Raw genomic sequence first — 56614 nt, forward strand, 5'->3', positions numbered from 1 at the left:
AGAAGGCGGCGTCCTTGGCGAACAGCGCGTCCATCCCGATCACGTACAGGTGCTCGATGCCGAGGGCGTCCAGACGGTTCAGGCAGTGCAGCCCGACACGCCACAGCGCCTCGGCGAAGAGCAACACGCCGGCGAAGCCGAGGACGTACGGCAGCATCGGGCCGATGCCACCGGCGACGCCACCTCCGGAGTCCCCCGCGATGCGGCCGACGATCTTGGCGACGATCAGCGGCACGATGTAGAAGATTCCGATGTTGCCCAGTGCCGGGAGCAGCATCGCGGGCACGGTCCACCACTTGAGCCGGGTGAGCTCCCGTGTGTAGAAGCGAAGCGCGAGGAGCACCGAGCCCTTGCCCGGCGAACTCTTGCGCGATTCGGGTGTTCCCATCCAATCCTGCCTTTCGGATCAAAGTGGACAGGATGGGCAGTTTTCCGTGTGGGGACACGCGCCGTCCAAGGGTTTTCTCGACGTGCCTCCGACAGGGCGCCACGCACCTCAGGGGTGCAACCGGCCTGCATTGTCACCTTGTTTGACAGGTCATCATGTGACAGGCGGATGATCGCGGTCGCGGCGCCGACTTGGAGGGGACGAGCCGCCGTGGGCGGCCCCTGCGCCGTCGTGTGATCGGCACGGGCGGCGACCACCTCCGGCAGAGCGCCGGTGGACCCGTGACGGTGAACGGAGTACCGCTGACGGAGCCGTACGTGAAGGACGTCGATCCGTCCGGCATCCCCATCGCGTACGACGTGGTGGTCGCCGAAGGGGCACTTTTCCTGCTCGGCGACCACCGCGGCAGGGACCGGCGGTCAAGGGCCGACGGTCAAGGGCTGACGGGCAGGGGCTGACGGGCGGCGGCCGAGAGTCGGCGGCCGACGATCAGGGGCCGGCGGTCAGGAGCCCGGTGCCCTTCTCAGGAGCCCGGGGCCGTCTCAGGAGCCGGGTCGCTTCATGTCGTCGCGTGCCTTCTTCGCGCTCTCGTGCACCCGCTCGATCGCCGCTCGGGCCTCGGCCGCCATCCGGTCGGCCTTGCCGTCCGCCTCCAGGCGCGCGTCTCCGGTCGCCTTCCCCACGGCCTCCTCGACGGTCCCCTTGCCCTTCTGCACGGTGCTCTTGCGCATGACCGGGTTCCTTCCGTCGCATTCCACGCGGGTCCGCTTCCCTACACAGGGCCCCTGCCCCTGATGCCGGGGTTCATGCGGCGGGCTCCGCGCGTGAGCGTGGGCCTCGGGGCCCGCCGGTGCCGCGTGCCGGCCCGCGCCGAGACCTCAGTCCGCCCTCCGCCGCGCCGCCGCGCTCCTTCGCCGGGCCACGGCCCCCAGCAGCAGCCGCATCAGGCACACCGCGGTGACCACCCACACCGCGGCGAAGAGCCACAGCGGGCCGGACGACGAGGACGCGGCCGCGAGCAGGAACAGGGCCACGCAGGCCATGCCGAGGACGGCGGTGAACCAGCCGAGGCGATGGCGCAGGACCCCGCCCCAGGTGCCTCCCGCGGTGCCCGTGCCCGCGGCGGTGTGACCGAGTGAACGCAGCCTGCGGTTGAGGGACGCGTCGCCGCGAAGGCCCTGTTCTATGCCCTCGAGGATCTTCCGTTCCTGGTGGGTGAGCCTGGGATTGGGATCGTGCATGCCGAACTCCCGTCGAGCGTCGAGCGGTCCGGCCACCGTCACGGCGTCTCCGGTCACGTCCCGGTGGTGCGCGGACGGTCCCGGTGCGCCGCGAGCCATGTGCCGAAGTCCTGGAGGGCGGGGTCGAGGCCCCGGACGGCGTCGATGTCCCGGGCCTCCGTGCAGTGCTGCTCGCAGTCCGTGTCGTACGGGAACATGTTCCCCGACTCGTCCGCGCCCGGGAATCCCCGCGCACGCCATTCGTCAGGAGTGAGGGGACGGTGGCGCACCGGTTCGCCGAGCGCCTCCGTGAGGGCGGCGGACACGCCGGCGACCTTGAGGTGTCCGTCGGCGGTGCTGACCGTCGCCGCGATGAGATCCGTACCGCGTGCTCCCTCGGGTACGTCACCCCTCGGGTGACGTACGGTCCCGCGACGAGGACGCGGCCCGGCACTCGTTCGCGCCCCTACGGACCCGCGACCCGAGTGGGTGAGTCCTTCGGCGCGCGGCCCAGCGCGCGGATCGCGGGTATGGCGAGCATGACGCCGATGAGCGCGACGCCCATGACCGACGAGAACAGCAGCACCCGGTCCGCGCCGTACGCGTCCGCGGCCGGGCCGGCCAGGGCCCGGCCCAGGGGGATGACCATGATGGAGCCCGCCACGTCGTAGGCCGAGACACGGCTCAGGACGGCGAGCGGGATGTGGGACTGGACGCTCGTCGCCCACATCACGCCCCAGAACGCGAAGCCGCAGCCCGCCACGACGCCGGTGAGCGCCGTCACCGTGAAGGACCAGCCCAGGGCCGGTGCGAGGGGGTTGAGGGTGAAGAAGAACATCGCACAGGCTCCCGCGACCAGCGGGCGCGTCGGGCGGACCCGCATGCCCAGCAGACCGCCGACGATCGTGCCGGCACCGTCGGCCGAGGCGATCCAGCCGTAGCCGCTCGCACCGTGCTGTTCGGTGAGCAGCGCCGCGCCGAGCGGCAGCGCCGGGCCGAAGACGAACAGGCCGTACACCGCCCACACCGCGATGACCCCCCACAGCCACGAGCGCGACCTGAACTCGTGCCAGCCCGTGGCCAGTCGGTGCCACATCGGGTCGTCGCTCTCGTCCTTGGCGGTGCCGAGCCTGCGCAGCGGCGCCAGGCCGAGCGCGCTCATCGCGTACGCCGCCGCGATGACCACGAACGAGCCGGCCACGTTCCAGTAGGCCACGAGGAGGCCCGCCACACCCGGGCCGAGCAGGGTGCAGATCGCCTCGGAGATCCGCAGCAGCGCATTGGCCCGCTGGATGTCTTCGGCGACCTGGGGGACCAGACTCGCCAGTCCCGGCTGGAACATCGCGGTCGCGGCACCGCTCAGCGCGAGGAGCGCCATGATGTGCCACAGGCGAACGTCCGAGCCGATCAGCAGGACCGCGAGCGCCAGCATGGCCACCATGCGCACCACGTCCGCGCCGACCATCATCACCTGCGGTGTGAACCGGTCGGCGAGCACGCCGCCGAACAGCACGAGCAGCACGATCGGCGCCATCCACGCGGCCAGTGCGTATCCCACACCGCCCGCTCCGTACCCCGCGCCGAGCACGGCGGTCGTGAGCGACACCATCAGCATGCCGTCGGCGAGCAGCGAGGTGCTGCGCGCGGTGAAGAACAGCCGGAAGCGACTCGATCGCCATGGGCTGGGAGGGGAGCCCTGCTCCCGCTGCGCGGTTGCCTCGTCCATCGTCATGTCACATCCCGGTCCCGGCCGGTCCCTTCCCTGAGAATCTGCTGCCGGAGCCAGGCGCTGGTCCGGTCCGCCTCCGCCGGCGGGTGGTGGACGATCACGTACCGGCGCGGGGCCAGTACTCCGGGGCGGCCGGGGAGCGCGTCCATCAGTGCGGTGTGGGCCTGCGCCGGTGTCAGCGGGGTGCCGCCGGCGGCGATGTACGCCGTCAGGGCCCCGCCCTGGGGCGTGGTGGCGTCCGGGGCGGTGGCGTCCGGCGTGCCGCTGTCCGGCGCGTGGCCGTTCGGCGCGCTGCCGTCCGGGGCCGTGGCATCCGCGGTCACGTGGACGGGCAGCCCCGCGAGTGCCTCGCTCAGCGTCTGCGCCACGAGCGGCGGCGACGTCCAGGACCCGTCGACCCGGCACCACCGGGGTCCGCGCGCGACCGGACGGACACCCGTCACCTCGGTCAGTGACGCGAGCGGTACGTCGTCCGTGGCGGCCGCCTCCAGGAGCCGTACGAGACCGGTCAGGAAGGCCTCCGCCTCGCCCCGCTTGAACAGCGCGGGATCCACCCAGGTGCTCAGGTGGAGGAGCGGTCCGGTCGCGTGGACGAAGGTCAGGACGCGGGTCGGCAGCACCTGGTCAGGGCCCCAACTCAGTTCCAGGTCGGGGCCGGTGGGCACGTCCGCCGTCGTGTCCGCCGCGTCCTCACCGGTCGCGGACGCGACCGTCGTCGCCGTCGCGGGCAGTGTGCTGACGTCGTTGAAGACGACGTCGCGCGCGAACCGGCTGCCCCGTTCGTGCGTCGTGCTCCCGATCATCTCCCAGAGCGCCACCGCGTCGAACCGGCTGTGCCGGTACGCGTTGAGCGCCGCCCCCCAGGCCTTCTTGAGCAGCGCGTCGAAGGTCGGCACCCGGACGTCGAGGGAGAGCAGCGCGTCCTGGGACAGCGTGTTCACCGAGCGGGCGAGCCGGGGGTGGTAGCGGTTGGACGTCGGGACGGCCGCCACGCACGCGTGCTGGTCCGTGCGATGGGCGACGAGCGCGCACCACGCGGTCAGCAGCACGGTGGACGGCAGGCCGCCCGTGCGCTCGGCCACGCCTGCGAGGGCTCGCGCCGCCCGCCGCGACCGGAGCGTGAGCTGTGGAGTCCGCATCTCGGTCCCCTCGGCGCCCGGCTCGGCGAACATGGCCTGGGGGCCGGTGCGGATGATCCGCTCCCAGTACCGCAGCGAGGCCTCGGACGTGCGCAGGCCGGCCGGGCTCGCCTCCTCGGCGGCGAGGCCGAGCGGAGTGAGGGACGTCGGCGGCGGGAGGGTCTCACCGGCGAGGAGGCTCAGCCACTCCTCCTTGAGGACGCCGAGGGCGCCGACGTCGGTCACGGCGTGGCTCGCCGCCATGGCCACGAACCGGGGTGCGCCGGACCGGGTGAGGAGGGAGACGCGGAGGGGGAAGTCCCGGTCCAGCCGGAAGCGTTCGGCGCGGGCTCGGCGGGCCGACGACTCGGCGTACCCGGCGGGGTCCTCGGGCAGGTCCTCGTGATCGAGGACGGTGACGGTGAACGTCCCCTCGGCCGCCACCACTTGTTCTCCGGGTGCGCTTCCGGCGGCGTGCGGAAACGTCGTCCGCAGCGCCTCGTGCCGTATCGCGAGCGTCCTGAGGGCCTCGATCGCGTCCTCGGTCCGGGTCCCCTCGGGAACGGGCCACACATCGTGGATGTTGATGTGCTCCGGCTCGTCCCGCAGCATGCAGCGGATCATGTTGGCCTGCCCCATGGTGACGGGGCCCCGGCGCTCCTCGCCCCCGGAGTACGCCACCGTGACGGTGCGGGCCCTCCTCGGGGGGACCGCCCGGCTCGCGCGGGTCAGGGCCTCCCACGCGTCGGTCAGCAGGGCGAACTCCGCCATGTCCTGCCGCGCCTCGTCGAGGAGCTGCTCGCGGAGAGGGGCCAGGGCGTCGGCGGCGGTGGCGTAGCGGCCGCCCAGGGCGCGGTAGGAGCGGTCGAGGACATCGAGCCGTTCGGCGTTCTCCGACCGGTCGACTCGGGTGCTGTCCCTGACGAACCCGGCGACGACGGAGGCCCGGACGTGGCCCTCGGCGTCGAGCAGCGCGTCACCGGCCTCCTTCATCGCGGAGTACACCGACGCGAAGTGCGGCGTGGAGAGGAGGTACTTGGCGAAGCGGCGTTGGTAGGCCAGGAATCCGGAGTCCGAACGACGCTCGCCGGTATGAAAGTTGACGATGTGTCGGTTGTGCAGGACACCCGGCAGGCGGGCGTCCTGGACGAGGTGGATGAGGAAGTAGTCACTGCCGATGGTGTCGGTGGCGGGCGGCAGCGGAACCCGGCCGTACACCTCGCGGTCGAAGGCGATGTTGCACATGTCCAACCGCGTCGGGCTGACGCTCATGAGCGTCGTCCGGTCGCCGGTGTACGCGGCCGTGCCGGCGCCCCTGAACGATTCCGCGATCAGGTTCCTGCGCCAGATCTCCGGGTAGCCGGAGGGGATCGAAAGGCCCACGACGTCCTCGTAGATCCCCGGGTCGAGACGGCGGATCTCCTCGACGTCCACGGACATCTCCCCGACGAAGGACCCGCCGACCAGTGCCACCGGCCGGTCCGCGCAGGCGGGGTCGAGCCTGCTCCGGGAGACCAGACCGGCCACGTCGGCGGCCCGCAGCCCCAGTGCCGTGAGCTCGTGGTGGAGCGGGAAGACCGGTGCGCCGTCCAGATGCTGGTAGCGGCTGTCCGAGTCGCGGCGGTGGACCGACGCGCAGCCCAGGGCCTCCGCGAGGAGGAAGGCGCGGTTGGTGCAGGCGCCGTAGGAGACGCGGTCCGGCAGCATGAGGCCGAGCACGCGGTCCGGCGCGGGGACGCCGGAGCGGGCGATCACCTCCCGCAGGAAGGTCCGCTGCTCGTCCTCGTCGAGGTGGTGGACGAGCACGCCGGGGACGGCGGGCAGTGAGGCGATCACCGCGCGGTGCTCGGCGACGTCCGCCGCGTCGGAGGAGTCCAGGACGAGGAGCCGTACCTCGACGCCGAACACACGGGCGCCGTAGGCGGCCTCCTCGGCCACGGCCCGGATGGTCGCGGCACAGGCCCGGTCGGTGGGCAGGGTCAGACAGACACGGCGCACGCCGGCTCCCCGCCCTGGTCGGGGACGGTGGCGGCGCCCGTGCGCGCGGTCGGGGCCGGGGTCGCGGCCGGGGTCGCGCCAGGGCCGGCGGCGCCGCCTCCGTCCGCGCCCGCAGCCTCGCCGGCACCCGCGCTTCCGTCCGCACCGGCACCGGCACTCACACCCGCGCCCTCGGCCGTCGGGCCTTCCCCCGTGTCCTTCCACGAGGTGAGCCCCAGCAGTCGGCTGCCGAGGTCGTCCAGGACGGCCGTCGGGTAGCGCTTCGACTCGTGGAGCACGGGGTCCCCGACGAGGGTCCGGTTCCAGCGCGGGGTCCGCAGGTGCCGCCAGGAGTCGACGCGGGACCGCCTGAGCCGCTCGTGCTCTTCGAGCGCCGGCATCATCGACAGGTACTGGACCGCCCGTACCTGGTTCTCGGACACGTTGCGCGCCACACCGTGGGCGAGCAGGCCGTTCCAGATCAGCAGGTCGCCGGGGTGCAGATCGGGGCGGACGACGGGGTACTCCGTGCGGTCCACGGCGGGCCGCAGCGGGTCGCGGTCGGCCGGCTGGGCGATCTTCCACTCCTCGAACCGCCGGAACAGCTCCGGGTTGCACTGGAAGCCGCCCGACTCCGGCCGGGTCTCGTTGAGCGCGATGATCCCCTGCACCCGCTGCGGCGGGACGCCGAGCGTGGTGTCGATGTCCCAGTGCAGCTCGATGTCGAAGCCGCGGTCGGTGGGCTCGATGAGGGCGCGGTCGCGGTTCCCGATGTTGGGCGGGTTGAGGTTGAGCCGGTCCTGGGTGACCCACAGCTCCTCGCAGTCCCAGACGTCCACGAAGGCGTCGTAGACGCGCTGGGCCTGGCGGTTGTCCCAGAGGAGCTGGTGGTGGTACGCCTCCACGAAGCCGTAGACGTGCAGCTGCTGGTCCAGTTCGGAGCGGAACGGCCGGTCCTCGTACCAGCTCTCCGGCCTGTCGGGGTCGAGTCCCTGGAAGTCCCAGGTGAAGTCGAGCAGGCGCTTCGCCGCCTCCGCGGGGATCGCCTCGCGGACGATGACGTAGCCGTACGTCTGCCAGTGCGCGAAGTCCTCCTCGGACAGGACGCGCAGCGGCTGTGACTTCTTCAGCTCCCGCAGTGTGGTCTGGGCGAGGTAGGACTCGCCGTCCGCGCTGAAGTACGGCCGGTCCGAGGCAGCCCGGTGGAGGTGGGGGCGGCGGCGGGGGCGATGGGCTGCGGGCGTCGTCATCTGGTCCCTCCAGGGCGGGAGTCGGGGAGCGTTCCCCGGCCGGTGGACAGCACGGAGAAGCCCTCGGCGCGGAGCCGGGGGCCGAACGGCACGGACGGACGGCAGGGCGGACGTCGGAGCGGACGGAACGGACGCACGGCGGCGCCCGGCGTGGGATGTCGGGGCCACGCCGTTCAGAACGATTGGTTTAGACCATACCTGTTGTCAAGTGACGTCTCAATATGCGGAGTTGCATGTGACAGTCCCTCGGCTTTGGTCTAGACAACCCGCGCGAGGCTGACCTAGTGTCCCCTTGCGCAGTCCGGTCCCGCAGGGATGTCAGCCGGCTTCATCGCTGCTGCGCTTCGCGGTCAACGGCGACCACATCCATGGGCGTTCACCCGCATCTCGGTTCGCCCACGCCCAGAGGGAGCGGTTTCCATGAGCACACCCAGCGCCACGGTCCTGCCGGACGGCGGCCTGAAGAGCCCGGGCGCGGGCCTGATCACCCTGGACCCGGTCCGGACCGCGCTCCTGCACGGACTCGACGAGCTGCTCACCGGCCTCGCCGCACGGCTCTCGGCGCCCGAGGTCGTCGGCCCGCCGCTGCTGTCCGTGGAGGGCCTGACGCGCCTCGACTTCTTCCGCAACTTCCCCCATCTCGGCGTCTCCGCGGGGCGCTTCGCCCCGGACGCGCTCGACGGGCTCGCGGCCGGCGAGACGCCGGGAGAACTGCCCCTGCGGCCGACCGGCCATCTGCTGCCGTCCGCGACCTGCTACGGACTGCTGCTCTCCCTGGAGGGCCGGGACGTCGGAGAGCAGGGCCTCCGCCTCTCCGCCACGGGCCGCTGCTTCCGCAACGAGACCCACTACGACGGCCTGCGCCGCCTGTGGGGCTTCCACATGCGCGAGGTCCTGTACCTCGGCACCAAGCAGGGCTCGGTCGAACACCTGGAGCGGGGCGCCGAGTTCATCCTCGAAGCGGCCGCCCTCCTCGGGCTGGAGCTGAACAGGGCCGTGGCCGACGACCCCTTCTACGACAAGGGCGGCTCCCGGGCCAGGCTGATGGCGCTCGACCCGGTCAAGCACGAGTTCTGCGCCCCCGACGGCACGGCCATCGCCTCCGTGAACCGGCACCGCAACTTCTTCGGTGAGCGGCTGGACATCCGCGCGGGCTCGGAGGGTCCGGCGTACAGCGCCTGCGTCGCCTTCGGGATCGAGCGCTGGATCCACGCGATGATCCTCGCCCACGGCACCCCCGAGCTGGCCCTGGACCGGCTCCGCGACGCCCGCGGCTGAGCGAGGCCGCGGTCACGGCCCCGGCACGCCGGACGCCCGACGCGTCCCGCACGCCCATCCCGCACCCCGTACCCCTCCCGTACCCCTCCCCTCTCCCCGCGACAGCTGTAAGCAAGGAGCGACCTCTTCCCATGGAACGCATCGCCGAGTGGCTTCACGAGAAGAACCCCGGCCTCGACGGCCCGATCGCCCACGACGAGGACCTCATCGAGGCGCGTCTCATCGACTCGATGGACTTCCTCGAGTTCATCGACCTCCTGGAGGAGCTCTCCGGGAGCGCCATCGACCTCCAGGAAGTCACCATCGACGACTTCCGCACCCTCGGCCGCGTCCAGGAGCGCTTCCTGAGCGCCGCCGCGGGCTGAGCGTCCCCCGATGACGGGCGGTCCCGAGCCGGACCGGGCCACCGGGCTGGCCATCGTGGCGACGACCCCGGAAGTGCTGGCCCACCCCGGCCTGGACGAGGGTCTGCTGGCCCCGTGGGAACGGCGTCGCCTCGCGGGGATCCGGCTGCCGGGCCGCCGGGACGACGTACTCGCGGCGCGACTCCTCGCGCGGCTGTGCGTCGCCCGTGTCACCGGCCTGCCGCCGGACACGCCGGATCTCGCCCAGCTGTGCCCCGGGTGCGGCGGGCAGGGCCACGGGCGTCCGTACCTGCGCGGCCGCCCAGGGGTGGGCGTCAGCCTCAGCCACGCCGACGGTCTGGTCGCGGCCGCCGTGGCCCCGGGCCCGATCGGCATCGACGTGGAGCCCGTGACGCGCCGCCCCGGCCCCGTACACGTACTCCGTCGCCTCCTCCCCGCCGCGGACTTCGAGGAGGCCGTGAACCCACCGGATTCCGGCCCGGCGCTGCTCCGCCTGTGGGTCCTGGCGGAAGCCCGGCTGAAGGCAGGCCTGACCGGTCACGCCGGCCTGACCGGTCACGCCGCCCTGACCGGTCACGCCGGTCAGGGCGACATTCGGCTCGTCGAGTGGACGGACCGGCCCCGCGCGGCCGTCGCCGCCGTGGCCTGCACAGCGGGGATCGCGATCGCCTCCGTCTGACGACCCGCCCTTCCTCTGCCCCAGGGCGTCCCTCCGTGTCCCCCCGTGTCCCTCCGGAAGGTGCCGGGTGCTCCGGCACGCGTCCTCGCCGCCGCCGCGCTGCCCGCGCGCCGCGTCGTGCGGTGGGGTGCTCGCCCGGCGCCGGCGGCTCTCGCCGTCGCGAGTGACCCGTCGCGCGCCCATGGTGACGCCGGGCGCACCGCCGATCGGCGGAGTTCCGGCGCCCGGCCTGTGATCCTGACGACCGGAGGCCCTCGCGGGTGGTAGGTCGGTGGGATGCAGCCAGGCACCTCACCGACGGTCACGGTCAGCCCCTTCCTCCGTACGGCCGCCGCGTACGCGTGGCGGCTGCTCGTGGTCGGTGTGCTCGTCTACAGCCTCTTCGCCGTGCTCGGGCGCTTCCACGAGATCGGTGTGGCCCTCTTCCTCGGGCTCGTGATCACCGCGCTGCTCCGACCTCTCGCCGACGTGGTCGCCCGCGGGCTGCCCCGGCCCTTCGCCGTGGTGCTGACCCTCCTCGGCAGCATCGCGCTCGTCCTGGGCGTGCTCGCGCTGGTCGGGGAGGCGGTGGCGGGGGAGCGGACGACCCTCGTGCGCGAGTTCCGGGTGGGGGTCGGCCGGATCGAGGACTGGCTGGAGCGGCCGCCGTTCCGGCTCAATCCGGGGGCGTTGAGCGACCTCCAGGCCAAGATCGGGGAGTATCTCTCCAGCCATCGCTCGACCCTGGTCAGTACGGCGTTGAGCGGCGCCCATCACGTGGTGGCCGTGCTGACGACCCTGGCCCTCGCGGTCTTCTCCGCGGTGTTCTTCGTCCACTCCGGCGACCGCCAGTGGGCCTGGTTCCACAAGCAGCTGCCCGGTTCGATCCGCGAGCGGGTCGCGGTCGGCGGGCGCGCCGCCTGGCGGACCTTCACCGGCTACACCCACGGGATCGTCCTCGTGGCGGCGGTGAACGCGGTGCTCGTCGGCATCGCCCTGTGGCTCCTCGGGGTTCCCCTCGCGGTGCCGCTGGCCCTCCTGGAGTTCGTCGCCGCGTTCGTGCCGCTGATCGGCTCGCCCATCGCCCTGGCGGTCGCCGCCGTCGTGGCGCTGGCCTCGCAGGGTCCCCTGGTGGCCGCGATCGTGATCGGTCTGATCGTGGTGATCGGCCAGATCGAGGGCCACGTCCTGCACCCGCTCGTCCTGAGCTGGGCCGTACGGCTCCATCCGCTGGTGGTCGCCATCTCGGTCGTCGCCGGCTCCATCGCCGCGGGCATCGTGGGCGCCGTGGTGGCCGTCCCTCTGGTCTCGGTGGTCTGGTCGGTGCACACGGCGCTGCGGGATGCCCGCGCGGCGCGGGCGGAGGCCGGGACGGCACCGACGGATGGCGATGCGGAGACGGCAGCGGAGGCGGCGGCCGGGGGCGATGCGGAGACGGCGGCGGAGGGCGGCGCGGAGACGGCGGAGGACTGAAGCCGGGCGCTCGACCCGTGTCCGACACGGCCCGGAGCCGCCCCAAGGAGGGTCCCGCACCGAGGAGTTCACGTCCCGGTTGTGGTGCGGGGTCTTGCGCGGAACTTCCGGTCTCTCTACTCTCCCGGCCAATGGTTAGGAACATTTCCTAACCATTGGCCATGGAGGGAAAGGGAGTTGTCATGCGTCGACGAAGCGTCTCGCTTCTCGGGCTCGCGGGTCTGCTGGCGTTGCCCCTGACGGTGCTGCCGCAGGCACAGGCCGCCGACAGTCTGGTGTCCACCGGAAAGGCGGTGACGGCCTCGTCCGTCGAGACCTCGGCCTTCGGGCCCGGTCTCGCGGTGGACGGCAGCGCGGCCACTCGCTGGGCGAGCCTCGAAGGGGTCGATCCGCAGTGGATCCGCGTCGACCTCGGGGCCAACCACACGATCTCCCGCGTCAAGCTCAACTGGGAGGACGCGTACGGGAAGACGTACCGGATCCAGACCTCGGCCGACGGCTCGACCTGGTCCGACGTCTACTCCACCACGGCCGGTGACGGCGCGACCGACGACCTGACGGTCTCCGGCAGCGGCCGATACGTCCGCATGTACGGGACCGGCCGCGGCACCGCGTACGGCTACTCCCTCTGGGAGTTCGAGGTGTACGGCGCGCCCACCGGCACCGGGGGCGGCGGCGGCACGGCCGTCCCCTTCGGCAGCCACCTCAAGCCCTACGCCGCCGGCATGCTGAAGCCCTCCGGCTCCCAGGCCGCCCTCGACCAGAAGGTCGTCGACTACTACAACAGGTGGAAGTCCGCCTTCGTCCGCCAGAACTGCGGCAACGGCTGGTACCAGATCATCTCGCCCGACGCCGACCACCCGTACGTCGCCGAGGCGCAGGGCTACGGCATGGTCGTCGCCGCGACCATGGCGGGCGCCGACCCCGACGCGAAGAAGATCTTCGACGGCCTCGTCAAGTGGAAGATCGACCACCCGTCCTCCGTCAACCCGAACCTGCTCGCCGCCGAGCAGGACGTCAACTGTCGCAGCGTCAACGGCGGTGACGGCGCCACCGACGGCGACATGGACGTGGCCTACGGTCTGCTCCTCGCCGACAAGCAGTGGGGCAGCACCGGCACGTACAACTACAAGGACCTCGCGCTCAAGCACATCGCCGCGATCAAGAAGGACGAGCTCAACCCGACGACCAAGCTCCTGAAGCTCGGCGACTGGAGCAGCTCCGGCGACCAGTACTACTACATATCCCGTACCTCCGACTGGATGGTCGACCACTTCCGCGCCTTCCGTACCGCCTCGGGCGACACGACCTGGGACGCCGTGCGCACCGCGCACCAGACCCAGATCTCCCGTCTCCAGTCGACCTACGCCTCCGGCACCGGACTCCTCCCCGACTTCGTCGTCGACACCAACACCACCCCCAGGCCCGCCCCGGGACAGGTCCTCGAGGACCCCAACGACGGCGCGTACTGGTGGAACGCCTGCCGTACCCCGTGGCGCATCGCGGACGACGCGGTGACCAGCGGCGACGCCACGTCGCTCGCGGCCGCGCGGAAGCTCAACAGCTGGATCAAGACGAAGACCGGCGGTGACCCGAACAAGATCGCCATCGGATACAAGCTCAACGGCACGCAGATCTCGGCGGGCAGCGAGGCCGCCTTCTTCGCCCCGTTCGCGGTGGCGGCGATGACCGACTCCGGCAGCCAGGCCTGGCTGGACGCCCTGTGGAACAAGATGCTGGCCACCCCGATCGACACCAGCAGCTACTTCTCCGCGAGCATCCAGCTCCAGGTCATGATCACGGCCTCAGGCAACCACTGGGTCCCGTAGCGGTACGGACAGCGCGTCGAGGCAGTCCGCCAGGGCCGCCGTGGTGGCGCCCAGCGGGAACCGCGCGGCGAGCTGCCCGTCGGGGCGCACGACGAAGCCGGTGTCGCCGTCGGGGAGGTAGATCCGCGCGAACTCCCCGGCGGCGTCCCGGTACGCCGGAGCGCCGAGGGCCGGGGCGGTGTCCGGATCGGCGTCCCGGGGGAGCAGGGCGACGACGTCGAGCGGCAGCCGCTCGGCGGCGGCGGCCCTCGCCGCCGCCACCGCCCGCTCCAGCCCGATGACATCGGCCCCGTACAGCACGGCCACGTGTCCCGGGCGGTCGCGCAGGACGTCGAGCAGCCGGAACGGGTGGACGGCGACCGGTGTGCGCAGACCGCCGCAGTCCGGGGCCAGATCGCCGGGCTGCGGCGCGCCCGCCGGCCCGTACGGGGCGCCGGCGAGCGGGCCGTCCCGGTAGCCGACGAGCAGCTGGGCCTCGCGGAGCAGCAGCGTCGTCATGTCCTCCGGATCGCTCTCCATGCCCTGGGTGGAGTGCCGCACGGTACGGCCGACGACCTCCTCGCCCACCGGGCGGCGCTCGGCGTCATAGCTGTCGAGCAGCGCGGGCCCGGCCTCGCCCTTCACCACGAGGGCGAGCTTCCAGGCCAGGTTGGCGGCGTCCTGGATGCCGGTGTTCATGCCCTGGGCGCCGGTGGGCGGATGGATGTGCGCGGCGTCGCCCGCGACGAAGACCCGCCCCCGGCCGTACCGGCCGACGATGCGGTGGCTGATGCGGAAGACCGACGACCAGCGCAGGTCGGAGAGCCGGGCCGGGCCCGGAGCCAGCCGGTCGACGACGGCCTGCAGGTCCGACAGCTCGGGGCCGCGACCGCCCTGGAGGCCGTGGGCGAGTCCGTCCGACGGGATGCCGCTCCCGGGCGGTCGCGTCGCCGGCGCCGCATCGGCCGGCTCGGCCGGCACCTTCATCGACATCCGGTAGCGGCCGGCGCCGGGCAGCGGGATGCAGACGAGGACGTCGTCGAGGGACCCGTCGGCGGCACGGTGCTCGCAGCGGAGCGCGTACCCCCGGGGCAGGTCCCAGTCCGACTCGGCCACGACGTCGCCGAGCATGTACGCCTCAGGGAACGCGCCACCCTCGTACGACAGGCCCAGCGTCTTGCGCACGACGCTGTGGGCCCCGTCGCAGCCGATCAGATAGGGGACCCGCAGCTCCTCTGTGAACCCGGACGCGCCGCGCAGCAGTGCGGTGACCCCGTCCGCGTCCTGGACGAACGAGACGAGTTCGGTCCCGCGCTCGATCCGCGTCCCCAGGCCGGCCACGTACTCCTCGAGGAGCCGCTCGGTCTCGTACTGCGGCAGCGCGGCGAAGCCGTACGGCACCTCGGGGGGCAGTTCGAGCGCGATCCGCGCCTTCACCGCGCCGTTGACGTACGTCAGTTGGCCGCGCATCGGCACGGCGGCCTCCAGGACGGCACGGATCAGGCCCATCCGGTCCCACAGCTCCAGGGTGCGCGGCTGGATCCCGACGGCCTTGGCGTACGGGAGTCTGGCCGGCAGCCGGTCGACGAGCCGGCAGCGCACCCCGTGCCTGCGGAGCTCGGCGGCGGCGCTCAGTCCGACGGGACCCGCGCCCACGATGAGTACGTCGGTGGTGGTGCCGGTGTGCGCCACGGGTGCCCTCCAGTGCCGGCCCGCTTCTCGCCAGGTTCCGTTCTCCATGGTCACCCGCGGCCGCGGGTTCGGCGAGCGGTGCGGCCCGGGCCGCGCACGGGCTTCCACGAGCCGAACCGGCGTACGGAACCGGCCGGCGGCGCCGGGCGTCCCTCCGGGGCATGAGCGAGAACCCCGCCCTTGATCCGGACGGCGTCGGCGAGGTCACCGACGGCGGCGATGCCGGTGATGTCGGCGATCACGGCAGGGAGGCCGACGACGGACGGGCCCAGGGCGCCGTCGGCTGTCTGCTCGCGGTCGCCGGGGTCACGGTCGCCGGGGTCTTCGCCCTGCCCCGGGCCGCGTACAGCATCGACGGCGGGTTCGAGGCCCACGCCCGGGACTGGAGCGTCATCCTGGTCGAGCTGCCCCTGATCCTCCTCGCCGGACTGCTCGTCCCGCCCATGACGTGGGCGGTGGCGACGCGGTGGCTCCGCCCGTGGGCGGCGTTCCTCGTCTGTGCCGCCGTCGTCGCGCTCGGCCTCTGGGGTGCCGCGGCGCTGTGGCATCCGCGCCAGGGGCCCGATCCGGGGTACGGGCCCGGCATCTGACGGCCGCCCTGCGGGCAGCGATAGCGTGCCGGGCGGGAACCCCTCCGGGGGCGTAGGAAAGAGCGAGGAACCCATGGCACAGGAACAGATCCGTCCGTCCGTCGTCTCCCACCCGGTGGGCCATGTCGTCGGGGGCCGCGAAGAGGTGCGCGACGACGAGTGGGGCGACGTCGAGTCGGTCATCCGGCTGGACGCGGAGGCCTTCGGCCCCGAGGCGCTCGCCGGTCTGGACGCGTTCTCGCACCTGGAGGTCGTCTACCACTTCGACCGCGTACGACCGGACGCCGTCGAGACCGGTGCCCGTCACCCGCGCGGCAACACGGAGTGGCCGCTGGTCGGGATCTTCGCCCAGCGCGGCAAGAACCGGCCCAACCGCCTCGGACTCTCCCGTTGTGCGCTGGTGCGCACGGACGGCCTGGACATCCATGTGCGCGGCCTGGACGCGGTCGACGGCACGCCGGTCCTCGACATCAAGCCGTACATGGCCGAGTTCGCCCCGCAGGGCCCGACCACCCAGCCGGCCTGGGCGGACGAGATCATGCGGAACTACTACTGAGCGGCTGAGGCCGGTGCCGGTGCCGGTGCCGGTGCCGGTGCCGATGCGGGGTGCGGGGTGGCGGGGTGGCGGGGTGCGGGTGCCGGGGCCTGGCGTCCCCGCACCGCGTGGCGGGCCTCAGCCCTCCACGATGCCCCGCACAACGCCCAGGTCCAGGAGGTCCCGTGGGCGCAGGCGGAGTTGGTCCGCCGTCGCGGCGGAATCCTCCGGCGGGCGCTTGAGGATCGACGCGGCCGCCTCCGGGGCGATCACCGAGAAGTAGCTGTCGGGGGTGGCCCAGAGGTTGCCGGGGGCCGCGAGGGCGAGGGCGCCGCCCGAGCCGCCCTCGCCGATGAGGAGCGAGGTGACGGGGACGCCCGCGGTGGCGACGGCGGCGAACAGGTCGGCGATCGCCGGGCCCGCGCCCGCGCGTTCCGCCTCCGGGCCGTTGGCCGCCCCCGGTGTGTCGATGAGGGTGAGGACCGGGATCCCCAGCCGGTCGGCGAGCCGTACGAGCCGGGCGGCCGTACGGAAACCGGCGGGGCGGGTCGCGGTCCCGCACTGGGCCGCGTACGCCACCGTACGGCCGTCGGGGAGCCGTCCGAAGCCGCATCGCATCCCCGGGTCCACACCCCCGGCGCGGTCGCCCGAGATCTCCTCACGCACGGAGAAGTGAGCGTCGAGGTACGCGGCCGCCCGGGGCCGCTCCGGGTGCCGCGCCCGGGCCACCGCCTCCCGGCCGCTCGCGGCGGGCGGCGCGCCCGGGGCGCCGAGCGCGCGCGGCGGCGCCGCCGGACCCTCGGCGGGACGGGTGAGCAGGGAGAGCCAGCGCCCCAGGGTGCCACGGAGCGCGTCGGGCGCCACGATCGCGTCGATGTGGCCGTGTGCGAGCTGTGCCTCCGCGGTGTACGCGCCGGGATCCGCGTCCGGTGGACGGACCCGGGAGCCGGCGAAACCGACCTGGGCTCCCGGCAGCGCGAGCACCACATCCGATCCGGCGCCGAGCGTGGCCCAGCCGCCGCCCGTCGTCGGGTCCCGGAGGACGGCGATCTGCGCCAGCCCGGCGGCGCGGGTGCGGGCCGACTCGCCCGCAAGGAGCTGGAGTTGCAGCAGGGCGCGCATGCCCTCGTGCATCCGGCTGCCGCCGGTCGCCGGCAGCACGACCACGGGCAGCCGTCGCGCGCGGGCCTGCGCGTGGGCCGCGGCGACGCGCGCACCCGTCCGCTCCCCGAGGGAGCCGCCGAGGAACCCGAACTCGAAGGAGATCAGGACCGCCCGCACCCCGCCGATCCCACCCGTCCCGCAGATCACCGACTCGGTCTCGCCGGTACGGGCGGAGGCGCGCGCGTGCGCGGCCGAGTAGCCGGGCCATCCCAGCGGTCCGTCTCCCGGCAAGGGCCCCTCGGCGAAGGGGAATTCGGTGAAGTCGTCGCCGGCGACGAGGGCGATCGCCTCGCGTGCGGTCGTCGGGTCGCTCATCCGGACCTCGCAGCTCGTCGACGGAGTGTGGGGGAGGGCCCGTCCGCCCCGCGGCGGCCGCGGGGGACCGGGCCCGCCGGTGCACCGCCACCGTAGCGTCCGGTGCTCCGACGGTCCGGGCCCGCCCCCCTGCTCTCCGCCTTGGACGGGCCGCGTTCCCGCGGTCCCTCCCGGCTCCGCCGTCCCGGCGGGCTCTCAGGCCAGGATGCCGCTCCCGTGCGGCGCGTACAGGTCGAGGAGCCGGACCCTGGTCACCTGGAGGCGGTGGGCCAGGATCGCGCCCACCCAGAACATGACCGAGGCGCCGAACTCGGCGTCCGAGCGGCACATCGAGCGCACGGCGGGGGCGTCGAACTCCTGCGCCCGGACGGGGGTCATCGCCTCCGCCCCCGACTGGCACAGATACGGCGGGAACAGCCACGACAGGCCCACCAGCTCACCGTGGTGCAGGGTCTCGATCACCGGCGCCCCGCGCCCCGGCACCTTGGCGTCGAGCGTCACCGCGCCCGTCTTCACGATCCAGAACCGGTCGGCGTGCTGTTGCTCCTCGAACAGCCGGTGACCGGACTCGAAGTACACGTCCTCGGCGAAGGCCATCAGGCGTTCCCGGTGCTCCGGCGGCAACGTGCTGGCCTTGGGTGCGGCACTGCTCATGGCGGTCCCTCCTCACGCACTCGGCTCCCACCCCCAGTGTCCGCCAGCCCGCCCCCACGCGCGCGTACGCCGGGCACATGCCCGCCGCGCCCCGCCCGTACGGCCTCCCACGCGGGCTCAGGACGGGGCACCCGGTGCTCCGAACGGCACGTGCCCGCGCCTGCCCCGGCCTGACGTGCGGGCCCACCGCCGCTCCCGTAGCGTGACGGCGGGGGTACGGGGCGGGAGCAGGGGCGGGGTCCATGTCCTCTCGCAGATCGGTACGGAACCCATGGCAGACAAGCCCGCGATCGTCCTCGTCCACGGTTTCTGGGGCGGCGCCGCCCACTGGGCCAAGGTGATCACCGAACTCCACCGCCGCGGCCACGACCGGCTGCACGCCGTCGAGAACCCGCTCACCTCGCTCGCCGACGACGCCGAGCGCACCCGGAAGATGGTCCGGCAGGTCGACGGCCCCGTCCTGCTCGTCGGCCACTCCTACGGCGGCGCCGTCATCACCGAGGCGGGCGACCTGCCGAACGTGACCGGTCTGGTCTACATCGCGGCCTTCGCCCCGGACGCCGGTGAGAGCCCCGGCCAGATCAGCCAGGAGAAGCCGCCCGCCGCCTTCGAGAACATCGCCCCCGACTCCGACGGCTACCTCTGGATCAAGCAGGACAAGTTCCACGACAGCTTCGCCCAGGACCTGACCCAGGAAGACGCCCTGGTCATGGCCGTCACGCAGAAGGCTCCGCTCGCCTCCACCTTCGGCGACAACGTCACCGCCCCGGCCTGGCGGGCCAAGCCGACGTACTACCAGGTCTCCACCGACGACCGCATGATCCACCCCGACAACGAGCGCCGCATGGCCGCGCGGATGAACCCGCGCAAGACCGTCGAGCTCGGCGCGAGCCACGCCTCGCTCGCCTCCCGGCCGGTCGAGGTCTGCGACCTGATCGAGCTGGCCGTGCGCGAGACCTCCTCCTGACGGCACCGCCGCCACGTGGCCCCCTGCCCCGCCCGGGCAGGGGGCCACGTCTCGGCGTGCCCGCTCACTCTCCGTGCACCCCCTCCGGAGTGCGGGGGCCGGGTGGAGGGCGGAGCATGAACGTGAGAAGGAGCGGCAAGCGGGGGCGTGAGCCAGGAGGGTGACATGCCCGTCCCGGAAGGTGGCGTCCCGGAGGGAGGCGGCGAGCTCGTCGTGCTCCGCGGGGTCGACAAGCACTTCGGCACCCTGCACGTCCTCCAGTCCATCGACCTCACGATCCACCGCGGCGAGGTCGTGGTCGTCATCGGACCGTCGGGATCGGGGAAGTCGACGCTCTGCCGCGCCATCAACCGCCTGGAGACCATCGACGACGGAGAGATCGTCATCGACGGACGCCCCCTGCCGGCCGAAGGGCGTGAACTCGCGGCCCTCCGCGCCGACGTCGGCATGGTCTTCCAGTCCTTCAACCTCTTCGCGCACAAGACGGTGCTCGACAACGTCACCCTGGGGCAGATCAAGGTCCGCAAGAAGGACCGGAAGACCGCCGAGCAGCGCGCCCGCGCCCTGCTCGACCGGGTCGGGGTCGCCTCGCAGGCGGACAAGTACCCCGCACAGCTCTCCGGCGGCCAGCAGCAGCGCGTGGCGATCGCCCGCGCCCTCGCCATGGATCCGAAGGTGATGCTCTTCGACGAGCCGACCTCCGCGCTCGACCCCGAGATGATCAACGAGGTCCTGGAGGTCATGCAGCAACTCGCCCGGGACGGCATGACGATGGTGGTCGTCACCCACGAGATGGGCTTCGCCCGTTCCGCCGCCAACCGTGTCGTCTTCATGTCGGACGGACGGATCGTCGAGGAGACGACCCCGGACGAGTTCTTCAACAATCCGCGCAGCGACCGGGCCAAGGACTTCCTGTCCAAGATCCTCCACCACTGAGCCGCGGCCGTCGCCCGACCAGCAGCCCCCAGGGGTGATCCACATGAACCCGATCAGGACCGGCAGGGCCACCGTCGCCGTCGCCGCGGCCGTCGTCCTCTCCTTCACCTCCGCAGGATTCGCGAACGGCGCGACCGGTGCCGTGCCACGCGACCACGGTGGCGACGAGATCACCGTCGGCATCAAGTACGACCAGCCCGGGATCGGCCTGAAGACCCCGGACGGCACCTACACCGGCTTCGACGTCGACGTCGCCACGTACATCGCCAAGGAGCTCGGCCACGACCCGTCCGACATCGTCTGGAAGGAGGCCAAGAGCGCCGACCGGGAGACGCTGCTCCAGCGCGGCGACGTGGACTTCATCGCGGCCTCGTACTCGATCAACGACGAGCGGGCGAAGAAGGTCGACTTCGCCGGTCCCTACCTCCTGGCCCACCAGGACGTCCTGATCCGCGCCGACGACGACTCCATCACCAAGCCGTCCGACCTGAACAACAAGAAGCTCTGCTCGGTCACCGGCTCGACGTCCGCACAGAACGTGAAGGACGAGATCGCCCCCGACGCCCAGCTCCAGGAGTACGGCGGCTACTCCGAGTGCCTGACCGGTCTGGAGAACGGTGTCATCGACGCCGTCACCACCGACGACTCGATCCTCGCCGGGTACGCGTCGCAGGACGAGTTCAAGGACAAGTTCAAGCTCGGCGGCTTCAAGATGAGCAACGAGAACTACGGCATCGGCGTCCAGAAGGGCAGCGAGCTCAAGGCGAAGATCAACACCGCCCTCGAGAAGATGGTCGCCGACGGTTCCTGGGACGCGGCGGTGAAGAAGAACTTCGGCCCCGCGAACTACCAGAACGAACCCGCCCCCGAGATCGGCGTCATCGTGAAGTGAGCGGGCCGTCGTGTTCGACTTCCTCCAGGGGTACGACCTGCTCGGAGCCTTCTGGGTGACGGTGCAGCTCACCGTCTACTCGGCGATCGGCTCCCTCGTCTGGGGGACGCTGCTGGCGGCGATGCGCGTCAGCCCCGTCCCCCTCATGCGGGGCTTCGGCACCGTCTACGTCAACATCGTCCGCAACATCCCCCTCACCGTCATCATCGTCTTCACCTCGCTCGGCCTCTTCCAGACCCTCGGCGTCAGCATGGGCGCCGACCGGTTCACCACGATCAACTTCCGGCTCGCCGTCCTCGGCCTCACCGCCTACACCAGCGCCTTCGTCTGCGAGGCGCTGCGTTCCGGCATCAACACCGTCCCCCTCGGCCAGGTCGAGGCCGCCCGCGCCATCGGACTCAGCTTCCCCCAGGTCCTGCGCATCGTCGTGCTCCCGCAGGCCTTCCGCTCCGTCGTCGGCCCCCTCGCCAACGTCCTCATCGCCCTCACCAAGAACACCACCGTGGCCGCCGCCATCGGCGTCGCCGAAGCCGCCCTGCTGATGCGGGAGATGATCGAGAACGAGGCCCAGCTCATCCTCATCTCCGCGATCTTCGCCGTCGGCTTCATCTGCCTGACCCTGCCCACCGGCCTGTTCCTCGGCTGGGTGGCCAAGAAGGTGGCGGTGAAACGGTGAAGACCAAGCCCACCGTCCTCTACGACGTCCCCGGCCCCCGCGCCCGGCGCCGCAACCTCCTCTGGACGCTGCTGTTCCTGCTGGCGCTCGCCGCCGTCGTCTGGTGGGTCGTGGCGAGCCTCGCCGCCAAGAACCAGCTCGAATGGGCCAAGTGGGCGCCCTTCTTCACCGATGCCCGCATCTGGGAGACGTACATCCTGCCCGCCCTGAAGAACACCGTGATCGCCGCAGCGCTCGCCATGGTGATCGCGCTGCCGCTCGGCGCCCTCCTCGGCATCTCGCGGCTCTCCGACCACCGCCTCGTGCGCGGCGCGGCCGGCACCGGCGTCGAGTTCTTCCGGGCCATCCCCGTCCTGATCCTCATGCTCTTCGCCAACGCCGCGTACTCCGAGTTCACCGACGTCAGCCCGGACATCCGCCCGATGTACGCCGTCGTCACCGGCCTCGTCCTCTACAACGCCTCCGTACTCGCGGAGGTCGTCCGGGCCGGCATCCTCGCCCTCCCCGCGGGTCAGACCGACGCGGCGAAGGCCATCGGCATGCGCAAGGGCCAGACCATGACGTACGTGCTCCTCCCGCAGTCGGTCACGGCCATGCTGCCCGCGCTCGTCAGCCAGCTCGTCGTCATCGTCAAGGACACCGCGCTCGGCGGCGCGATGCTCGGCTTCTCCGAACTCCTCGCCTCCGTCCGCCCGATGAGCGCCAACTACGGAGCGAACACGATCGCCTGCTTCACCGTCGTCGCCGTGATCTTCGTCGTCCTCAACTTCGCGCTCACCACCTTCGCCTCCTGGCTCGAGGGCCGGCTGCGGCGCGGCAAGAGGTCCACGGGCGCGGTCGTCGGAGCGGACGCGGTGGAGGAACTGGCCACACCCGGCGAACACGCGGGCCCGACCGACGCGGCCAAGTGAAGCCCCGGGCGGGGCAGGGCGGGGCGGATCGGGGCGGGCCGGGCCGAGCGGATCGGGGTGGATCGGGCACGCGCGCGCGTGCTTCCACGCGCGCGTGCCCCCGGTCAGGCCCCGGGGAGGGCGAGCAGTGCCACCGGCGCGGAGGTCGGACTCGGCGAGCCGCCGGCCGGTTCGACGGTGACCCCCACCCCGGAGGCCCGGTTCACGGGACCGTCGAGGAGGGTCGCCTCCGCGGTGGCTCCCGGGTCCATCAGCCCCGCGGACCGCATGGTGCCCCCGTCGTCGTACCAGAGCTGGTAGACCTTGCCGGCCGGTGGCGGCGCCATGCCCGAGGCGGCGAACACCGCCCGGTCGAGCGAGGCCGAGACGACGACCGTGCCCACGGCGCCGCCTTCGAGCCGGCTGGTGGAGACCCGGGCGTCCGGGGCCGCGAGGACCTCGGCCACGGCGTCGTTCGCCGCCTGTGCGCGGGCCGTCTCCTGCCGGGCGTCCTCGGCCAGCCCGTGCTGCCAGACCGCGACCCCGCCGAGTCCGGCCGCCCCGGCGAGACAGGCCGCCAGGGCCCAGTGCGACCACCGGGGCATCCCGCGCCGGCCGCGCGGGGTCCGCGCCGCCCTCGTCGTGGCCGGCGGCTCCTGGCGTACGGTCGCGATCCGCTCCAGGACGCCCGTCCGCAGCGTGGCGGGCGGTGTCACCGCGACGGCGAGACCGAGCCGGACGACGGTCTCGGAGAACTCCCGGACCTCCTCGGCGCAGGACGGACACGCCGCCAGATGACGCCGTACGGCCACCTGCTCCTCGGGGTCCAGCGCGTCGAGCGCGTACGCGCCGGTCATCGTGTGCGGATCCACGGCGTTCACACGCCCACCCCCAGACAGTCCCGGAGCCGGATGAGCCCGTCGCGCATCCGCGCCTTGACGGTGCCCAGCGGCACGGCCAGCAGTTCCGCGACCTCCCGATAGGTGAGGCCCCGGTAGTACGCCAGGTTCACCGACTGGCGCTGCAGCTCGGTGAGGCCCCGCAGGCAGCGCCGGACCTGCTCCCGCTCCAGCCGGCCCTCCACCTGCTCCACCACCTCGTCGTAGGCGGCCGTGTGTTCCAGCAGGGCCACCCGCTTCTCCCGGTTCGACGCCGCCTGCTCGGACCGCACCCGGTCGACCGCCCTGCGGTGCGCCAGCGTCATGACCCAGGCCAGGACCGACCCCCGGGCGGGCTCGTAGCGGGCCGCGGTCCGCCACACCTCGATCAGCACCTCCTGGGCGACCTCCTCCGACTGGGCGGGGTCCCGCAGCACGGTGCGGACCAGGCCGAGAACCGGCCCGGACACCGCCTCGAAGACGGCCGTGAAGGCCTGCTGGTCGCCGAGCGCCACGCGCCCCATCAGCTCGGGAAGGTCCGGAGCCGCGGGTCGGACGTCGCCGATCCACACGTTCTCTCTCACCGGCGGTCTCCTCCAGGAATCACTCGCGTACAGGAGCTGTTCGGAGCCGGCGCCCCGGTGGACGGGTCGTGCCGGAGGCTTTTCCGCACAGCTCCGCGGCCGAGGCGCGGCAGCCGATCCTCATCACTCATTCGGGTGAGGTGAGCCATCCGGACGCAGCCGCGCACCGAATGACTGGTGACGGGCCCCCGACCGGTGGACCCGAAGCCCCAGGAGTGATCATGAACACCCAGACCTTCCGCCGCGCCTCCGTCGCCGTGACCGCCGCCGTGCTGCTGCCGCTGGGCCTGACCGCCTGTTCGGCCGAGGCGAGCGGTGACGGAGCGGCGGCCCCCGCCGCGGCCTCGACGACGGCGACCGCCATGACGGCCGACGGCCCCTTCGGCCCCGGGTGCGCGTCGGTGCCGAAGGACGGCGCCGGTTCCTTCGACGGCATGGCCAAGGACCCGGTCGCCACGGCCGCCTCGAACAACCCCGAGCTGTCGACGCTGGTCACCGCCGTCAAGCAGGCGGGTCTCGTCGACACGCTGAACAACGCCGAGAACATCACGGTGTTCGCGCCGACCAACGCCGCCTTCGCCAAGATCCCGAAGGCCGATCTGGACAAGGTCCTCGCCGACAAGGCGATGCTGACGGACATCCTCACGTACCACGTCGTGGGCCAGAAGCTGACCCCGAAGCAGCTGGAGAACGGCTCCTTCGAGACCCTCCAGAAGAGCAGGCTGACCACCCAGGGCTCCGGCGAGTCCTTCACGGTCAACGAGTCCGCGAAGGTGGTCTGCGGCAACGTCCCCACCGCCAACGCCACCGTCTACATCATCGACACGGTGCTGATGCCTAAGTAGCGGAGGCGCTCTTCCCCGGGTCACCGCCCTCCGGCCCCGTCGCCTCCCGGCTGAGCCTGCCGGGCCACCACGCGACGGGGCCGAGGTCCCGTACGAGGGCGGGAACCAGCAGCGAGCGGACGACGAGCGTGTCCAGGAGGACGCCGAACGCGACGATGAACGCGATCTGCACGAGGAAGGCGAGCGGGATGACGCCCAGCGCCGCGAACGTGGCGGCCAGCACCACACCGGCGGAGGTGATGACACCGCCGGTCGCGGTCAGCCCGCGCAGAACGCCCTCGCGGACCCCGTGCCGCAGCGACTCCTCCCGCACCCGGGACATCAGGAAGATGTTGTAGTCCACGCCGAGCGCGACCAGGAACACGAACCCGTAGAGCGGGACCGAGGAGTCCGTGCCGCTGAAGCCGAAGACGTACCGGAAGACCAGGGCCGAGACCCCGAGGGTGGCGAAGAAGTTCAGAGCCACCGTGGCCACGAGCAGCAGCGGCATCAGGAGGGAGCGGAGAAGGCCCACGAGGATGGCCAGGATGACGGCGAGCACCACCGGCACGATCAGCATCCGGTCGCGCTCGGCGGTCCGCTGGGTGTCGTACCGCTGCGCGGTGTAGCCGCCGACGAGGGCGTCCGCACCCGGCACCGCGTGCACGGACGCGCGGAGCCGGGCGACCGCCTCCGAGGCCGCGTCGCTGTCCGCGGCGTCGGTCAGGGTGACGTCGATCCGGACCCGTCCGTCGACGACCAGCGGCGCTCCCGCCCCGGGCCGGCCCGAGGCGGTGACGGCCGCGGCCGAGTCCACTCCCTCGACCCGTTCGGCGGCCGAGGTCACCCGGGCCGCCGAGGCGGCGTCGGCGATCACGATCGCCGGGTTGCCGGCCCCGCCGGGAAAGTGCCGGCCGAGCGCCTCCTGCGCGGCGACGGAGGGGGCGTCGTTGACGAAGATCTCGTCGAGCGGAACCCCCTTGGACTCCAGGACCGGGGCGAAGGCGGCGCAGGCGAGCAGCCCGGCGAGCGTCGCCGCCCACACCTTGCGGGGAGCGCGGTCGACCAGCGCGGCCACGCGGCGCCAGATCCCGTGGCCGCCGCCCTCGGACTCGGCCGGGCGGGGCCGGGAGGGCCAGTACGCCGCCCGGCCGAGCAGGACCAGGACGGCGGGCAGGAAGGTCAGCGTGCTCAGCACGGCGCAGACGATGCCGATGGCGCCCACCGGGCCGAGGGCCCGGTTGTTCGTCAGATCGCTGAACAGCAGGGCGAGCAGGGCGAGTGCCACGGTGGCCGCGCTGGCCGTGATGGGACCGGCGGACTGACGCAGTGCCGCGCGCATGGCCGGGACACGCTCGCCGTCGTGGCGGGCGAGTTCCTCGCGGTAGCGGGCGGCGAGGAGCAGGGCGTAGTCGGTGGCGGCGCCGATGACCAGGATCGACAGGATGCCCTGGACCTGTCCGTCGACCCGGACGAGGTCGTGGTCGGCGAGCACGTACACCACGGCGCAGGCCAGGGCGAGCGCGAGCACCGCGCCGACGATGATGATCAGCGGCAGCAGCACGCTGCGGTACACGAGCAGCAGGATGAGCAGCACCGTGACCAGGGCGACCGCGAGCAGCAGTCCGTCGATGCCGGCGAAGGCGTCCGACAGGTCGGCCTGCGTGGCGGCGGGCCCGGCGAGCCACACGGTCGTCCCGGGCACGGCGGAGGCCGCCCGGTCGATCTCCGCGAGGGTGGGCGCGAGCTCCTCGCCGAGGTCGGGACGGAGCTGTACGACTCCGCGCAGTGCCTCCCCGTCCTCGGAGGGGAGGGCCGGGGTCGGGGTGCCGACGACCCCCGGCCGCCCGGTGAGCGTGGCCAGCGCGCGCGTGGCCGCGGACCGTGTCTCCGGACCGAGCGGCGCGCCGCCCGGCGAGGTCCAGACGACGAGCGCGGGGAGCGTCTCGTCCTGGCGGAAGGCCCGCTGGGCCTCGATCACCCGGGTGGACTCGGCGCTGCGGGGGAGGAAGGCGGCCTGGTCGTTGGTGGCCACCTCACCGAGCTTTCCCGCGTACGGGCCGAGCCCGCCGCCGACGGCGAGCCAGAGGACGAGCAGGACGAGGGGCAGCAGACGGGCGGCCCATCGTGCGGGGCGGGGCATGCGGACTCCAGGGCAGGGGTCTCTCGACACGGAGGAAGTGTCTCAAGGAGAAAGAATCTCAATGATTGAGAGAGATTGAAGCATGGACGGGCCGGGGGAGGGGGCAGGGGGTGCCCGGGGCTCGCCGAGAGGAGCGGCCGGCCGTACCCGACCGGGGCTGCTCGAGAGGCCGCGAGCCGGACGGCACCGGGGCCCAGCCTGGCAGGCGCGCGAGCCGTACGGCATCAGGGCTCGCCCGGACGCCGCGAGCCGAGCCGACCAGGGCCGCGCCGGGGGCGCGGACGGCCGGGTCAGCGGCGCGGGACGGACAGGTCGCCGAGTTCCTCGTTCAACGCGTCCAGGAAGCGCACGGCCGCGGCCAGCTCCTCCGCGTCGAAGCGCAGCCGGGCCCGCTCCGCGGCCTGCGCCAACGGCATGAAGTAGCTGCGGGCGGCGGCCTTCGCCCCCTCCACGTAGTGCACGTGGACGACCCTGCGATCGGCGCTCTCCCGGGAGCGGCGGATGTGCCCGGCCCGTTCGAGCCGGTCCAGGCAGGCCGTGACCGCCCCCGAGGTCAGCCCCAGGTGCTCCCTCAGACGGCCGGGCGTCAGCGGCTCCGGGCTGTCCAGGACGACCGAGAGCGCCTGCACGTCCGTGGGATGCAGTCCCTGCGCGAGCGCGAAACCATGGACCAGTCGATTGATCTCACCGTTCGTCCGCCGCAGCGCGCGGGCGAAACTCTGCGCATCACCCGGCACACGCGAGGGCGCGGTCCCACCGGTATCGGGTTCCTCTGTACTGGCCACACGATCAGCCTATAGAAACCGGCCGGTGCATCCGCGGCGGCCGCCCCTCCGGAAGAGGATCAGGAGGAAGCCGAGGCCCCCGGCCGGTGAGGGAGCGCGGCACCCCCTGGACAGCGGAACGGAGCAGATCCATGAGCGACGCGTCAGGGCACGAGACCCCGGGACCGCTGTGCCTGGTCACCGGTGCCAGCGGCTACATCGGCGGCCGCCTCGTCCCGGAACTCCTGGAGGCAGGTCTCCGGGTGCGGTGCCTGGCCCGTACCCCCGAGAAGCTGCGCGACCACCCGTGGGCCGGGGAGGTCGAGATCGTCCGGGGCGACGTCACCGACGCCGAGACCCTCGCCCCCGCCTTCCGCGACGTCGACGTCGCGTACTACCTGGTCCACGCCCTCGGCGCCGGGCGCGGCTTCGAACGCACCGACCGCACGGCGGCCCTGAACTTCGCCCGGACGGCCCGCGCCGCCGGCGTCGGCCGCATCGTCTACCTCGGCGGCCTCACCCCACGCGGCGTGCCCGACCGGGAGCTCTCCCCGCACCTGCGGTCCCGCGCCGAGGTGGGCCGCATCCTGCTCGAATCCGGGGTTCCCACCACGGTGCTCCGCGCCGCCGTCATCATCGGCTCCGGCTCGGCCTCGTTCGAGATGCTCCGCTACCTCACCGAACGCCTGCCCGTGATGGTCACCCCCAGCTGGGTCCGCACCCGGATCCAGCCGATCGCCGTCCGGGACGTCCTGCGCTACCTGGTCGGCAGCGCGCGGATGCCCGCGGAGGTCAGCCGGACCTTCGACATCGGCGGCCCCGACATCCTCACGTACCTCGGCATGATGCGCCGCTACGCCGCCGTCGCAGGACTGCCCCGGCGGCTCATCTTCCCCGTGCCGGTCCTCACCCCCCGGCTGTCCAGCCACTGGATCGGCCTCGTCACCCCCGTGCCCCGGTCCATCGCCCGCCCGCTGGCCGAGTCGCTCCGGTACGAGGTCGTCTGCGACGAGCACGACATCGCCGACTGGGTGCCGGACCCGCCCGGCGCCCCGCTCGCCTTCGAGCGGGCGCTCGCCCTCGCCCTCCAGCGGGTCCGCGAGGCGAGGACGACCACCCGCTGGTCCTCCGCGTCGGTGCCCGGTGCGCCGAGCGATCCCCTGCCCACCGACCCCGACTGGGCGGGCGGCAGCCTCTACACCGACGAGCGCGAACTCACCGTCGGCGCGTCACAACAGGCGCTGTGGCGGGTCGTCGAGGGCGTCGGCGGGGAGAACGGCTGGTACTCCTTCCCGCTCGCGTGGGCGGTCCGCGGCTGGCTCGACCGGCTCGTCGGAGGCGTCGGGCTGCGCCGGGGCCGCCGTGACGCCCTGCACCTGAGAGCCGGCGACTCGCTGGACTTCTGGCGGGTGGAGGAGATCGAACGGGGCCGGCTGCTGCGGCTGCGCGCCGAGATGAGGCTCCCCGGCCTCGCCTGGCTCGAGATGTACGCCGAGCGCGACGAGGGCGGGGAGACCCGCTACCGGCAGCGGGCCCTGTTCCACCCCCGCGGCCTGGCCGGGCACGCCTACTGGTGGAGCGTCGCGCCGTTCCACGCCGCGGTCTTCGGCGGCATGGCCCGCAACATCGCGCTCACGGCGGAGGCGAGCGAGGCGGACGGGACCGCCGGCCCGCCGCCGGCGTCCGACTCGTCGTCGGACGCGTCACCCGTGTCGGGCTCGTCGTCCGCTTCCGGCGCGTCACCCGTGTCGGGTCCGTCGTCCGCTTCCGTCGCGTCACCCCTGCCCGGCTCCTCGTCCGCTTCGGCCCCGCCACCCGCATCCGGCACGCCCCCGCGGGGCGAATGACCTCCGCACACCACGTCAGTACAGCGACCCACCGGGCCGGCGCCCCCCGAGCCGGTCGGTGAACCCATGCCAGGAGCGGTGCCATGAACGTCTCGGTCGTCCTCTTCACCTCGGACCTCCGTGTCCACGACCATCCGCCGCTGCGCGCCGCGCTGGGCCGGGGGAACGAGGTCGTCCCCCTGTTCGTACGGGATCCCGCCGTGGCCCGGGCGGGCCACGGGGCGCCGAACCGGGACGCGTTCCTCGCGGACTGCCTCGCCGCCCTCGACACCGGACTGCGCGAGCGCGGCGGCCGGCTCGTGGTGCGCTCGGGCGACCCCGTCGCCGAGGTGTGCGCGGTCGTGCGGGAGACCGACGCCGACGACGTCCACATGGCGGCCGGCTGCAGCGGATTCGCCAGGCGCCGTGAGGACCGGCTCCGCCGCGCCCTGGAGGCGGACGGGCGGCGCCTGTACGTCCACGACGCCGTCGTCACCGCGCTGCCCACGGGCGCCGTGACACCGGACGGCTCGGACCACTACGCGGTCTTCACCCCCTACTTCCGGCGCTGGTCGCGCGAGCGGCTGCGGGAGCCGCTCGCGGCGCCGCGGGTGGTCCGGACGCCCCGGGGAGTCCGCTCCGACGACCTTCCGGCCCGCACGGACGTCCCGACCGTCTCCGAGGGCCTCGCCCACGGCGGTGAGGAGGAGGGCCGGAAGCGGCTCGCCGCCTGGCTGGCGCGGGGTGTCGACGCGTACGAGGAAGGCCACGACGACCTCGCGGGCGACGCGACGTCCCGCCTCTCGCCGTACCTCCACTTCGGTGCCGTCTCGGCGACCGAGGCGGTCCACCGGGCCCGGTCGCGCGGCGGGGCGGGCGCCGAGGCGTTCGTGCGCCAGCTCTGCTGGCGCGACTTCCACCACCAGGTCCTCGCCGCGCGCCCCGACGCCGCGGCAGACGACTACCGCACCCGGCACGACCGCTGGCGGCGCGGGAAGGAGGCGGACGCCGAACTCCGGGCCTGGCGTGAGGGCCGTACCGGCTACCCCGTCGTCGACGCCGCGATGCGGCAGCTCGCCCACGAGGGCTGGATGCACAACCGGGGGCGGCTGCTCACCGCCTCGTTCCTGACCAAGACCCTGTACATCGACTGGCGCGAGGGAGCACGGCACTTCCTGGACCTGCTGGTCGACGGCGACGTCGCCAACAACCAGCTCAACTGGCAGTGGATGGCCGGCACGGGCACCGACAGCCGCCCCAACCGCGTGCTCAACCCGGTGATCCAGGGCAGGCGTTACGACCCGGACGGCGCGTACGTACGGCGATGGGTGCCGGAACTGGCCGGGCTCGAAGGCCCCGCCGTCCACGAGCCGTGGAAGCTGCCCGGGCTCGAACGGGCCCGGTACGACTACCCGGACCCGGTGGTCGAACTCGCCGACGGCCTCGCCCGCTTCCGGCACGCCCGGGGCCGGGACTAGGAGGCGCCTCGGGCCGGTCCGCCGGATCACGGCCGGGGCCGGGGCCACGGAGTGCCTTCGGCCCGTCCGCCGGATCACGCCCGGGGCCGGGACCAGGAGGTGCTTTGGACCCGTCCGCCGGATCACGGCCGGGTTCCGGGACCCGGGGGTGCCTTCGGCCCGTCCGGCGGATCGCGGCCGGGCCGCGCCGCGTCCGGCGGGCAGGCCCCGGCGGTCTCGGACCGGCGACGACCCCGGGGCGCCGGCCGGGTCGTGTCCGTTCAGGAGCCTCCCGAAGCGGTGGCGGCCCCCTCGCCGTCCCGCGCGGCGACGCACAGACCGCGCAGCAGGGACAGGGCCTCCCGCAGACCCGAGGGGCGCAGCATCCCCGGCCCGGGCGTCCGGCCCGCCCAGCCGGGGCCCGTGAGGAGGACCGCCGTCCGGGACCGGGCGCCCCTGACGCCCCACGCGGTGTCGGCGACGTGCCGCGCCAGGGGGTGGTCCGCCGTCGAGCGTGCCTGGGCCCACAGCGCGACCGCGGCGGGACCCGTCCTCCGTACCGCCTGGTCGAGCGCCTCCGGTGGCACGGCCGCCCCGAACATCAGGGTGGGGACGCCGAGTTCGGCCAGCCCCGCGGCGAGCGCCTCCAGCGGGAGGGTGTGCTGCTCGTGCGGCACGCAGGCCAGCAGGACCGGGGGAGTGCCCGCCTCCGAGGCCCTGGCGCGGCCCGCCGCGCCGACCCGCCGCAGCGCCGTCGACACGTGCCAGGACAGCAGGTGCTCCACCTCGACGTAGCGGTCCTCCGAGGTCTCCCACTTGCGGCCCACGGCGTGCAGGGCGGGCGCCAGCACCTCCTCCCACGCGGTGACCAGACCGTGCCGCGCGATCGCGGACTCCAGCAGCTCGTCCATGGCCTCCGAGTCCAGCCTGACGGCCGCGCGGCCCAGGCCCCGCAGCTCCCGCCGGACGTCGCCGAGGGCCGGTCCGCGCGCGGCGGGCCGGGCAGGCGCCTCCCCGGGGGCGGGCGCGGCCGGTGCGGCTCCGGCGCGGGCGGTACGGGCGGCCTCCGCCGGAGGGACGCCGGAGGCCGTCAGCCGGCACATCTCCTGGAGGACGGCGATGTCGTGCGGGCTCCACCGCCGGTGCCGGCCGCTCTCATGAGTGGCCGGGCCGATGCCGTAGCGCCGGTCCCAGGAGCGCAGGGTGGTGGGGGCCACCCCCAGGCGGCGCGCGACCGCGCCGCTGGTGAGACCCGGCGAGGGTTCCGTCATACGTCCCACGATACGACGCACAAGCGTTGCGAATGGTGCGGTCGCCGTGCCGGGACGGAGCCTTGGGGTGCCCCGTGAGGGGACCCCGCCCGCCGACCGGTCACCGCCGGTCCCGGCCTGAGGAGCAGCCGCCATGACCGCACCGAGCGTCGACGCCCGGCCCCCGCTCCGGAGCGAGCCGCGTCCCCTGTCCGACCGGGAGGTCGCCGACGGCTTCGTGAACGGCGACGAGCACTGTCTGGCCGTCGCCCACGCCCGGTGGTACGGCCTCGTGCACGCCCTCGCCGCCCGCACCCTCGGCGATGCCAGGGAGGCGGAGGACGTCGGCCAGCAGGTGTTCCTCGCGGCCTGGCGGGGCCGGGCCGGCTACCGGCCGGAGCGCGGCCCGTTCCCCGGCTGGCTCGTCGGCATCACCCGGCGGAAGATCGCCGACGCTCTCGCGGCGCGCACCCGGCGCCGGGACCTGGTGGCCGCGGTGGGTGAGCGGCTGTCCCCCGACGGCGTGTCCGTCCCGGACTCCGACCGGGTCGTCGAACGGATCGTGGTGACCGGCGAGCTGGCGAAGCTGCCCGCCGCGCAACGCGAGGTGCTCGCCATGGCCTTCTACGGGGACCTCACCCAGGTCCAGATCGCCGAGCGCACGGGAATGCCGCTCGGCACGGTGAAGAGCCACGCGCGGCGGGGCCTCGACCGGATGCGCCGTTCCCTGAGCGAGGCGCCGGCCGGAGGTGCGACCACCGCCGAGGCCGCCGCCGGTGCGGCCTGACACCGCCCCGCGGGCACCCGGAACCCCCGCCGCTGTCCACCTTCCAGGTGAATCGGCCCATCCCGAGCGCCGCAGATGCCGAATGAGGAGCATGACCCTCTCCGAACCCACGGGCGAGCCCACCCGCACGGACCGACTCCTCGCGGCCGTCGGCGGCGTGCTCGCCGGATACGTCTCCCTCGCCGTCGCGGACGTCGCCGCCTTCTGGGTGCGGCCCGAGGCGAGCCCCGTGGTCGCCGTCGGCGGCACCGTCGTCGACCGGACACCCGCGGCCGTCAAGGAGTGGGCGATCCGTGAGTTCGGCGAGAGCGACAAGGCGGTCCTCCAGCTCGGCATCCTGATCGTCCTCGGGCTCCTCGCCGTCGGGATCGGGCTCCTCGCGCTGCGCCACCGGCTGCTCGGCTCGGCGGCGGTCGGTGCCTTCGGCGTCCTCGGCGCCCTGGCGGCCGTCACCCGGCCCGACTCGGACTCCGCGCTCGACGCCGTGCCCTCCCTGGTGGGCGCCGCCGTCGGGGCGGCCCTCCTGTACGGCCTGATCGGGATCCTCGTCCGGAGGGCCGGGACGGGATCGCCGGCCGCCCGTGCGGACCGCCGCACCTTCCTGGTCGTCGCCGCCTCCGCCGGCCTGGCCGCGACCGGCGCCGCCGCCCTCGCCCGGGCGGTCGGCAGCCCCGTCGAGGAGAACGCCGCCGCCTCCCGCGCGGCCCTGCGCCTGCCCCGGCCCGCGTCCCCCGCCCCGGCCGTACCCGCCGGAGCCCAGCTCCGGGTCCCCGGCATCGGCCCCTTCATCACCCCGAACCGCGACTTCTACCGCGTCGACACCGCGCTCGTCGTCCCCCGGGTCGACGCCGACGAGTGGCGGCTGCGCGTCCACGGCATGGGCGTCCGCGAGGAGCTCACCGTCACCCTGCGGGAGCTCATGACGCGGCGGATCGTGGAGCGCGACATCACCCTCGCCTGCGTCTCGAACGAGGTCGGCGGCCCGTACGTCGGCAACGCCCGCTGGCTGGGCGTGTCCCTCGCCGACCTGCTGCGCGAGGCGGGCGTCCGGCCGCCCTCCGCGGGCGGCCCCGCCGACCAGCTGGTGGCCCGCTCCGTCGACGGCATGACCATCGGCACCCCGGTCGAGCAGGTCATGGACGGCCGAGACGCCCTCCTCGCCTTCGGCATGAACGGCGAACCCCTGCCCTTCACCCACGGCTTTCCCGTCCGCATGGTCGTCCCCGGCCTCTACGGGTACGTCTCCGCGTGCAAGTGGATCGAGTCGATCGAACTCACCACCTTCGCCGCCTACGACGCCTACTGGGTCCCGCGCGGCTGGGCCGCCCAGGCCCCCGTCAAGACCCAGTCCCGCATCGACACCCCCCGCGCCTTCGCCCGCCCCGCCGCAGGCACGGTCATGATCGCCGGGGTCGCCTGGGCCCAGCACCGGGGCATCCGCAGGGTCGAGGTACGGATCGACGACGGGCCCTGGCAGGAGGCCCGGCTCGCCGCCGAGGACAGCAGCGACACCTGGAGGCAGTGGGTGTACCCGTGGCAGGCGACCCCGGGCCGGCACACCCTCACCGTCCGCGCCACCGACGGCACCGGCGCCACCCAGCCCGAAGAACGCACCGACACCATGCCCGACGGCGCCCAGGGCCGGCACTCCGTCGTCGTGACGGTCGAGGGGGACAGCCGTCCCGCCCGAAGTGAAGGAGCCGTGACGGTCGAAGGGGGTAGCCGTGACGGTCGGGGTGCGGCATCGTGACGGTCGGGAGGGTGGCGCCGCCCCGGTCCGGCCAGCGTAACGAACCGGTGCCGACCACCCGTTCGTCGCTCTCATGAGGGAGACTGCTCCCGTGCGTGGACATCTGCCGGACGAGAACCCCGGTTTCGTGGGACGCCGTACGGAACTGGAGCGGACATCCGCCGCGTTGGCGGAGCACCGCCTCGTCACCGTGACCGGCGTCGGGGGAGTCGGGAAGACCCGGCTCGCGCTGCGCGCCGCGCACCGCGCCGCCGACGGGTACCCCGACGGCGCCTGGTGGACCGACCTCACCCCGCTCGACGGCGACCGGCTCCTCGTCGCCCTCGTCGCCGACTCGGTCGACCTCTCCGACCACACCCCCGGCATGGCGACCACCGGACTCTGCCGTCGGCTCGCCGACGACCGGCTGCTGCTCGTCCTCGACTCCTGCGAACACCTCGCCGAGCCCTGCGCACGGCTCGTCGCCGAACTCCTCGCCGCCGCCCCGGGACTCACCGTCCTGGCCACCAGCCGGCGTCCCCTCGGCGTCGAGGGGGAGCAGGTCGTCCACCTCGACCCGCTGCCGCCCGCCGGGGGCGACGCCCTGGAGCTGCTCCGCAGGGCGGCCGGCGAGGAGTTCACCGCCGCGGGCCCGGCGGGCGAGATCTGCGTACGCCTCGAAGGCATCCCGCTCGCCCTGGAACTGGCCGCCGCCCAGATCCGCCTCCAGGGCGCCGAAGCCGTCAGGGACCAGCTCGGCACCCGCTTCGACGCCCCGCCCTCCGCCCGCTTCGACCTGCTCGCGCACACCGAGCGGGTGTGGCCGAGCCGCCACCAGACCCTGCGGGCCGCCATCGGCTGGAGCCATGAGCTGAGCGCCCCGCTCGAACGCCTCCTCTGGGCCCGGCTCTCCGTCTTCCGCGGCCCCTTCGACCTGGCGTCGGCGACCGCCGTGTGCATCGGCGGCCCGCTGAACCGGGCGACCCTGCCGGGAGCCCTCGACGGGCTCGTCCGCGCCTCCGTGGTCCGCCCGCCGGATGCGACCGGCCGGCTGCGGATGCTCGACACGATCCGCGCGTACGGGGCGACCTGGCTGGACCGGACCGGCGAGACCGGGGCGGTCGCCGACCGTCATGCCGCCCACTTCCGGGGACTCGCGCGCCGGGGCGAGAGCGAATGGCACGGCGCGCGCCAACTGCGCTGGTACCGGACGGTCGACGCCCACCACACCGACCTGCGCATCGCCCTCGACCGGCTGCTGCGGACCGATCCCGACGCGGCCCTCGACCTCATCGGCTCGGTCGCCTTCGCCTGGTCCTGCCGGGGCCGGCTCCGCGAGGCCCGCGACGGCCTCGAACAGGCCCTGCTGCTGAGCGGCGCGCGCGGCCGCCCCCGGGCCCGCGCCTTGTGGGCGCTCGGGGTCACCCTCGTGCTCCAGGGCGAGTTCGGTCCCGCGCAGGAGGTGAGCGAGCGCTGCGCCCGGGAGGCCCGGCACACGGAGTACAGCGAGTACACCGAGGAGGTCGAGCACACGGAGTACGGCGACGGCGGCGGGCGCGCCGGCCACCACGGCCGCCCCGGCGACCTGACCCTCGACGCCGCCGCCCTCGCCGGGCTCCTCGCCCTGACCACGGGCCGTCCGATGGCCGCGCACGTCGTCGTGGGCCATGTCCTCGACGCGGCCCAGGGCGGTCCCGCCGACTCCGCCGCCCGGCTCCGCTGCCACCTCGTCCGGGTCTTCGCGCTGACGGGACTCGGCCGGCTCGGCGAGGCCCGTGACCGGGCGCTGGCCCTGCGGACCCTGTGCGAGGAGCTGGACGAGCACTGGACCCGGACGGCCCTGGAGTACCAGCTCGCCCTCACGGGTCTCCTGGAGGGCGACCCGGCGACGGCGGCGGGGCACGCGCGCGCGATGCTCGAAGGAACGCGAGGACTCGGCGCGAGCCTGGGCGTGGCGCTCGGGCTCGACGTCCTCGCCACCGCGCTCGCGGCGGCCGGCGACGGCGAGCGGGCGGCCGACGTCTCGGGCACGGGGGAGGCGTACTGGCGCTCCACGGGCCAGCCCCGTCGCGGCCTGCCCGGCCTGCGGGCGCTGCACGAGAAGTACACCGACACCGCCCGCGCGACGATCGGCGAACCGGCCTACGAGGAGATCTTCGTACGCGCCCTCACCGGGCTCCCGCAGGACGGCCTGGACCGAGCCCTGGGGAGCCCCCGCCAGGCCTGAGGCGCCGCATCCGGGACGGGCCCGTCCGAGACCCGTCCGGCCCGTCCGGCCCGTCCGTGCCGAGGTGCCGGGCCCCGGGCCGCGGCGCACCATGAGGGCATGGACGGATCCCTGAGTGGTCTGAGCGACATCAGCACACCGGGGCGCGTGGCCGGGCCCGACGAGGGCCTTTCCCCGCAGGAGTTGGCCCTCGCCACCCGCAATCACGGGCTGCCCCTGGAAGCACTGCGGTACGACGTCACTCCGCCCGGGCTGCACTACGTCCTCGTCCACTACGACATCCCCGACACCGCCGCGGACGGCTGGCGGCTCACCGTCGGCGGCCGCGTGCTGCGCACCCTCGCCCTCGATCTGGACGCGCTCCGCTCCCGGCCCTCCGTCACCCGCCGGGTCACCCTGGAGTGCGCCGGGAACGGACGGGCCCGGCTGTCGCCCCGGCCGGTCAGCCAGCCATGGCTCGTCGAGGCCGTCGGAACCGCCGACTGGACCGGTGTCCCCCTCGCCGCGCTCCTCACCGAGGCGGGGGTCGCGGAGGACGCCGTCGAGGCGGTCTTCACCGGCGCCGACCACGGGGTGGAGCGGGGCGTCGAGCAGGACTACCGGCGCAGCCTCCCCCTCGCGACAGCCGCCGACCCGGCCCGGGACGTCCTCGTCGCGTACGCCATGAACGGGGCGCCCCTGCCCCCGCAGCACGGCAGCCCGCTCCGGCTCGTCGTCCCCGGCTGGTACGGCATGGCCCATGTGAAGTGGCTCCACGACATCACGCTCACCGACACCCCGTACGCCGGCTTCCAGCAGGCCGTGGCCTATCGCGTACGGCAGGCCCCCGAGGAGCCGGGGGAGCCCGTCACCCTCATCGCGCCCCGGGCCTTGATGGTGCCGCCCGGATTCCCCGACTTCATGTCCAGGACCCGCGTGGTCCGCCCCGGCCCCGTCCCGCTCTCCGGCCGCGCCTGGTCGGGCCACGGGCCGGTCACCCGCGTCGAGGTGAGCGAGGACGGCGGGGCCGCCTGGACCGAGGCGGAGCTCGTACGGGATCCCGCGCACCCCTGGGCCTGGTCCGCCTGGCGGACCACCTGGACGGCGACCCCGGGCCTGCGCCATCTGACCGTCCGGGCCACCGACGCCGAGGGCGGCGTCCAGCCGGTCGTCGAACCCTGGAACCGCGGCGGCTTCGCCAACAACCTCGTCCAGCGGGTCGAGGTCCTCTGCACCCCGGACGCGGCCTCGGACGCGACGCCCGGGACGCCCGGGTCCCGACACCGGACGTGACCTCGGACGTGCCCGAGGCGGTGGGGCCGGGGCAGGGCGACGCGCCGTCGCCCCGGTGCGTAAAGTCGACACCCGCAGCCCCCGTACCCGACGAGGAGACCTCCGTGACCGACCCGGCGTCCACCGCCCTCCAGCAGCAGATCGCCCGGGACCTCCAGGTGGCCGAGACCTTCGACCCGCGGGCCGAGATCGAGCGCCGCGTGGCCTTCCTGACCGAGCGCCTCACCTCCACGGGGCTGCGCTCCCTCGTCCTCGGCATCAGCGGCGGCGTCGACTCCACCACCGCCGGACGCCTCTGCCAGCTCGCCGTGGAGCGGGCCCGCGCCGCCGGACACGAGGCCACCTTCTACGCGATGCGCCTGCCCTACGGCGTGCAGGCCGACGAGAAGGACGCGCAGACCGCGCTCGGCTTCATCCGCGCCGACGAGGTCCTCACCGTGGACGTCAAGGCCGCGAGCGACGGGGCCCTGGAGGCCGCCCTCGCCGGTGGCGTGACCTTCCGTGACGCCCACCACCAGGACTTCGTGCAGGGCAACATCAAGGCCCGTCAGCGGATGATCGCCCAGTACGCGGTCGCCGGAGCCAACGACGGTCTCGTCGTCGGCACCGACCACGCCGCCGAGGCCGTCTCCGGCTTCTTCACCAAGTTCGGTGACGGCGCCGCCGACGTCGTCCCGCTCACTGGACTGACCAAGCGCCGTGTCCGCGCGGTCGCGGCCGAACTCGGCGCCCCGGCCGACCTGGTCTGGAAGACCCCCACGGCCGACCTGGAGACGCTGGACCCGGGCAAGCCCGACGAGGACGCCCTCGGCGTCACGTACGACGACATCGACGACTTCCTGGAGGGCAAGCCGGTCGCCGAGGCCGCCTTCGCCACGATCGTGCGCCGCTACGAGCTCACCGAGCACAAGCGGCAGCTGCCGATCGCGCCCTGAGCGCCCTGAGCGCCCTGAGCGCCTGTGCGCCTGAGTGCCCTGCGCGCATGGAGCCGTGAGCCGTGAGCCGTGAGCCGTGAGCCCCGGGTCACGGGTCACGGGCCCGGGGGCACGGGTCCACGGGCCCCGGGCCCCCGGGCCTGAGCGGCGGGCGGCGGACACTCGGCGGATCCTGGAAGGGGCGCCCGGCACGGGCCCCCGGAAAGGAGCACGCCATGTTCGGCGACACCCCGGCATTCAGCGGTTTCTCGGTCGACGACCTGGACGCCGCCCGGCGCTTCTACGGCGAGACCCTCGGTCTGGAGGTGGGCGAGGAGGGGCAGGACGACATGCGGATGCTCTTCCTCACCCTGGCGGGCGGGGCCCGGGTCTTCGTCTACCCGAAGGACGACCACACCCCGGCCACGTTCACGATCCTCAACTTCGCGGTCGACGACATCGACCGGGCCGTGGACGACCTGACGGGGCGCGGAGTGACCCTGGCGCGCTACGAGGGATTCGAGGCCGACGCGAAGGGCATCGTGCGGGGCGACGGCGGACCGGCCATCGCGTGGTTCACCGACCCGGCGGGGAACGTCCTGTCGGTGCTCCAGGAGAACCGCTGACCGGCGTCACCCGGGCATCGGCGTAGCCGTCCGGCACCGTCCCCGCCCCCGAACGGACCGGCCCGCGTGCGCGGCCGCCCCGTACCGCCTCGAATGGGAGGGTGATCGCGCCGCCCGACGACTGCCTCGCCCGCAACGAGTGGATCTGCGGCGCCTACCTCTCCACCCGGAGCGAGATCCTCACCGACGCCGTCGTCCAGCACCTCCAGCTGACGGCCGTCTCCGTCGCCCTCGGCCTGGTGCTCGCCCTCCCCCTCGCGATCGCGGCCCGCCGGTGGCGCTGGGCGGCCGGGCCGATCCTCGGGGTCACCACCCTCCTCTACACGATTCCGGCGCTCGCGATGTTCTCGCTGCTCCTGCCCGTGTACGGGCTGTCCGCCGCCCTGGTCGTGGCCGGCCTCGTCCTGTACTCCCTCACGCTCCTCGTCCGGAACATCCTGGCCGGGCTCCGCGCGGTTCCCGAGGAGACCCGCCAGGCCGCCCGCGGCCTCGGATACGGTCCGGTCCGGCTGCTGCTCGCCGTCGAGCTGCCGCTCGCCGTGCCCGCCGCCATGGCCGGGCTCCGGATCGCCACCGTCTCGGCCGTCTCCCTCGTCACGATCGGCGCGATCGTCGGCCACGGCGGTCTCGGCAACCTCATCTACTCGGGCATGAACACCTTCTTCAAGGCCCAGGTGCTGACCGCCTCCGTGCTCTGCGTCCTGATCGCGGTCGCCGCCGACCTGCTCCTCCTCGGCGCGCAGCGGCTGCTCACTCCCTGGACCCGCGGGCAGACCGCATGACCACGTCCCCGACCTGCAGGCAGACCGCATGACCACGTCCCCGACCTGCAGGCAGACCGCATGACCACGTCCCCGACCTGCGGGCAGACCGCATGACCACGTCCCCGACCTGCGGGCAGACCGCATGACCACGTCCCCGACCCGAGGGCGGACCGCATGACCACGCTCTCCGACGCCTGGTCCTGGCTCACCACCTCCGCGCACTGGTCCGGCGAGAACGGCATCTGGCACCGGCTCGCCGAGCACCTCTTCCTCACCGTCGTCTGCCTCGCCATCAGCTGTGCGATCGCCCTGCCCGTCGCCCTCGTCCTCGGGCACCTCGGCAAGGGCGGCGCGCTCGCCGTGAACCTCTCCAACGTCGGCCGGGCCGTTCCCACCTTCGCCGTCCTCGTCCTGCTCCTCCTCAGCCCGATCGGTGCGTACGGCGAGTGGCCGACGATCATCGCGCTCGTCCTGTTCGCCGTGCCCCCGCTGCTGACCAACGCGTATGTGGGGATGCGGGGCGTCGACCCCGATGTCGTACGGGCCGCCCGGGGCATGGGCATGACGGGCCGCCAGACGCTGACCCTGGTCGAGGTGCCGCTTGCGCTGCCGCTGATCCTGACCGGTGTGCGGATCGCCGCCGTCCAGCTCGTCGCCACCGCCACCGTGGCCGCGCTCGCCGGCGGCGGAGGGCTCGGCCGGATCATCACGGCCGGGTTCAACCTCGCCTCCACCTCGCAGGTCGTCGCCGGCGCGTGCCTCGTCGCCGTCCTCGCGCTGCTCGTGGAAGGGGTCTTCGAGGGGGTCCAGCGCCTCGCCCCCGCCGGCGTACGGGGGAGCGGCCGGTGAGCGGACCGCCCCGCCCGCCCCGGGGCGCCGCCCTCGGGCTCCTCCTGGCGGTCTGCGCCGTCCTCGGCGGCTGTGCGACGGGACCCTCCCTGGAGGCCCGGGGCGAGGTCACGGCACCGCCGGGCGACCGTCGCCGGCTGACCGTCGGCTCGGCCGGATTCACCGAGAGCGACCTGCTGGCCCAGATGTACGCCCTGCTCCTCGAGGACGCCGGGTACGGTACGAAGATCCTCTCCGTCACCAACCGCGAGCTGTACGAACCGGCCCTGGAGCGCGGTCAGATCGACGTCGTGGCGGAGTACGCGGCGACCTTCGCCGACTGGCTGAACGCCAAGGCCAACGGGGCCGACGCACCGACCGTCGGCTCGCCCGACCTGGACGCCACGATGAAGGCGCTCCGCGGACTGGCCGGCCCCCGCGGGCTCACCGTCCTCGACGCGGGCCGGGCCGTCGACCAGAACGCCTTCGCCGTCACCGCCGAGTTCGCCGCCGAGCACCGGCTGAAGACCCTCAGCGACCTCGGCGCCACCGGTCTCCCGATCCGTCTCGCGGCCGGTGACGAATGCGTCCGGCGGCCGTACTGCGCTCCCGGTCTGCGGGAGGTCTACGGCATCGACATCACCGCCGTCGACCCCAAGGGCGTCGGGACCACCCCGGCCAAACAGGCCGTCCAGAACGGCCAGGACCAGCTGGTGCTCACCACGACCACCGATGCCACACTCGACGAGTTCAGGCTCGTCCTGCTCGCCGACGACAAGCACCTGCAGAACGCCGACCACGTCGTCCCCGTCGTCAACCGCGCCCGTGCCGGCGGCGAGCGCGTCACCCGGGCGCTGTCCCGTCTCAACACGGTCCTGACCACGGCCGATCTGGCGCGGCTCAACGAAGAGGTGGACAGCTGGCGGCGCCTTCCGGAGGACGTGGCGCGGAACTATCTCGTGACGAAGGGGCTCGTCCCGCGCTGAGTCCGGAGGTCCGTCGCTGTCAGCCCGCTGAACTGCGTCTCTTGTCATGACCCTTGCGAGGCGGATCGAGAGCCTGCTATTCATCCGTTAGGAAAGTTTCCTTCCAGTCCAACGGCGCCTTCGTCAGCATCCCCCGGCCTTCCCCAAGGCCTCGTTCGTCGTTCCGTGGAGACCCCCATGACTTCGGCACGATCCGCACGACTCCGCACCCGCATCGGCCGACGGCCCGGCGTCCGACGCCTCGGCGTCGCCGGAACCGCCCTCGGCGCGCTGCTCCTCGGCCTCGCCGTCACCCCGCCCACCGCGACCGCCGCCCCCGTCACCTACGAGGCGGAGACGGCCACCGTCTCCCGGGGCGCCGTCGAGTCCAACCACGCCGGGTTCACCGGCAACGGATTCGTCAACTACGACAACGCCACCGGCGGTTACGTCCAGTGGAACGTCGACGCCGCCCAGGCGGGCCCCGCGACCCTCACCCTGCGCTACGCCAACGGCACCACCACCGACCGCCCCATGGACATCGCCGTCAACGGCGCCGTCGCCGCCTCCGGCACGTCCTTCGCCGGCACCGGCGCCTGGACCACCTGGGCGACCACCACCGTCACCACCACCCTCAAGGCCGGCGCCAACACCATCCGCGCCACCGCCACCACGGCCAACGGCGGCCCCAACGTCGACCACATCAAGGTCGACGGCGCCACCACCCCGCCGCCCACCGGCACCACCCCGGCCGCGATCAACGGCCAGCTCGAGGTCTGCGGCACCAAGCTCTGCAACCGGTACGACAAGCCGATCCAGCTGCGCGGCATGTCCAGCCACGGCACCCAGTGGTACAGCCAGTGCCTGACCGGCGGCTCGCTCGACGCCCTCGCCAAGGACTGGAACGCCGACGTCCTGCGCGTCTCCACCTACGTCCAGGAGGAGGGCTACGAGACCGACCCGCGCAAGTACACCGACCTCGCCCACTCCCTCATCGAGCAGGCCACCGCGCGCGGCCTGTACGTGATCGTCGACTGGCACATGCTCGACCCGGGCGACCCGCACTACAACCTCGCCCGCGCCAAGACCTTCTTCACCGAGATCGCCCAGCGCCACGGCTCCAAGACCAACCTCCTGTACGAGATCGCCAACGAGCCCAACGGCGTCGCCTGGTCCCGCGTCAAGAGCTACGCCGAGCAGCTCATCCCGGTCATCCGCGCCAAGGACGCCGAGACCCCGATCCTCGTCGGCACGCGCGCGTGGTCCTCGTTCGGAGTCTCCGACGGCGCGAACGAGTCCGAGGTCGTGTCCAACCCCGTGAACGCGACCAACATCATGTACACCTTCCACTTCTACGCGTTCTCGCACCGCGACGAGTACCTGAACGCCCTCTCCCGCGCCGCCGACAGGCTGCCCGTCTTCGTCACCGAGTTCGGCACCCAGAACTACGCCGGCGAGGGCGGCAACGACTTCGCGATGTCGCAGCGGTTCCTCGACCTCATGGCCACCAAGAAGATCAGCTGGGTCAACTGGAACTTCTCCGACGACGAGCGCAGCGGCGCCGTCTTCAAGACCGGCACCTGCGACTCCGGCGGCCCCTGGGCGGGCACCGGCTCGCTGAAGCCCGCCGGCGTCTGGATCCGTGACCGCATCAGGACGCCGGACAACTTCCCGACCTCCTGACGCCCCTCCTCCGGTCCGCCCCCGCCATGTGATCCACTGTCCTGGCGGGGGCGTACCGAACAGGAGCAGGAACAGCGTGACCACCTACCGGCAGCCGGGACTCGTCCTCACCGACCACCGCTTCCCCGTCCCCCTCGACCACGCCCGCCCCGACGGCGAGCGGATCGAGGTCTTCGGCCGTGAGGTCGTCGCGAGCGGCAACGCCGGCCCCGGCCGCGAACAGCTCCCCTGGCTGGTCTACCTGGAGGGCGGTCCCGGCTTCGGCGCCCGCCGGTTCATCGGCCCGCAGGCCTGGCTGGGCCGGGCCGTCCAGGAGTTCCGCGTCCTCCTCCTCGACCAGCGGGGCACCGGCCGTTCGACCCCCGCCAACCGCCAGACCCTGCCGCTCCGCGGCACCCCCGCCGAGCAGGCCGACTACCTCGCCCACTTCCGCGCCGACTCGATCGTCGAGGACTGCGAGCTCATCCGGCGCCGGCTCACCGGCGGCGCCCCCTGGACCGTCCTCGGCCAGAGCTTCGGCGGCTTCTGCGCCACCCACTACCTCTCGACCGCGCCCCAGGGCCTGGAGCGGGTCCTGATCACCGGCGGACTGCCCTCCCTGTACGCCACCGCCGACGAGGTCTACCGCGCCGCCTACCCCAGGATCCGGGGCAAGAACGAGGCCCACTACGCCCGCTATCCGCAGGACGCGGAACGGGCCCGCGCGGTCGTCGCCCACCTCCTCGACCACGAGGTCACCCTGCCCGGCGGCGGCCTGCTCACCCCCGAGGCCTTCCAGTCCCTCGGCATCCTCCTCGGCTCCGGCGAGGGCACCCACCAGCTCCATCTGCTCCTGGAGGGCGCCTTCGTCCCCACCCCCGGCGGGCCCGCGCTCGCCGACGCCTTCCTGGAGCAGGTCCAGGCCCAGCTGTCGTACGCCGGACACCCGCTGTACGCCGTGCTCCACGAGGCCATCTACGCCCAGGGGAAGGGGCCCACCGACTGGGCGGCCGAGCGGGTCCGCGCCGAGCACCCCGAGTTCGACGCCCGCGCCGCGCTCGCCGAGGGACGGCCCCCGCTGTTCACCGGCGAGACCGTCCACCCCTGGCACTTCACCACCGATCCCGCCCTGCGCCCGCTCCGCGAGACCGCGGAACTCCTCGCCGCCCGCACCGACTGGAGCCCGCTGTACGACCCCGAGCGCCTCGCCGCCAACCGGGTCCCGGTCGCAGCGGCCGTCTACCACGACGACATGTACGTGGACACCGGCCACTCCCTCGACACCGCGCGCACGATCCGCGGCCTGCGCACCTGGGTGACGGACGAGTTCGAGCACGACGGGGTACGGGCCGGGGGACCGCGCGTCCTGGACCGGCTGCTCGCGCTCTCCCGCGACGAGATCTGACCACCGGGGGGAGGGGACGTGCGCCCGGCGGCGCGCAAAAGTCCAAGGGGTGGACCGCCCTTGCTCATGGAGTGCACCGGACGGATGCCGGTAGAACTCGGTCCGGGCCCCGTGCGGGGGCCTGCCGAGGAGAGGACCCGGACATGAGCAGCCACGTCAGCGCGGAGATCGCCGGCCAGCCCGACTGCTGGCGCCGCGCCGCCGAGATCGCCGACCACGACGCCGACCTGCTGCCGGCCCGCGGCGAGCGGGTGGCGGTGGTCGGCTGCGGCACCTCGTACTTCATCGCCCGTGCCTACGCGGCGCTGCGCGAGTCCCTCGGCGCGGGCGAGACCGACGCGTTCCCGGCCTCCGACTCCACGCCGCTCGGGCGCGGTTACGACCGCATCGTGGCCCTCACCCGCTCCGGTACCACCACGGAGGTCGTCCATCTCCTCGCCGGCGCGGCGGGGCGCATCCCGACCCTCGTCCTCACCGGAGTGCCCGACAGCCCAGCGGGACAGCTCGCCGACCGGGTCCTCGACCTCGGGTTCGCCGACGAACGCTCCGTCGTCCAGACCCGGTTCGCGACCACCGCACTCCAACTCCTCCGCGCGGGACTGGGGGTGGATCTGGGTCCGGCCGTCGCCGACGCCGAACTCGTCCTCTACGAGCGGCTGCCCGCCGCGTGGGAGCGGCGCGGCCAGTTCACCTTCCTCGGCACCGGCTGGACCGTCGGCCTCGCCGACGAGGCCGCCCTCAAACTGCGCGAGGTGGCCCGCGTCTGGACGGAGTCGTACGCGGCGATGGAGTACCGCCACGGCCCGATCAGCATCAGCGACCGGTCCAGCCTCGTGTGGTGCCTCGGCCCCGCCCCCTCGGGCCTGAAGGACGAAGTGGAGTCCACCGGCGCCCTGTTCGCGGCCGACGCGATCGACCCGGTCGCCGCGCTCGTCCGCGCCCAGCGGCTCGCGGTCGCGCTCGCGGTGCGCCGCGGACTCAACCCCGACCGGCCCAGGAACGTCTCGCGTTCGGTGATCCTTTCCGGAGCGTTCCGCCCGACCGCGTCGGAGGCCGCCCGTATCCTGCGGTCATGACCGGAACCGAAGTCACGGACCTCGCGGAGATGCCCGGCGACTGGCAGCGCGCCCTCGCCGTCGTCGCCCACCCCGACGACCTGGAGTACGGCTGCGCGGCGGCCGTCGCCGCCTGGACGGACGCGGGCAAGGAGGTGGCCTACGTCCTCGCGACCCGCGGTGAGGCCGGCATCGACACGATCGCACCGGACGCCTGCGGTCCGCTGCGCGAGCGGGAGCAGCGGGACAGCGCCGCGGTCGTCGGCGTGGACACGGTGGAGTTCCTCGACCACCGCGACGGCGTGATCGAGTACGGGCTCGGGCTGCGGCGCGACATCGCGGCGGCGATCCGGAGGCACCGCCCGGAGCTCGTCATCACCCTCAACCACCGTGACACCTGGGGCGGGGGCCCCGGCGCCCCCTGGAACACCCCCGACCACGTGGCCGTGGGCCGGGCCGCACTCGACGCGGCGGGGGACGCGGGCAACCGCTGGATCTTCCCCGAGCTCACCGACCAGGGACTGGAGCCCTGGAACGGAGTGCGCTGGGTGGCGGTGGCGGCGTCCAGCACTCCGACCCACGCGGTGGACGCGGCCCCGGGTCTGGACCGTGCGATCCGCTCGCTGCTCTGTCACCGCGCCTACATCGAGGCCCTGACGGACGAGGACCCGGAGCAGTACGTCCGGTCCTTCCTCACCGCGGCGACGAGCCGGGCGTCCGCCCGCTTCGGCGGCCGCCCGGCGGTCGCCTTCGAACTCTTCGGGCGCTGACGGAGCGGGCCTGGGGGCCTGCGCCCGGGATCCGGCGCTCGGGGCCCGGGCGTCAGGGGCGACGGGGCAGTCAGGGGCGACGGGCAGTCAGGGGCGACGGGTCAGTACGCGGGTGATGCTTCCGTCGTCCTCGGTGATGTCCCGGACGTGCTCGAATCCGATCCTGCCGAGCAGCTTCAGCGAAGCGGCGTTGGGCTCGGCCACGGTGGCGTGCACCTCGGACAGGCCGAGCGTGCCGAAGCCGTGGCCCACGAGGGCCTCGGCCACCTCCGTACCGAGCCCCGAACCCCAGGCCGCCGGCGCGAGCGCGTACACGATCTCGTGCCCGCCGACGTCCTCGGACGGCTTGATCTCGGCATGCCCGACCAGCACCCCGTCCCGGCGCACGGCCCAGACGGCGAACAGCTCCTGGGCGTAGACCTTCGTGAAGATCCGCCCGAACAGGGCCCGGTCGTCCTCCTCGGACGCCGGGCCGTCCCCCATCCACACCGACACCCTCGGATCCTGGAAGAGCGCCATGAAGGCCTCCTCGTCCGCGGGGACGTAGGGCTCAAGCAGAAGGCGCTCGGTGCGCAGCGTCGGAATCACGAACGGCGACGCTACCCACCGGGCACCGGCCGGGCAATCGACTTTCGCCGGCGGGGGCGGTGCTGTCCGGTCAGCCCATCGGGGCCGGCTTCAGGACCGCGAAGGCCGCGCCGAAGGGGTCGGCGAGCCAGGCGATGCGGCCCACGTCGGGGATGTCGGCCGCGGGCATCAGGACCGAACCGCCGTTGCCCCGGGCCGCCGTGACGATCGCGTCCGCGTCCTCGACGTCGAAGTACACGATCCAGCGGGGGCCCTCCTTCGTGTCCTGGAGTTCGGCCGCGCCGCCGAAGGAGGCGTCCTGCTGGTCGCCTTCGGCGGTCGAGACGACCTGGTACTTCATGCCGGGCGCGTCCATCTCCGCCGTGCGCCAGCCGAAGAGCGTCCGGTAGAACGCCAGCGTGCCCTGCGGGTCCGCGGTGTGCAGCTCCACCCAGACGAGGGTGTTGGTCGAGGACGTGCGGTCGAGGCCCTTGGTCGTGCCGGGCTGCCAGATCGCGAACCGCGCGCCGCCCGGGTCGGTGAGGGCGGCCATCCGGCCCGCCTCCATGACGTCGAGCGGCGCGAGGCGTACGGCTCCGCCCGCCGACTCGGCGTCCTTCGCCGTGGCGTCCGCGTCCGGGGTCTGGAAGTACACGGTCCAGGCGCTGGACGCGCCCTGCTCGGTGAGCGGTCCGAGCGCCGCGACCGTGCTGCCGTCCTGCTGGAGGAAGCCGTATCCGCCGGCCTCGGGACCCGCCGAGCGGAACTCCCAGCCGAAGACGGCGGTGTAGAAGGCGGCCGCCGCCTCCGTGTCCGGGCTGCCGAGGTCGATCCAGCAGGGGGAGCCCTTGGTGAACTGCGTACCGAGCATGGGAGGTGTCCCGTCCTTCCGTGAGCCGTCGTCCGTGTGCCGTGCCGAGCGCCGCGGACCCTCGTCCGTGTGCCGTGCCGTGCCGAGTGCCGTGGACCCTCGTCCGTGTGCCGTTTCCGGCCACCGTGACCGATCCTCGTCCCTCTGTCCCAGGGGCGCAGCCTCAACCGCCCCGGTTCATCCGACCGGCCGACCGGCCGCCTTCTCCTCCAGGTCGCCGAAGACCAGCTCGCTGTTGAGCGCGGCAGCGGCCCGGTAGCCCCGGCTCACCGCGTTGACCACCTGCTCCTGCGGACCCGTCACGTTCCCCGCCGCCCACACGCCCGGCACGCTCGTCCGCCCCACCTCGTCCACCACCACGAACTCCCCGAACGGGGTCTCGCGCAGCTCCGCGCCCAGCTGCCGCAGCAGCCCGTCGCGGGCCGCCAGGCGGGTGGCCGCCGCGAAGACCACCGAGCGGGCCACGGTCCGCCCGCCGGCGAGCCGTACCCCGGTCAGCCGGTCGTCCTCCACGGCGACCCCGGTCACCTCACCGCGCTCGACCCGGACGCCCGCCGCGTCCAGGAGCGCCGCCTCGTGCTCTGACGGCTCGGCCGAGGTGTGCAGGAACAGGGTCACGTCCTTCGACCAGTGCGCCACCATCAGCGCCTGGTGCGCGGGCATCGTCGGATGCGCGATCACCCCGAAGGCCTCGTCGCGGACCTCCCAGCCGTGGCAGTACGGGCAGTGCAGCACGTCCTGTCCCCACCGCTCGGCCAGCCCGTCGATCACCGGGAGCTCGTCGACGAGCCCGGTGGTGACGACGAGCCGCCGCGCGCCGACCGTCTCCCCGTCCGCGAGGGTGAGGACGAACCCGCCCTTCCCGTCCATTGCCGCGCCCGTCACCTCACCGGTCCGCAGCTCGACCCCGTACCCGGCGATCTCGGCCCGGCCGGCCGCCAGGTAGTCGGCCGGGTTCATGCCGTCCCGGGACAGGACGCCCTGCATGTGCGCGGTGGGCGCGTTCCGCGGCTCGCCGGCGTCGACGACCAGGGTCCGGCGCCGCGACCGGCCCAGGACCAGGGCGGCGCTGAGCCCCGCCGCGCCCCCGCCGACCACCACGGCCTCGTACATGTCGTTCTCCAGGTCTGCGTTCATGGGCCGAGCGTCACCCGGGTCCACGGGATGAGCAAGCGAGCTTGCCGTTTCTGCAAAACTGGACGTATGACCGAAGACGACCGCATGGACGCCGTGCTCAACGAGGTCGGCCCCCGCCTCCGCCGGGTCCGCCGCGACCGCGGGGTGACCCTGGCCGAGCTCTCCGCGGACACCGGAATCTCCGTGAGCACCCTCTCCCGGCTGGAGTCCGGGCAGCGCAGACCCAGCCTCGAACTGCTCCTCCCGCTCGCCCGCGCCCATCAGGTGGCGCTCGACGAACTGGTCGGCGCCCCGGCGACGGGCGACCCCCGGATCCGGGCGAAGCCCATCGTCCGTCACGGCCGCACGATGTACCCGCTGACCAGGCAGCCCGGCGGCCTCCAGGCGTACAAGGTCGTCCAGGAGAAGCCGCAGCAGGAGGAGCCGGAGCCCCGCGTCCACGAGGGCTACGAATGGCTGTACGTGCTCTCCGGGAGGCTCCGGCTCGTCCTCGGGGAGCACGACGTCGTCCTCGGCCCCGGCGAGGCGGCCGAGTTCGACACCCGCGTCCCGCACTGGTTCGGTCCGACGCCCGACGGCCCGGTGGAGTTCCTGAGCCTGTACGGGCCCCAGGGGGAGCGGATGCACGTCCGCGCCCGCCCGAAGAAGTCCGGCTGAGTGGTTCCCCTCGGATCAAGCGACCGCTTAGTATGCGACCGACCGCTCGGTACGGAGGAGGCTTCCGGATGCAGGCATGGCGTGTGTACGAGAACGGGGAACCGCGCGCGGTGATGCGCCGCGAGGAGGTGGCACCGCCCACACCCGGCGACGGCCAGGTCCTCCTCAAGGTCCGCGCCGCGAACGTCAACTTCCCCGACGCGCTGCTCTGCCGCGGCCACTACCAGATCCGCCCCCCGCTGCCCTTCACCCCCGGCGTGGAGGTCTGCGCCGAGACCGAGGACGGCCGCAGGGTCATCACCACCGCCGCCCTCCCGCACGGCGGCTTCGCCGACCACGTCCTCGCCGACGCCGCCGGGCTGCTCCCCGCCCCCGATTCGCTCGACGACGCCGAGGCCGCCGCCCTCCACATCGGCTACCAGACCGGCTGGTTCGGCCTGCACCGCCGCGCCGCCCTCCAGGAGGGCGAGACCCTTCTGGTCCACGCGGCGGCGGGCGGTGTCGGCAGCGCCGCCGTCCAGCTCGGCAAGGCCGCGGGCGCCACCGTCATCGGGGTCGTCGGCGGACCGGAGAAGGCCGCCGTCGCCCGCGCGCTCGGCTGCGACGTGGTGATCGACCGGCGCTCGGAGGACGTCGTCGCCGCCGTCAAGGCCGCGACCGGCGGCCGCGGCGCCGACGTGATCTACGACCCCGTCGGCGGCGAGGCCTACCAGCAGTCCGCGAAGTGCGTCGCCTTCGAGGGCCGGATCGTGATCGTCGGCTTCGCGAGCGGCACGGTCCCCGCGCCCGCCCTCAACCACGCCCTGGTGAAGAACTACTCGGTCCTCGGCCTCCACTGGGGCCTCTACGCGGCGAAGGACCCGGCCTCCATCGGCCGCTGCCACGAGACCCTCACGGCCTACGCGGCCAAGGGCCTCATCAAGCCCCTCATCGGCGAGCGCGTCCCGTTCGCGGGCGCGGCGGACGCCGTCCAGCGCGTCGCCGACGGCACCACCACCGGCCGCCTGGTCGTCCTCCCGGAAGGAGTCCGCGCATGACCGACGCCGAGGACCTCCTCGTACGCACCGGGAAGCTGCTCGACGAGCACCCGCCCGCCACCACCGACCGCACCGACTTCCTGCGCGCCCGCTTCGACGCCGGACTCGCCTGGGTGCACTACCCCGTCGGACTCGGCGGACTCGACGCGCCCCGCGCGCTCCAGGCCGTCGTCGACGCCGAACTCGCCGCCGCCGGAGCCCCCGACAACGACCCGCGCAAGATCGGCATCGGCCTCGGCATGGCGGCCCCCACCGTCCTCGCCCACGGCACCGACGAGGTCAAGCGGCGCTTCCTCCGGCCCCTCTGGGTCGGCGAGGAGGTCTGGTGCCAGCTGTTCAGCGAGCCCGGGGCGGGATCCGACCTCGCCGCGCTCGCCACCCGGGCCGTCCGCGACGGCGAGGACTGGATCGTGGACGGGCAGAAGGTGTGGACCTCCAGCGCCCACACCGCCCGCTGGGCCATCCTCATCGCCCGCACCGACCCGGACGCGCCCAAGCACCGGGGCATCACCTACTTCGTCTGCGACATGACCGACCCCGGCGTCGAGGTCCGGCCGCTGCGCCAGATCACCGGCGAGGCCGAGTTCAACGAGGTCTTCCTCACCGGCGTCCGCATCCCCGACGCCCACCGCCTCGGCGAGGTCGGCGACGGCTGGCGGGTCGCCCAGACCACCCTCATGAACGAGCGGGTCTCCATCGGCGGAGCCCGCATCCCCCGCGAGGGCGGCATGATCGGGAAGGTCGCCGCGACCTGGCGCGAGCGCCCCGAGCTGCGCACCCACGAGCTGCACCGGCGCCTCCTCGACCACTGGGTCGACGCCGAGGTCGCCCGGCTCGCCGGGGAGCGGCTCCGCCAGCAGCTCGTCGCGGGCCGACCCGGCCCCGAGGGCAGCGCCATGAAGCTCGCGTTCGCCCGTCTCAACCAGGCCATCAGTGGCCTGGAGGTCGAACTGCTCGGCGACGAAGGCCTGTTGTACGGGGAGTGGGAGATGCGCCGCCCCGACCTCGTCGACTTCACCGGCCGCGACGCCGGCTACCGCTATCTGCGGTCCAAGGGCAACTCGATCGAGGGAGGCACCAGCGAGGTGCTCCTCAACATCGTCGCCGAGCGGGTCCTGGGCCTGCCGCCCGAGCCCCGCAACGACAAGGACGTCGCCTGGAAGGACCTCGCCCGATGACGGAATCGTCAGCACCGACGGAACAGCCGCTCGACCTCCTCTACTCCGAGACCGAGGACGACCTGCGGGCCGCCGTCCGCGCCCTGCTCGCCGACCGGGCCGGCCACCAGGCCCTCCTCGGCCGGATCGAGACGGACAGCCCCTACGTCCCCGGTCTGTGGAAGTCCCTCGCGGGCGACATCGGCGTCGCCGGACTCCTCGTCCCGGAGAAGCTCGGCGGCCAGGGCGCGAGCCACCGCGAGGCCGCCGTCGTCCTGGAGGAGCTGGGCCGCGCGGTGACCCCGCTGCCGTACCTCACGAGCGCGGTGGTGGCCACCGAGACCCTGCTCGCCCTGGAGGGGGAGAGCGACGCGGCGGCCGGACTCCTCGCGGAGCTGGCGGGCGGCCGTACGGTCGCGGCCCTCGCCGTACCGCTGTCGACGGCGCCCGACGCCGAGCTCCCGCTCGGCGGACCGGTCGCGGCGGTGGCCGACGCCGGCGCCGCCGACGTGTTCCTCGTCCTGCGGGCCGACGGTCTGTACGCCGTACCCGCCGACGAGGCGACCGTCGAGCCGCAGACCCCGCTCGACCTCACGCGCCCCCTGGCCACGGTCACCACCGGCGCCGGGAGCGGCGCCCGGCTCGCGGGCCCCGACGCGGCCCGTGCGGCGGTCCGGCGCGGGCTGCTCGCCGGGGCCGGACTCCTCGCGTCGGAGCAGCTCGGCCTCGCCGAGTGGTGCCTGGAGGAGACCGTCCGGTACACCCGTGAGCGCCATCAGTTCAACCGGCCGGTCGGCTCCTTCCAGGCCCTCAAGCACCGGATGGCCCAGCTCTGGCTGGACCTGGTCGGGGCCCGGGCGGCGGCCCGCGCCGCCGCCGACGCCCTCGCCACCGGCAGCGCGGACGCCCCGCTGCTCGTGGCCGTGGCGCAGGCGTACTGCTCCAAGGCCGCCGTCCGGGCGGCCGAGGAGTGCGTCCAGCTGCACGGTGGGATCGGGATGACCTGGGAGCATCCGGCGCACCTGGCGCTCAAGCGGGCCAAGTCGGACCAGATCGCGCTCGGCTCCACGGGCCGGCACGAGGACGCGATCGCCGCCCTGGCCGGCCTGGCGCCGCCGGCCTAGCCGGTACGGCGCCGCACCGCCGGCCGGTACGGCGCGCCGCCTGCCTGGCAGGCACCGCACCGCCGGCCGGCCCGAAGACCCCGGTAAGGGGCCGCTGCGTCCACACCCCTTTACATACTGTTTAATTGCAAGCTGTTCGCAATAACAGTTGATCTCCAAAAGGGGTGTGGACCCGATGACCGCCCGATTCCTCCGCGGCACGGCCGCCGCGACGCTCGCGGGGGCCACGGCCCTCACCGCGGCGGCCTGCACGAACCCCGGCTCCACCGCCGGGGCCTCCGGCGGACCCAAGGATTCCGCGGTCGTCGGCATCGCCTACGAGCCCGAGACCCTCAGCCCCCTCCTCGGCTACGGCAAGGACGGCAACTCCAAGATCTTCGACGGGCTCCTCGCCTTCGACGCCGACATGAAGCTGAAGCCGGCGCTCGCCACGAAGCTGCCGGACATAGCCGACGACGGGCTCACCTACACGTACACCCTCCGCGACGGGGTCACCTTCAGCGACGGCGCCCCGTTCACGGCCAAGGACGTCGTCTTCACCTACCGGACGATCCTCGACCCGAAGACGAACAACGCCTCGCGGACCGAGCTCGACGCGCTCAAGAGCGTCGAGGCGGTCGGCGACGACACCGTCGTCTTCCGCCTGAAGTACCCCTACGCGCCCTTCGCCGAGCGCACCGTCCACGCCATCGCCCCCGAGCACGTCGCGGCGAAGCAGGACGTCAACACCGGCGCCTTCACCACCAAGCCGATCGGCACCGGCCCGTACGTCCTCACCGGCTGGTCCAAGGGCGAGAAGCTCAGCTTCAAGGCCAACCCGACCTACTGGAACGGCGCGCCCGCGGTGAAGAAGTTCACCATGGCGATCATCAAGGACGACGACGTCCGCGCCACCCGGCTCCGCGCCGGCGACCTCGACGGCGCGATCCTGCCGCCGAACCTCGCCGCCGGATTCAAGGGCGACAAGGCGAAGAAGACCTGGCAGGCGAAGACCTACGACTACCGCACGGTCACCCTGCCCACCCACAACGAGGTCGCGGGCGACACCGACGTCCGCCGCGCCCTCGACATCGCCGTCGACCGCCGGACCATGGTCGACAAGATCCTCGAAGGAGCCGGAAAGCCCGCCTACGGGCCCGTCCCCACCGACAGCCCCTGGTTCGCGAAGGGCACCGAGCGCCGCCACGACCTCGCCGGCGCGCAGAAGATCCTCGACGAGGCCGGCTGGAAGCCCGGCCCCGACGGCATCCGCGTCAAGAACGGCGTCCGCGCCTCCTTCCCGCTCTGGTACCTCTCCGGCGACAAGCTCCGCCAGGACCACGCCCTCGCGTACGTCTCCGACGCCAAGAAGGCCGGCATCGACATCAAGGCCCAGGCCGGCACCTGGGAGGTCATCGAGCCCCGGATGAAGAGCGACGCCGTCCTCGCCGGCGGCGGCGCGCCCGGCGACCCCGACTTCGACCAGTACCTGCTCCTGAAGTCGAGCCTCGCCGGCGACGGCTTCAACAACATGGCCTGGTACGACAACAAGACCGTCGACCGCGCCCTCGACGAGGGCCGCCGCACCGACGACCCCGCCAAGCGCCGCGCCGCGTACGACACCGTCCAGCGCGAACTGGTGAAGAACCCCGGCTACACCTTCCTCACCCACATCGACCACCTCTACGTCGTCGACGACGCCTGGGACGGACCGAGCACCCAGACCGAGCCGCACGACCACGGTCTCGCCTCCGGCCCCTGGTGGAACGTCGAGAACTGGAAGCCGAAGCCCGCCGGAGCGACGAAGAAGTGAAGCGCCGCCTCCCCTGGGGGCCCATGGCGCGGATGACGGGACGGCGCGCCCTGGCCGCCGTCCCCGTCCTCCTCGCCGTCACCTTCGCGGTGTTCGCCGTCGCCGAGGCCTCCCCGTTCGACCCCGTCAAGGCCTACGCCGGCACCGCCGGACTCACCGCCTCGCAGGAGAACCTCGACCAGCTCCGCGCCAACCTCGGCGTCGACCGCCCCCTCCTGACCCGCTGGTGGGAGTGGCTCACCTCCGCCCTCACCGGAGACCTCGGCGACTCCGCCGTCATGCGCAGGCCGGTGGCCGAGGTCATCGGCGAACGCCTCGGCTGGTCCGTCCTCCTCGCCGTCACCGCGTTCCTCGTGGCCATCGCCCTCGGCACCCTCCTCGGCGTCCTCGCCGGGCGCCGCCGCGGCGGCCTGATCGACCGGGCCGTCAGCTCCCTCGCCTACACCCTGGAAGCCGCACCGGCCTTCTGGCTCGGCCTTCTCGCCATCTGGTTCTTCGCGCTGCAGCTCGGCGCGCTGCCCGCCGGCGGACTCACCGACACCGCGAGCGACACCGTCACCGCCGACCAGGTCGCCCGCCACCTGGTGCTGCCCGCGCTCGTCCTCGGCGTCTCCCAGCTGCCCTGGTTCTTCCTGTACGTCCGCCAGGGCGTCGGCGACGCCCTCGACGAGGACCCCGTACGCGGAGCCCGCGCCCGCGGCCTGCGCGAGTCCACCGTCCTCACCGGCCACGCCCTCCGCTCCGGAATGCTGCCCATGCTCACCCTCATCGGCTCCCGCGTGCCCGAGCTGATCACCGGCGCCCTGCTCGTGGAGACCGTCTTCAGCTGGCCCGGCATCGCCGCCGCCACCGTCCAGGCCGCGACGTCCGTGGACTTCCCGCTGCTCGCCGCGCTCACGGTCCTGGCCACGGCCGCCGTCCTCCTCGGCAACCTGCTCTCCGACCTCCTCTACGGACTCGCCGACCC

At 73.5% G+C, this 56614-nt stretch carries 52 protein-coding genes and 1 pseudogene (2 of these 53 cut by a window edge); 35 read left to right on the forward strand and 18 right to left on the reverse strand.

Annotation, left to right across the window (positions count from 1 at the left end; genetic code table 11):
- Positions 1-388, reverse strand: partial view of an ABC transporter ATP-binding protein gene (locus ACFQ79_RS01760; protein ID WP_383578835.1) — the beginning only. 1439 nt of this gene lie to the left of the window's left edge; the window shows 388 of its 1827 coding nt (coding positions 1-388); it begins with the start codon at positions 386-388; the stop codon falls past the left edge of the window.
- A 191-nt stretch (positions 389-579) separates the two neighbouring features.
- Between ACFQ79_RS01760 and ACFQ79_RS01765 the strand changes: the two genes are divergently transcribed.
- Positions 580-846: a S26 family signal peptidase gene (locus ACFQ79_RS01765; RefSeq protein ID WP_383578836.1), complete on the forward strand. Its 267-nt coding sequence runs from the start codon at positions 580-582 to the stop codon at positions 844-846.
- An 84-nt stretch (positions 847-930) separates the two neighbouring features.
- Here the strand turns inward: ACFQ79_RS01765 and ACFQ79_RS01770 are convergent, their stop codons facing one another.
- The 6 genes and pseudogenes from ACFQ79_RS01770 to ACFQ79_RS01795 form a co-directional block, all read right to left on the reverse strand.
- Positions 931-1119: a CsbD family protein gene (locus ACFQ79_RS01770; RefSeq protein WP_383578837.1), complete on the reverse strand. Its 189-nt coding sequence runs from the start codon at positions 1117-1119 to the stop codon at positions 931-933.
- 147 nt (positions 1120-1266) lie between these two features.
- On the reverse strand, positions 1267-1686 hold the full coding sequence (locus ACFQ79_RS01775) for a hypothetical protein (RefSeq protein WP_383578838.1): 420 nt from the start codon (positions 1684-1686) through the stop codon (positions 1267-1269).
- Positions 1683-1934 carry a hypothetical protein gene (locus tag ACFQ79_RS01780; RefSeq protein ID WP_383578839.1) on the reverse strand — a complete coding sequence of 84 codons (252 nt, stop codon included), beginning with the start codon at positions 1932-1934 and terminating at the stop codon, positions 1683-1685. The genes ACFQ79_RS01775 and ACFQ79_RS01780 overlap by 4 nt, the downstream gene beginning before the upstream one ends.
- Before the next feature lie 140 nt (positions 1935-2074).
- Positions 2075-3340, reverse strand: a complete 1266-nt coding sequence (locus ACFQ79_RS01785) for an MFS transporter (RefSeq protein ID WP_383578840.1) — start codon at positions 3338-3340, stop codon at positions 2075-2077.
- Positions 3337-6657, reverse strand: a complete 3321-nt coding sequence (locus ACFQ79_RS01790; protein ID WP_383578841.1) for a DUF6271 family protein — start codon at positions 6655-6657, stop codon at positions 3337-3339. Before ACFQ79_RS01790 ends, ACFQ79_RS01785 begins: the two co-directional genes overlap by 4 nt.
- Positions 6633-7682: pseudogene (locus ACFQ79_RS01795) on the reverse strand (phytanoyl-CoA dioxygenase family protein); the annotation flags it as partial. The pseudogene ACFQ79_RS01795 and the gene ACFQ79_RS01790, both read right to left, overlap by 25 nt.
- Before the next feature lie 420 nt (positions 7683-8102).
- Between ACFQ79_RS01795 and ACFQ79_RS01800 the strand changes: the two are divergent.
- From ACFQ79_RS01800 to ACFQ79_RS01820, 5 genes are all read left to right on the forward strand, one after another.
- Positions 8103-8960: a hypothetical protein gene (locus tag ACFQ79_RS01800; RefSeq protein WP_383578842.1), complete on the forward strand. Its 858-nt coding sequence runs from the start codon at positions 8103-8105 to the stop codon at positions 8958-8960.
- 131 nt (positions 8961-9091) lie between these two features.
- Positions 9092-9325, forward strand: a complete 234-nt coding sequence (locus ACFQ79_RS01805) for an acyl carrier protein (protein WP_383578843.1) — start codon at positions 9092-9094, stop codon at positions 9323-9325.
- A 10-nt stretch (positions 9326-9335) separates the two neighbouring features.
- On the forward strand, positions 9336-10004 hold the full coding sequence (locus tag ACFQ79_RS01810) for a 4'-phosphopantetheinyl transferase family protein (RefSeq protein WP_383578844.1): 669 nt from the start codon (positions 9336-9338) through the stop codon (positions 10002-10004).
- A gap of 276 nt (positions 10005-10280) precedes the next feature.
- The gene (locus tag ACFQ79_RS01815) at positions 10281-11456 is read left to right on the forward strand and encodes an AI-2E family transporter (protein ID WP_383578845.1); all 1176 of its coding nucleotides are present in this window, start codon (positions 10281-10283) and stop codon (positions 11454-11456) included.
- 182 nt (positions 11457-11638) lie between these two features.
- Positions 11639-13285, forward strand: a complete 1647-nt coding sequence (locus tag ACFQ79_RS01820; protein ID WP_383578846.1) for a glycosyl hydrolase family 8 — start codon at positions 11639-11641, stop codon at positions 13283-13285.
- On the opposite strand, the gene ACFQ79_RS01825 is transcribed toward ACFQ79_RS01820, so the two are convergent.
- Positions 13262-14956 (reverse strand): FAD-dependent monooxygenase, encoded by a 1695-nt coding sequence (locus ACFQ79_RS01825; RefSeq protein ID WP_383578847.1) that lies wholly within the window; start codon positions 14954-14956, stop codon positions 13262-13264. The two genes, ACFQ79_RS01820 and ACFQ79_RS01825, sit on opposite strands and share 24 nt — an antisense overlap.
- Positions 14957-15117: 161 nt before the next feature.
- Here ACFQ79_RS01825 and ACFQ79_RS01830 point away from each other — a divergent pair, with 161 nt between their 5' ends.
- Both ACFQ79_RS01830 and ACFQ79_RS01835 read left to right on the forward strand, forming a co-directional pair.
- Positions 15118-15546: a hypothetical protein gene (locus ACFQ79_RS01830; RefSeq protein WP_383578848.1), complete on the forward strand. Its 429-nt coding sequence runs from the start codon at positions 15118-15120 to the stop codon at positions 15544-15546.
- 73 nt (positions 15547-15619) lie between these two features.
- Complete coding sequence (locus tag ACFQ79_RS01835; RefSeq protein WP_383578849.1) at positions 15620-16102, forward strand: SAM-dependent methyltransferase; 483 nt, start codon at positions 15620-15622, stop codon at positions 16100-16102.
- A gap of 117 nt (positions 16103-16219) precedes the next feature.
- Here ACFQ79_RS01835 and ACFQ79_RS01840 read toward each other — a convergent pair whose 3' ends face one another.
- Entirely contained in the window at positions 16220-17560 is a 1341-nt protein-coding gene (locus ACFQ79_RS01840) for a carboxyl transferase domain-containing protein (protein ID WP_383578850.1), read from the reverse strand.
- Between the two features lie 195 nt (positions 17561-17755).
- On the reverse strand, positions 17756-18214 hold the full coding sequence (locus tag ACFQ79_RS01845; protein ID WP_383578851.1) for a Crp/Fnr family transcriptional regulator: 459 nt from the start codon (positions 18212-18214) through the stop codon (positions 17756-17758).
- Positions 18215-18485: 271 nt separating this feature from the next.
- Here ACFQ79_RS01845 and ACFQ79_RS01850 point away from each other — a divergent pair, with 271 nt between their 5' ends.
- The 5 genes from ACFQ79_RS01850 (at position 18486) to ACFQ79_RS01870 (ending at position 22596) form a co-directional block, all read left to right on the forward strand.
- Complete coding sequence (locus tag ACFQ79_RS01850) at positions 18486-19181, forward strand: alpha/beta hydrolase (protein ID WP_383578852.1); 696 nt, start codon at positions 18486-18488, stop codon at positions 19179-19181.
- Between the two features lie 165 nt (positions 19182-19346).
- Positions 19347-20117 carry an amino acid ABC transporter ATP-binding protein gene (locus ACFQ79_RS01855; RefSeq protein WP_383578853.1) on the forward strand — a complete coding sequence of 257 codons (771 nt, stop codon included), beginning with the start codon at positions 19347-19349 and terminating at the stop codon, positions 20115-20117.
- A 34-nt stretch (positions 20118-20151) separates the two neighbouring features.
- The gene (locus tag ACFQ79_RS01860; RefSeq protein WP_383578854.1) at positions 20152-21009 is read left to right on the forward strand and encodes a glutamate ABC transporter substrate-binding protein; all 858 of its coding nucleotides are present in this window, start codon (positions 20152-20154) and stop codon (positions 21007-21009) included.
- A gap of 10 nt (positions 21010-21019) precedes the next feature.
- Positions 21020-21685, forward strand: a complete 666-nt coding sequence (locus ACFQ79_RS01865) for an amino acid ABC transporter permease (protein WP_073904776.1) — start codon at positions 21020-21022, stop codon at positions 21683-21685.
- Entirely contained in the window at positions 21682-22596 is a 915-nt protein-coding gene (locus ACFQ79_RS01870) for an amino acid ABC transporter permease (RefSeq protein WP_383578855.1), read from the forward strand. The genes ACFQ79_RS01865 and ACFQ79_RS01870 overlap by 4 nt, the downstream gene beginning before the upstream one ends.
- Before the next feature lie 104 nt (positions 22597-22700).
- On the opposite strand, the gene ACFQ79_RS01875 is transcribed toward ACFQ79_RS01870, so the two are convergent.
- Both ACFQ79_RS01875 and ACFQ79_RS01880 read right to left on the reverse strand, forming a co-directional pair.
- The gene (locus ACFQ79_RS01875; protein ID WP_383578856.1) at positions 22701-23456 is read right to left on the reverse strand and encodes an anti-sigma factor domain-containing protein; all 756 of its coding nucleotides are present in this window, start codon (positions 23454-23456) and stop codon (positions 22701-22703) included.
- On the reverse strand, positions 23453-24037 hold the full coding sequence (locus tag ACFQ79_RS01880) for a sigma-70 family RNA polymerase sigma factor (RefSeq protein WP_383578857.1): 585 nt from the start codon (positions 24035-24037) through the stop codon (positions 23453-23455). The genes ACFQ79_RS01875 and ACFQ79_RS01880 overlap by 4 nt, the downstream gene beginning before the upstream one ends.
- Positions 24038-24258: 221 nt before the next feature.
- Here ACFQ79_RS01880 and ACFQ79_RS01885 point away from each other — a divergent pair, with 221 nt between their 5' ends.
- Positions 24259-24882 carry a fasciclin domain-containing protein gene (locus ACFQ79_RS01885; RefSeq protein WP_383578858.1) on the forward strand — a complete coding sequence of 208 codons (624 nt, stop codon included), beginning with the start codon at positions 24259-24261 and terminating at the stop codon, positions 24880-24882.
- Here ACFQ79_RS01885 and ACFQ79_RS01890 read toward each other — a convergent pair.
- Both ACFQ79_RS01890 and ACFQ79_RS01895 read right to left on the reverse strand, forming a co-directional pair.
- Complete coding sequence (locus ACFQ79_RS01890) at positions 24875-27004, reverse strand: MMPL family transporter (protein WP_383578859.1); 2130 nt, start codon at positions 27002-27004, stop codon at positions 24875-24877. The two genes, ACFQ79_RS01885 and ACFQ79_RS01890, sit on opposite strands and share 8 nt — an antisense overlap.
- Positions 27005-27294: 290 nt before the next feature.
- Complete coding sequence (locus ACFQ79_RS01895) at positions 27295-27789, reverse strand: MarR family winged helix-turn-helix transcriptional regulator (protein ID WP_383578860.1); 495 nt, start codon at positions 27787-27789, stop codon at positions 27295-27297.
- Between the two features lie 131 nt (positions 27790-27920).
- Between ACFQ79_RS01895 and ACFQ79_RS01900 the strand changes: the two genes are divergently transcribed.
- Positions 27921-29615: an SDR family oxidoreductase gene (locus ACFQ79_RS01900; RefSeq protein ID WP_383578861.1), complete on the forward strand. Its 1695-nt coding sequence runs from the start codon at positions 27921-27923 to the stop codon at positions 29613-29615.
- 83 nt (positions 29616-29698) lie between these two features.
- Positions 29699-31072, forward strand: a complete 1374-nt coding sequence (locus ACFQ79_RS01905) for a cryptochrome/photolyase family protein (RefSeq protein WP_383578862.1) — start codon at positions 29699-29701, stop codon at positions 31070-31072.
- A gap of 260 nt (positions 31073-31332) precedes the next feature.
- Here ACFQ79_RS01905 and ACFQ79_RS01910 read toward each other — a convergent pair whose 3' ends face one another.
- Entirely contained in the window at positions 31333-32322 is a 990-nt protein-coding gene (locus tag ACFQ79_RS01910; protein WP_383578863.1) for a MerR family transcriptional regulator, read from the reverse strand.
- A 133-nt stretch (positions 32323-32455) separates the two neighbouring features.
- Here ACFQ79_RS01910 and ACFQ79_RS01915 point away from each other — a divergent pair, with 133 nt between their 5' ends.
- The 13 genes from ACFQ79_RS01915 to ACFQ79_RS01975 all read left to right on the forward strand — a co-directional run bounded on the left by ACFQ79_RS01915 (position 32456) and on the right by ACFQ79_RS01975 (position 47305).
- Positions 32456-33088: a sigma-70 family RNA polymerase sigma factor gene (locus ACFQ79_RS01915; RefSeq protein WP_383578864.1), complete on the forward strand. Its 633-nt coding sequence runs from the start codon at positions 32456-32458 to the stop codon at positions 33086-33088.
- A 91-nt stretch (positions 33089-33179) separates the two neighbouring features.
- Entirely contained in the window at positions 33180-34838 is a 1659-nt protein-coding gene (locus ACFQ79_RS01920; protein WP_383578865.1) for a molybdopterin-dependent oxidoreductase, read from the forward strand.
- 73 nt (positions 34839-34911) lie between these two features.
- Positions 34912-37044, forward strand: a complete 2133-nt coding sequence (locus tag ACFQ79_RS01925; RefSeq protein ID WP_383578866.1) for an ATP-binding protein — start codon at positions 34912-34914, stop codon at positions 37042-37044.
- Positions 37045-37143: 99 nt separating this feature from the next.
- Positions 37144-38316, forward strand: a complete 1173-nt coding sequence (locus ACFQ79_RS01930; protein ID WP_383578867.1) for a sulfite oxidase — start codon at positions 37144-37146, stop codon at positions 38314-38316.
- Between the two features lie 104 nt (positions 38317-38420).
- Complete coding sequence (gene nadE, locus ACFQ79_RS01935) at positions 38421-39251, forward strand: ammonia-dependent NAD(+) synthetase (RefSeq protein WP_383578868.1); 831 nt, start codon at positions 38421-38423, stop codon at positions 39249-39251.
- Between the two features lie 215 nt (positions 39252-39466).
- On the forward strand, positions 39467-39856 hold the full coding sequence (locus tag ACFQ79_RS01940; protein ID WP_383578869.1) for a VOC family protein: 390 nt from the start codon (positions 39467-39469) through the stop codon (positions 39854-39856).
- A 101-nt stretch (positions 39857-39957) separates the two neighbouring features.
- Positions 39958-40638 (forward strand): ABC transporter permease, encoded by a 681-nt coding sequence (locus ACFQ79_RS01945; RefSeq protein ID WP_383578870.1) that lies wholly within the window; start codon positions 39958-39960, stop codon positions 40636-40638.
- A gap of 156 nt (positions 40639-40794) precedes the next feature.
- Positions 40795-41469 (forward strand): ABC transporter permease, encoded by a 675-nt coding sequence (locus tag ACFQ79_RS01950; protein WP_383578871.1) that lies wholly within the window; start codon positions 40795-40797, stop codon positions 41467-41469.
- 44 nt (positions 41470-41513) lie between these two features.
- Complete coding sequence (locus tag ACFQ79_RS01955) at positions 41514-42434, forward strand: ABC transporter substrate-binding protein (protein ID WP_383578943.1); 921 nt, start codon at positions 41514-41516, stop codon at positions 42432-42434.
- Between the two features lie 177 nt (positions 42435-42611).
- Positions 42612-44096 (forward strand): cellulase family glycosylhydrolase, encoded by a 1485-nt coding sequence (locus ACFQ79_RS01960; RefSeq protein ID WP_383578872.1) that lies wholly within the window; start codon positions 42612-42614, stop codon positions 44094-44096.
- A gap of 76 nt (positions 44097-44172) precedes the next feature.
- Positions 44173-45480 (forward strand): alpha/beta fold hydrolase, encoded by a 1308-nt coding sequence (locus ACFQ79_RS01965; RefSeq protein ID WP_383578873.1) that lies wholly within the window; start codon positions 44173-44175, stop codon positions 45478-45480.
- Between the two features lie 143 nt (positions 45481-45623).
- Positions 45624-46556 carry an SIS domain-containing protein gene (locus ACFQ79_RS01970; protein ID WP_383578874.1) on the forward strand — a complete coding sequence of 311 codons (933 nt, stop codon included), beginning with the start codon at positions 45624-45626 and terminating at the stop codon, positions 46554-46556.
- Positions 46553-47305: a PIG-L deacetylase family protein gene (locus ACFQ79_RS01975; protein WP_383578875.1), complete on the forward strand. Its 753-nt coding sequence runs from the start codon at positions 46553-46555 to the stop codon at positions 47303-47305. Before ACFQ79_RS01970 ends, ACFQ79_RS01975 begins: the two co-directional genes overlap by 4 nt.
- Positions 47306-47392: 87 nt before the next feature.
- On the opposite strand, the gene ACFQ79_RS01980 is transcribed toward ACFQ79_RS01975, so the two are convergent.
- From ACFQ79_RS01980 to ACFQ79_RS01990, 3 genes are all read right to left on the reverse strand, one after another.
- The gene (locus ACFQ79_RS01980) at positions 47393-47893 is read right to left on the reverse strand and encodes a GNAT family N-acetyltransferase (protein ID WP_383578876.1); all 501 of its coding nucleotides are present in this window, start codon (positions 47891-47893) and stop codon (positions 47393-47395) included.
- Between the two features lie 70 nt (positions 47894-47963).
- Complete coding sequence (locus ACFQ79_RS01985; RefSeq protein WP_383578877.1) at positions 47964-48743, reverse strand: VOC family protein; 780 nt, start codon at positions 48741-48743, stop codon at positions 47964-47966.
- A gap of 177 nt (positions 48744-48920) precedes the next feature.
- Positions 48921-49880, reverse strand: coding sequence for an NAD(P)/FAD-dependent oxidoreductase (locus tag ACFQ79_RS01990; protein ID WP_383578878.1), 960 nt, complete (start codon positions 49878-49880; stop codon positions 48921-48923).
- Positions 49881-49946: 66 nt separating this feature from the next.
- On the opposite strand from ACFQ79_RS01990, the gene ACFQ79_RS01995 reads away from it, so the two are divergent.
- The 6 genes from ACFQ79_RS01995 to ACFQ79_RS02020 all read left to right on the forward strand — a co-directional run.
- Positions 49947-50537: a helix-turn-helix domain-containing protein gene (locus tag ACFQ79_RS01995; protein ID WP_383578879.1), complete on the forward strand. Its 591-nt coding sequence runs from the start codon at positions 49947-49949 to the stop codon at positions 50535-50537.
- 68 nt (positions 50538-50605) lie between these two features.
- A complete protein-coding gene (locus ACFQ79_RS02000) occupies positions 50606-51574 on the forward strand; it encodes an NADPH:quinone oxidoreductase family protein (RefSeq protein ID WP_383578880.1) in 969 nt (322 codons plus the stop codon).
- Positions 51571-52752 carry an acyl-CoA dehydrogenase family protein gene (locus ACFQ79_RS02005; protein ID WP_383578881.1) on the forward strand — a complete coding sequence of 394 codons (1182 nt, stop codon included), beginning with the start codon at positions 51571-51573 and terminating at the stop codon, positions 52750-52752. The genes ACFQ79_RS02000 and ACFQ79_RS02005 overlap by 4 nt, the downstream gene beginning before the upstream one ends.
- On the forward strand, positions 52749-53855 hold the full coding sequence (locus ACFQ79_RS02010) for an acyl-CoA dehydrogenase family protein (protein ID WP_383578882.1): 1107 nt from the start codon (positions 52749-52751) through the stop codon (positions 53853-53855). Before ACFQ79_RS02005 ends, ACFQ79_RS02010 begins: the two co-directional genes overlap by 4 nt.
- A 175-nt stretch (positions 53856-54030) precedes the next feature.
- The gene (locus ACFQ79_RS02015) at positions 54031-55647 is read left to right on the forward strand and encodes an ABC transporter substrate-binding protein (protein WP_383578883.1); all 1617 of its coding nucleotides are present in this window, start codon (positions 54031-54033) and stop codon (positions 55645-55647) included.
- Positions 55644-56614 carry the 5' portion of an ABC transporter permease gene (locus tag ACFQ79_RS02020; RefSeq protein ID WP_383578884.1) on the forward strand. 22 nt of this gene lie beyond the right edge of the window, so 971 of the gene's 993 nt are visible here — the first part of the coding sequence; the start codon lies at positions 55644-55646; its stop codon lies beyond the right edge, outside the window. The genes ACFQ79_RS02015 and ACFQ79_RS02020 overlap by 4 nt, the downstream gene beginning before the upstream one ends.

Source organism: Streptomyces sp. NPDC056480 (assembly GCF_042795405.1).
GTDB lineage: Bacteria > Actinomycetota > Actinomycetes > Streptomycetales > Streptomycetaceae > Streptomyces.

Coding starts and splice junctions, on each gene's coding strand:
- ACFQ79_RS01770 (WP_383578837.1), bottom strand. CDS start 1,119: ATGCGCAAGAGCACCGTGCAGAAGGGCAAGGGGACCGTCGAGGAGGCC.
- ACFQ79_RS01785 (WP_383578840.1), bottom strand. CDS start 3,340: ATGACGATGGACGAGGCAACCGCGCAGCGGGAGCAGGGCTCCCCTCCC.
- ACFQ79_RS01800 (WP_383578842.1), top strand. CDS start 8,103: ATGAGCACACCCAGCGCCACGGTCCTGCCGGACGGCGGCCTGAAGAGC.
- ACFQ79_RS01805 (WP_383578843.1), top strand. CDS start 9,092: ATGGAACGCATCGCCGAGTGGCTTCACGAGAAGAACCCCGGCCTCGAC.
- ACFQ79_RS01810 (WP_383578844.1), top strand. CDS start 9,336: ATGACGGGCGGTCCCGAGCCGGACCGGGCCACCGGGCTGGCCATCGTG.
- ACFQ79_RS01815 (WP_383578845.1), top strand. CDS start 10,281: ATGCAGCCAGGCACCTCACCGACGGTCACGGTCAGCCCCTTCCTCCGT.
- ACFQ79_RS01820 (WP_383578846.1), top strand. CDS start 11,639: ATGCGTCGACGAAGCGTCTCGCTTCTCGGGCTCGCGGGTCTGCTGGCG.
- ACFQ79_RS01830 (WP_383578848.1), top strand. CDS start 15,118: ATGAGCGAGAACCCCGCCCTTGATCCGGACGGCGTCGGCGAGGTCACC.
- ACFQ79_RS01835 (WP_383578849.1), top strand. CDS start 15,620: ATGGCACAGGAACAGATCCGTCCGTCCGTCGTCTCCCACCCGGTGGGC.
- ACFQ79_RS01840 (WP_383578850.1), bottom strand. CDS start 17,560: ATGAGCGACCCGACGACCGCACGCGAGGCGATCGCCCTCGTCGCCGGC.
- ACFQ79_RS01845 (WP_383578851.1), bottom strand. CDS start 18,214: ATGAGCAGTGCCGCACCCAAGGCCAGCACGTTGCCGCCGGAGCACCGG.
- ACFQ79_RS01850 (WP_383578852.1), top strand. CDS start 18,486: ATGGCAGACAAGCCCGCGATCGTCCTCGTCCACGGTTTCTGGGGCGGC.
- ACFQ79_RS01855 (WP_383578853.1), top strand. CDS start 19,347: ATGCCCGTCCCGGAAGGTGGCGTCCCGGAGGGAGGCGGCGAGCTCGTC.
- ACFQ79_RS01885 (WP_383578858.1), top strand. CDS start 24,259: ATGAACACCCAGACCTTCCGCCGCGCCTCCGTCGCCGTGACCGCCGCC.
- ACFQ79_RS01890 (WP_383578859.1), bottom strand. CDS start 27,004: ATGCCCCGCCCCGCACGATGGGCCGCCCGTCTGCTGCCCCTCGTCCTG.
- ACFQ79_RS01900 (WP_383578861.1), top strand. CDS start 27,921: ATGAGCGACGCGTCAGGGCACGAGACCCCGGGACCGCTGTGCCTGGTC.
- ACFQ79_RS01905 (WP_383578862.1), top strand. CDS start 29,699: ATGAACGTCTCGGTCGTCCTCTTCACCTCGGACCTCCGTGTCCACGAC.
- ACFQ79_RS01910 (WP_383578863.1), bottom strand. CDS start 32,322: ATGACGGAACCCTCGCCGGGTCTCACCAGCGGCGCGGTCGCGCGCCGC.
- ACFQ79_RS01915 (WP_383578864.1), top strand. CDS start 32,456: ATGACCGCACCGAGCGTCGACGCCCGGCCCCCGCTCCGGAGCGAGCCG.
- ACFQ79_RS01920 (WP_383578865.1), top strand. CDS start 33,180: ATGACCCTCTCCGAACCCACGGGCGAGCCCACCCGCACGGACCGACTC.
- ACFQ79_RS01925 (WP_383578866.1), top strand. CDS start 34,912: ATGAGGGAGACTGCTCCCGTGCGTGGACATCTGCCGGACGAGAACCCC.
- ACFQ79_RS01930 (WP_383578867.1), top strand. CDS start 37,144: ATGGACGGATCCCTGAGTGGTCTGAGCGACATCAGCACACCGGGGCGC.
- ACFQ79_RS01940 (WP_383578869.1), top strand. CDS start 39,467: ATGTTCGGCGACACCCCGGCATTCAGCGGTTTCTCGGTCGACGACCTG.
- ACFQ79_RS01950 (WP_383578871.1), top strand. CDS start 40,795: ATGACCACGCTCTCCGACGCCTGGTCCTGGCTCACCACCTCCGCGCAC.
- ACFQ79_RS01960 (WP_383578872.1), top strand. CDS start 42,612: ATGACTTCGGCACGATCCGCACGACTCCGCACCCGCATCGGCCGACGG.
- ACFQ79_RS01970 (WP_383578874.1), top strand. CDS start 45,624: ATGAGCAGCCACGTCAGCGCGGAGATCGCCGGCCAGCCCGACTGCTGG.
- ACFQ79_RS01975 (WP_383578875.1), top strand. CDS start 46,553: ATGACCGGAACCGAAGTCACGGACCTCGCGGAGATGCCCGGCGACTGG.
- ACFQ79_RS01985 (WP_383578877.1), bottom strand. CDS start 48,743: ATGCTCGGTACGCAGTTCACCAAGGGCTCCCCCTGCTGGATCGACCTC.
- ACFQ79_RS01990 (WP_383578878.1), bottom strand. CDS start 49,880: ATGAACGCAGACCTGGAGAACGACATGTACGAGGCCGTGGTGGTCGGC.
- ACFQ79_RS01995 (WP_383578879.1), top strand. CDS start 49,947: ATGACCGAAGACGACCGCATGGACGCCGTGCTCAACGAGGTCGGCCCC.
- ACFQ79_RS02000 (WP_383578880.1), top strand. CDS start 50,606: ATGCAGGCATGGCGTGTGTACGAGAACGGGGAACCGCGCGCGGTGATG.
- ACFQ79_RS02005 (WP_383578881.1), top strand. CDS start 51,571: ATGACCGACGCCGAGGACCTCCTCGTACGCACCGGGAAGCTGCTCGAC.
- ACFQ79_RS02010 (WP_383578882.1), top strand. CDS start 52,749: ATGACGGAATCGTCAGCACCGACGGAACAGCCGCTCGACCTCCTCTAC.
- ACFQ79_RS02015 (WP_383578883.1), top strand. CDS start 54,031: ATGACCGCCCGATTCCTCCGCGGCACGGCCGCCGCGACGCTCGCGGGG.